The organism is Nitrospirae bacterium YQR-1 (assembly GCA_039908095.1).
Taxonomy (GTDB): domain Bacteria; phylum Nitrospirota; class Thermodesulfovibrionia; order Thermodesulfovibrionales; family Magnetobacteriaceae; genus Magnetomonas.
The window spans coordinates 173,014-226,706 of record JAMOBJ010000002.1 but is presented as its reverse complement, the minus strand read 5'-3'; the positions used below and the strand labels follow the sequence as shown (position 1 = coordinate 226,706).

General features: G+C 43.2%; 54 protein-coding genes, 1 tRNA gene and 1 riboswitch. Of the genes, 27 read left to right on the top strand and 28 right to left on the bottom strand.

The window, feature by feature from the left end; translation table 11 throughout:
* The first annotated feature begins 266 nt into the window (after window positions 1-266).
* The 6 genes from H7844_02850 to H7844_02825 all read left to right on the top strand — a co-directional run bounded on the left by H7844_02850 (window position 267) and on the right by H7844_02825 (window position 7,080).
* Window positions 267-1,886: a SpoIIE family protein phosphatase gene (locus H7844_02850; protein MEO5356219.1), complete on the top strand. Its 1,620-nt coding sequence runs from the start codon at window positions 267-269 to the stop codon at window positions 1,884-1,886.
* On the top strand, window positions 1,883-4,528 hold the full coding sequence (locus H7844_02845) for an ATP-binding protein (GenBank protein ID MEO5356218.1): 2,646 nt from the start codon (window positions 1,883-1,885) through the stop codon (window positions 4,526-4,528). The genes H7844_02850 and H7844_02845 overlap by 4 nt, the downstream gene beginning before the upstream one ends.
* A 299-nt stretch (window positions 4,529-4,827) precedes the next feature.
* Window positions 4,828-5,172 (top strand): hypothetical protein, encoded by a 345-nt coding sequence (locus H7844_02840; GenBank protein ID MEO5356217.1) that lies wholly within the window; start codon window positions 4,828-4,830, stop codon window positions 5,170-5,172.
* 144 nt (window positions 5,173-5,316) lie between these two features.
* A complete protein-coding gene (locus H7844_02835; protein MEO5356216.1) occupies window positions 5,317-5,592 on the top strand; it encodes an AbrB/MazE/SpoVT family DNA-binding domain-containing protein in 276 nt (91 codons plus the stop codon).
* Between the two features lie 7 nt (window positions 5,593-5,599).
* Window positions 5,600-6,793 carry a mercury methylation corrinoid protein HgcA gene (gene hgcA / locus H7844_02830; GenBank protein ID MEO5356215.1) on the top strand — a complete coding sequence of 398 codons (1,194 nt, stop codon included), beginning with the start codon at window positions 5,600-5,602 and terminating at the stop codon, window positions 6,791-6,793.
* Window positions 6,790-7,080 carry a 4Fe-4S binding protein gene (locus H7844_02825; protein MEO5356214.1) on the top strand — a complete coding sequence of 97 codons (291 nt, stop codon included), beginning with the start codon at window positions 6,790-6,792 and terminating at the stop codon, window positions 7,078-7,080. Before hgcA ends, H7844_02825 begins: the two co-directional genes overlap by 4 nt.
* Window positions 7,081-7,201: 121 nt before the next feature.
* Here H7844_02825 and H7844_02820 read toward each other — a convergent pair whose 3' ends face one another.
* Together H7844_02820 and H7844_02815 are read right to left on the bottom strand one after the other, a co-directional pair.
* On the bottom strand, window positions 7,202-7,489 hold the full coding sequence (locus tag H7844_02820) for a HigA family addiction module antitoxin (protein ID MEO5356213.1): 288 nt from the start codon (window positions 7,487-7,489) through the stop codon (window positions 7,202-7,204).
* A 12-nt stretch (window positions 7,490-7,501) separates the two neighbouring features.
* Window positions 7,502-7,780 (bottom strand): type II toxin-antitoxin system RelE/ParE family toxin, encoded by a 279-nt coding sequence (locus H7844_02815; GenBank protein ID MEO5356212.1) that lies wholly within the window; start codon window positions 7,778-7,780, stop codon window positions 7,502-7,504.
* 129 nt (window positions 7,781-7,909) lie between these two features.
* Window positions 7,910-8,036, top strand: a riboswitch (TPP riboswitch).
* Window positions 8,037-8,112: 76 nt separating this feature from the next.
* Between H7844_02815 and thiS the strand changes: the two genes are divergently transcribed.
* The 9 genes from thiS to H7844_02770 all read left to right on the top strand — a co-directional run bounded on the left by thiS (window position 8,113) and on the right by H7844_02770 (window position 14,664).
* A complete protein-coding gene (gene thiS / locus H7844_02810; protein MEO5356211.1) occupies window positions 8,113-8,313 on the top strand; it encodes a sulfur carrier protein ThiS in 201 nt (66 codons plus the stop codon).
* 57 nt (window positions 8,314-8,370) lie between these two features.
* Window positions 8,371-9,144: a thiazole synthase gene (locus H7844_02805; protein ID MEO5356210.1), complete on the top strand. Its 774-nt coding sequence runs from the start codon at window positions 8,371-8,373 to the stop codon at window positions 9,142-9,144.
* Window positions 9,145-9,162: 18 nt separating this feature from the next.
* Complete coding sequence (thiE, locus tag H7844_02800) at window positions 9,163-9,783, top strand: thiamine phosphate synthase (protein ID MEO5356209.1); 621 nt, start codon at window positions 9,163-9,165, stop codon at window positions 9,781-9,783.
* Window positions 9,774-11,069 (top strand): phosphomethylpyrimidine synthase ThiC, encoded by a 1,296-nt coding sequence (thiC, locus tag H7844_02795; protein ID MEO5356208.1) that lies wholly within the window; start codon window positions 9,774-9,776, stop codon window positions 11,067-11,069. Before thiE ends, thiC begins: the two co-directional genes overlap by 10 nt.
* A 4-nt stretch (window positions 11,070-11,073) precedes the next feature.
* A complete protein-coding gene (gene thiD / locus H7844_02790) occupies window positions 11,074-11,841 on the top strand; it encodes a bifunctional hydroxymethylpyrimidine kinase/phosphomethylpyrimidine kinase (protein ID MEO5356207.1) in 768 nt (255 codons plus the stop codon).
* On the top strand, window positions 11,834-13,204 hold the full coding sequence (radA, locus tag H7844_02785; GenBank protein MEO5356206.1) for a DNA repair protein RadA: 1,371 nt from the start codon (window positions 11,834-11,836) through the stop codon (window positions 13,202-13,204). The genes thiD and radA overlap by 8 nt, the downstream gene beginning before the upstream one ends.
* The gene (locus tag H7844_02780; GenBank protein ID MEO5356205.1) at window positions 13,182-13,808 is read left to right on the top strand and encodes a hypothetical protein; all 627 of its coding nucleotides are present in this window, start codon (window positions 13,182-13,184) and stop codon (window positions 13,806-13,808) included. The genes radA and H7844_02780 overlap by 23 nt, the downstream gene beginning before the upstream one ends.
* Window positions 13,809-14,036: 228 nt before the next feature.
* Complete coding sequence (locus tag H7844_02775) at window positions 14,037-14,396, top strand: type II toxin-antitoxin system RelE/ParE family toxin (protein MEO5356204.1); 360 nt, start codon at window positions 14,037-14,039, stop codon at window positions 14,394-14,396.
* Window positions 14,389-14,664, top strand: coding sequence for a helix-turn-helix transcriptional regulator (locus H7844_02770; GenBank protein ID MEO5356203.1), 276 nt, complete (start codon window positions 14,389-14,391; stop codon window positions 14,662-14,664). Before H7844_02775 ends, H7844_02770 begins: the two co-directional genes overlap by 8 nt.
* Before the next feature lie 292 nt (window positions 14,665-14,956).
* Here the strand turns inward: H7844_02770 and H7844_02765 are convergent, their stop codons facing one another.
* The 10 genes from H7844_02765 to nifJ all read right to left on the bottom strand — a co-directional run bounded on the left by H7844_02765 (window position 14,957) and on the right by nifJ (window position 27,168).
* Entirely contained in the window at window positions 14,957-15,910 is a 954-nt protein-coding gene (locus H7844_02765; GenBank protein MEO5356202.1) for a GDP-mannose 4,6-dehydratase, read from the bottom strand.
* On the bottom strand, window positions 15,907-17,016 hold the full coding sequence (glf, locus tag H7844_02760) for a UDP-galactopyranose mutase (GenBank protein MEO5356201.1): 1,110 nt from the start codon (window positions 17,014-17,016) through the stop codon (window positions 15,907-15,909). Before glf ends, H7844_02765 begins: the two co-directional genes overlap by 4 nt.
* A gap of 103 nt (window positions 17,017-17,119) precedes the next feature.
* A complete protein-coding gene (gene rfbD / locus H7844_02755; GenBank protein ID MEO5356200.1) occupies window positions 17,120-17,989 on the bottom strand; it encodes a dTDP-4-dehydrorhamnose reductase in 870 nt (289 codons plus the stop codon).
* Window positions 17,986-18,984: a dTDP-glucose 4,6-dehydratase gene (rfbB, locus tag H7844_02750; GenBank protein MEO5356199.1), complete on the bottom strand. Its 999-nt coding sequence runs from the start codon at window positions 18,982-18,984 to the stop codon at window positions 17,986-17,988. Before rfbB ends, rfbD begins: the two co-directional genes overlap by 4 nt.
* A gap of 12 nt (window positions 18,985-18,996) precedes the next feature.
* The gene (locus H7844_02745; GenBank protein ID MEO5356198.1) at window positions 18,997-19,458 is read right to left on the bottom strand and encodes a dTDP-4-dehydrorhamnose 3,5-epimerase family protein; all 462 of its coding nucleotides are present in this window, start codon (window positions 19,456-19,458) and stop codon (window positions 18,997-18,999) included.
* Window positions 19,459-20,526: a glucose-1-phosphate thymidylyltransferase gene (locus tag H7844_02740; GenBank protein ID MEO5356197.1), complete on the bottom strand. Its 1,068-nt coding sequence runs from the start codon at window positions 20,524-20,526 to the stop codon at window positions 19,459-19,461.
* A 142-nt stretch (window positions 20,527-20,668) separates the two neighbouring features.
* Complete coding sequence (locus tag H7844_02735) at window positions 20,669-22,405, bottom strand: ABC transporter ATP-binding protein/permease (protein MEO5356196.1); 1,737 nt, start codon at window positions 22,403-22,405, stop codon at window positions 20,669-20,671.
* Complete coding sequence (locus H7844_02730; GenBank protein MEO5356195.1) at window positions 22,390-22,893, bottom strand: TIGR00295 family protein; 504 nt, start codon at window positions 22,891-22,893, stop codon at window positions 22,390-22,392. Before H7844_02730 ends, H7844_02735 begins: the two co-directional genes overlap by 16 nt.
* A 20-nt stretch (window positions 22,894-22,913) precedes the next feature.
* Window positions 22,914-23,393, bottom strand: coding sequence for a hypothetical protein (locus tag H7844_02725; GenBank protein ID MEO5356194.1), 480 nt, complete (start codon window positions 23,391-23,393; stop codon window positions 22,914-22,916).
* A 199-nt stretch (window positions 23,394-23,592) separates the two neighbouring features.
* The gene (nifJ, locus tag H7844_02720; GenBank protein MEO5356193.1) at window positions 23,593-27,168 is read right to left on the bottom strand and encodes a pyruvate:ferredoxin (flavodoxin) oxidoreductase; all 3,576 of its coding nucleotides are present in this window, start codon (window positions 27,166-27,168) and stop codon (window positions 23,593-23,595) included.
* Window positions 27,169-27,416: 248 nt separating this feature from the next.
* Between nifJ and tadA the strand changes: the two genes are divergently transcribed.
* Together tadA and H7844_02710 are read left to right on the top strand one after the other, a co-directional pair.
* Window positions 27,417-27,896, top strand: a complete 480-nt coding sequence (gene tadA / locus H7844_02715) for a tRNA adenosine(34) deaminase TadA (protein MEO5356192.1) — start codon at window positions 27,417-27,419, stop codon at window positions 27,894-27,896.
* A tRNA-Ser gene (locus H7844_02710) sits at window positions 27,874-27,958 on the top strand. Before tadA ends, H7844_02710 begins: the two co-directional genes overlap by 23 nt.
* 73 nt (window positions 27,959-28,031) lie before the next feature.
* Here the strand turns inward: H7844_02710 and H7844_02705 are convergent.
* Entirely contained in the window at window positions 28,032-28,289 is a 258-nt protein-coding gene (locus tag H7844_02705) for a hypothetical protein (protein ID MEO5356191.1), read from the bottom strand.
* A gap of 364 nt (window positions 28,290-28,653) precedes the next feature.
* Here H7844_02705 and H7844_02700 point away from each other — a divergent pair, with 364 nt between their 5' ends.
* Both H7844_02700 and H7844_02695 read left to right on the top strand, forming a co-directional pair.
* The gene (locus tag H7844_02700; protein ID MEO5356190.1) at window positions 28,654-29,685 is read left to right on the top strand and encodes a hypothetical protein; all 1,032 of its coding nucleotides are present in this window, start codon (window positions 28,654-28,656) and stop codon (window positions 29,683-29,685) included.
* Window positions 29,686-29,821: 136 nt separating this feature from the next.
* Window positions 29,822-30,145 (top strand): hypothetical protein, encoded by a 324-nt coding sequence (locus tag H7844_02695; GenBank protein ID MEO5356189.1) that lies wholly within the window; start codon window positions 29,822-29,824, stop codon window positions 30,143-30,145.
* Window positions 30,146-30,158: 13 nt separating this feature from the next.
* Here H7844_02695 and H7844_02690 read toward each other — a convergent pair whose 3' ends face one another.
* The 5 genes from H7844_02690 to cbiD all read right to left on the bottom strand — a co-directional run bounded on the left by H7844_02690 (window position 30,159) and on the right by cbiD (window position 35,679).
* Window positions 30,159-30,902 (bottom strand): NADH:ubiquinone oxidoreductase, encoded by a 744-nt coding sequence (locus tag H7844_02690; protein MEO5356188.1) that lies wholly within the window; start codon window positions 30,900-30,902, stop codon window positions 30,159-30,161.
* Between the two features lie 15 nt (window positions 30,903-30,917).
* Window positions 30,918-32,417, bottom strand: coding sequence for a hydrogenase (locus tag H7844_02685; protein MEO5356187.1), 1,500 nt, complete (start codon window positions 32,415-32,417; stop codon window positions 30,918-30,920).
* A 3-nt stretch (window positions 32,418-32,420) separates the two neighbouring features.
* Window positions 32,421-33,893, bottom strand: a complete 1,473-nt coding sequence (locus H7844_02680) for a hypothetical protein (GenBank protein ID MEO5356186.1) — start codon at window positions 33,891-33,893, stop codon at window positions 32,421-32,423.
* A 125-nt stretch (window positions 33,894-34,018) separates the two neighbouring features.
* On the bottom strand, window positions 34,019-34,651 hold the full coding sequence (cbiE, locus tag H7844_02675) for a precorrin-6y C5,15-methyltransferase (decarboxylating) subunit CbiE (protein ID MEO5356185.1): 633 nt from the start codon (window positions 34,649-34,651) through the stop codon (window positions 34,019-34,021).
* Entirely contained in the window at window positions 34,639-35,679 is a 1,041-nt protein-coding gene (gene cbiD, locus H7844_02670; protein MEO5356184.1) for a cobalt-precorrin-5B (C(1))-methyltransferase CbiD, read from the bottom strand. Before cbiD ends, cbiE begins: the two co-directional genes overlap by 13 nt.
* Window positions 35,680-35,839: 160 nt before the next feature.
* On the opposite strand from cbiD, the gene H7844_02665 reads away from it, so the two are divergent.
* The gene (locus H7844_02665; protein ID MEO5356183.1) at window positions 35,840-36,715 is read left to right on the top strand and encodes an ATP-dependent Clp protease proteolytic subunit; all 876 of its coding nucleotides are present in this window, start codon (window positions 35,840-35,842) and stop codon (window positions 36,713-36,715) included.
* Between the two features lie 15 nt (window positions 36,716-36,730).
* On the top strand, window positions 36,731-36,931 hold the full coding sequence (locus H7844_02660) for a hypothetical protein (GenBank protein ID MEO5356182.1): 201 nt from the start codon (window positions 36,731-36,733) through the stop codon (window positions 36,929-36,931).
* 94 nt (window positions 36,932-37,025) lie between these two features.
* Here H7844_02660 and cobI read toward each other — a convergent pair whose 3' ends face one another.
* The 10 genes from cobI to rpmI form a co-directional block, all read right to left on the bottom strand.
* On the bottom strand, window positions 37,026-37,757 hold the full coding sequence (gene cobI / locus H7844_02655) for a precorrin-2 C(20)-methyltransferase (GenBank protein ID MEO5356181.1): 732 nt from the start codon (window positions 37,755-37,757) through the stop codon (window positions 37,026-37,028).
* A gap of 8 nt (window positions 37,758-37,765) precedes the next feature.
* The gene (locus H7844_02650) at window positions 37,766-38,503 is read right to left on the bottom strand and encodes an ABC transporter permease (protein ID MEO5356180.1); all 738 of its coding nucleotides are present in this window, start codon (window positions 38,501-38,503) and stop codon (window positions 37,766-37,768) included.
* Window positions 38,496-39,320, bottom strand: coding sequence for an ABC transporter ATP-binding protein (locus tag H7844_02645; GenBank protein MEO5356179.1), 825 nt, complete (start codon window positions 39,318-39,320; stop codon window positions 38,496-38,498). The genes H7844_02650 and H7844_02645 overlap by 8 nt, the downstream gene beginning before the upstream one ends.
* A gap of 212 nt (window positions 39,321-39,532) precedes the next feature.
* Complete coding sequence (locus H7844_02640; protein ID MEO5356178.1) at window positions 39,533-39,946, bottom strand: Hpt domain-containing protein; 414 nt, start codon at window positions 39,944-39,946, stop codon at window positions 39,533-39,535.
* Between the two features lie 9 nt (window positions 39,947-39,955).
* Window positions 39,956-40,927: a chemotaxis protein gene (locus H7844_02635; protein ID MEO5356177.1), complete on the bottom strand. Its 972-nt coding sequence runs from the start codon at window positions 40,925-40,927 to the stop codon at window positions 39,956-39,958.
* Between the two features lie 186 nt (window positions 40,928-41,113).
* Window positions 41,114-41,293: a hypothetical protein gene (locus tag H7844_02630; GenBank protein MEO5356176.1), complete on the bottom strand. Its 180-nt coding sequence runs from the start codon at window positions 41,291-41,293 to the stop codon at window positions 41,114-41,116.
* A gap of 64 nt (window positions 41,294-41,357) precedes the next feature.
* Window positions 41,358-43,439 carry a phenylalanine--tRNA ligase subunit beta gene (gene pheT, locus H7844_02625; protein ID MEO5356175.1) on the bottom strand — a complete coding sequence of 694 codons (2,082 nt, stop codon included), beginning with the start codon at window positions 43,437-43,439 and terminating at the stop codon, window positions 41,358-41,360.
* Window positions 43,440-43,442: 3 nt separating this feature from the next.
* Window positions 43,443-44,438: a phenylalanine--tRNA ligase subunit alpha gene (gene pheS / locus H7844_02620; protein ID MEO5356174.1), complete on the bottom strand. Its 996-nt coding sequence runs from the start codon at window positions 44,436-44,438 to the stop codon at window positions 43,443-43,445.
* A 68-nt stretch (window positions 44,439-44,506) separates the two neighbouring features.
* Window positions 44,507-44,863 carry a 50S ribosomal protein L20 gene (gene rplT, locus H7844_02615; GenBank protein ID MEO5356173.1) on the bottom strand — a complete coding sequence of 119 codons (357 nt, stop codon included), beginning with the start codon at window positions 44,861-44,863 and terminating at the stop codon, window positions 44,507-44,509.
* 61 nt (window positions 44,864-44,924) lie between these two features.
* A complete protein-coding gene (rpmI, locus tag H7844_02610) occupies window positions 44,925-45,122 on the bottom strand; it encodes a 50S ribosomal protein L35 (GenBank protein MEO5356172.1) in 198 nt (65 codons plus the stop codon).
* A gap of 323 nt (window positions 45,123-45,445) precedes the next feature.
* Here rpmI and H7844_02605 point away from each other — a divergent pair, with 323 nt between their 5' ends.
* The 6 genes from H7844_02605 (at window position 45,446) to H7844_02580 (ending at window position 53,586) form a co-directional block, all read left to right on the top strand.
* Window positions 45,446-45,964 (top strand): Uma2 family endonuclease, encoded by a 519-nt coding sequence (locus H7844_02605; protein MEO5356171.1) that lies wholly within the window; start codon window positions 45,446-45,448, stop codon window positions 45,962-45,964.
* A gap of 342 nt (window positions 45,965-46,306) precedes the next feature.
* A complete protein-coding gene (gene ilvB, locus H7844_02600) occupies window positions 46,307-48,040 on the top strand; it encodes a biosynthetic-type acetolactate synthase large subunit (protein ID MEO5356170.1) in 1,734 nt (577 codons plus the stop codon).
* 11 nt (window positions 48,041-48,051) lie between these two features.
* The gene (ilvN, locus tag H7844_02595; GenBank protein ID MEO5356169.1) at window positions 48,052-48,537 is read left to right on the top strand and encodes an acetolactate synthase small subunit; all 486 of its coding nucleotides are present in this window, start codon (window positions 48,052-48,054) and stop codon (window positions 48,535-48,537) included.
* An 83-nt stretch (window positions 48,538-48,620) separates the two neighbouring features.
* Window positions 48,621-49,286, top strand: coding sequence for a TMEM165/GDT1 family protein (locus H7844_02590; GenBank protein ID MEO5356168.1), 666 nt, complete (start codon window positions 48,621-48,623; stop codon window positions 49,284-49,286).
* Between the two features lie 73 nt (window positions 49,287-49,359).
* Entirely contained in the window at window positions 49,360-49,953 is a 594-nt protein-coding gene (locus H7844_02585; GenBank protein MEO5356167.1) for a methyl-accepting chemotaxis protein, read from the top strand.
* Between the two features lie 27 nt (window positions 49,954-49,980).
* Window positions 49,981-53,586, top strand: a complete 3,606-nt coding sequence (locus H7844_02580) for a hypothetical protein (GenBank protein MEO5356166.1) — start codon at window positions 49,981-49,983, stop codon at window positions 53,584-53,586.
* Window positions 53,587-53,693 lie beyond the last annotated feature (107 nt).

Genomic DNA, 53,693 nt, shown 5'->3' with positions numbered 1-53,693 from the left:
CCCTCCATTATTGTTTTTTTCTTATTTATTAGCCACTTATAGCCACTTCACGCCATTTTTTACGCTGAACTTCCGTTTTAAAACTCACTCACTCTCGATTGAAACATACAAGGGGAATCAGGGAAGGTGTCGCTTTCTCCTTGCCGCCTCGTTACTCTTTTGACTGCTACTTGGTATTAGTCGATTGAATGCAACTTGGTATAAGGAAAAATTTAATCTACGCAATCTGTTATAATAAGCGAGTTTACTTTACACACAGGTGATTTATGAATTTTTTTAAAAAAATTGGATTTAAAGGCATACTCGTATCAGTATTGCTTATAATGAATGTCTTGATGACATTTATATACGCCGGTTATCTCTATACCAACAATAAAAACCTCATAATGAAAAACATAGACGACAGGCTTTTAACCGCTGCTTATGGTTTTAAGTTTTACGCCGGCCCATACCACGATGTAATTTCAGGAAAGCATTTTGAATTTGACGGAAACACGGTTTTTAAGAAGAAAGACTCCATCTCTGAAGATGAGTATAAAAGACATATTAAGCAGCTATTAGGGTTTTCCGAGAAAATTGAAATCGAGGCTGTTTACACATTGGTGTATGAAGATGGAAAGTTCTATTTCACACTGGATACTCCGTCAGCGGATGAGTTTGCAAGAGGAATTATAACCCCGTTTTACTATCAATACGACAATGCAAGTGTGAGGCTTAAGGAGGCATACCGCAGCTCAAAAATATGTTATGACAACTACCGTGATGAGTGGGGAATGCATCGTTCGGTGTTTTTGCCTGCCGTTTCAACTGACGGCCGAAAATATATTATCGGAGCGGACATCAAGCTAAAAGATGTTCAGAGCAGCCTTAAAGCAGCCCTTATTCAGTCAATCTCTATAGGAATAGTTTTTCTTGTTGTAAGCATATGGCTGATTTATATAATTTCGTCAAAAATTTCCAGAGCTTTAAGCAGTCTTTCCAAAGCCACAGGGGAAATAGCCATGGGTAATCTGGATGCGAAGCTCCCTAATATCCGGCTTGGCAAAGAATTGGCAAATCTTACCGATTCATTTGAAAATATGAAGACCTCTCTTAAACACTACATCAAGGAGCTGGTAAAAAACGAGGCGGAGAAGCAATTAATCGAAAACCAGCTTAAAATAGCCCATGATATTCAGATGGATATACTACCGGAGGCACTGCCTGCTTTTCCACAAAAAGGAAAGAATTTTGACCTGGCTGCTTTTATCAAGCCTGCCCAAAAAGTAGGCGGCGACCTTTACGATTATGTTTTAATTGATGATGACAGGGTGTTTTTCACAATAGGGGATGTCTCCGGTAAGGGGATAGCCGCCGCCATCTTTATGGCTGTCACCATGACTCTGACAAAATCTGCAGCCGATCAGGGGTTATCTCCCGGGGATATACATACAGAGGTTAACCGGGCGCTTTCCTTAAACAATGAAACCAGTATGTTTGTAACCATTTTTTCCTGCATATTAGATACTCAGACCGGTCTGCTTCATTACTGTAACGGCGGCCACAATCCACCAATAATTATGGATGACGACGGTAAGGCGGCATTTCTTAAAACAGACGAGGAAATACCTTTAGGCATAGGGGAGCATACTTTTACAACACACAGCATACAATTAAAACCTCATACAAAAATATTTTTATATACCGATGGAGTTACGGAGGCTGAGAATATAAACGGGGATATGTACTCAGAGGGCAGATTGCTGGAGGCTGTCATACAAAGCAATTCTAACACTGTAATGGAAACAATAGATAATGTTTATGCAGACGTTTTAGCTTTTTCCGAGGGTGCTGAGCAGTTTGATGACATCACAATGCTGTTCATTCAATATTTGGGTAAGATATGAGAGAAGCTACGCAGAAGTACACGGGCGGCTACGTCAGAGGATTAATGGAAAATATTATAACAAATGCAGGTAAAACTACAATAGTTAAAGGGATTTTGGTCTGGGGATTAATTATCTCAGCACTTACCCTTTGTAAGTTATTAGGTTATTTAGTGTTTCATACATTTGCTGAATTGTTCTGCACAGCTATAGCATTCAGCATTTTTGCTCTTTCATGGAATACCCGCCGGTACTTGCAAAATAATTACTTGTTCATTATTGGAATATCTTATCTTTTTATCGGCAGCCTGGACACTCTGCATATGCTCACATATGGAGCTATGAAAATAGTTCAGGTCAATTCAGGAGTAACGGTGGAAATTTGGGTGGCTAACCGTTATATTGAGAGCTTTTCTCTGCTGATTGCTCCGTTGCTTTTACATGTACAAAGAATCAGGACATTTATTGTCTTTAGTGCTTACCTCATTGTAACACTTTTGATTTTTAGTTCAATTTTTGTATGGAATAACTTTCCAGTCTGTTATGTGGATGGAGTGGGCCTGACTGCATTTAAGAAAAACAGCGAATATATAGTCAGTTGTATTTTAGTACTTTCGATAATTCTGTTGTTTAAAAAAAGAAGGTTTTTTGATAAAGATGTCTTGATATTAACAGCTATGTCTTTGTCCCTTGCGATACTGACTGGGCTTTGCTTTACCCTTTACATTGGTTTGTACGATACAATGAACATGATTGGCCACTTTCTAAAAGTCTTTTCTTACTATTTTATGTATAAAGCAATAATTGTGACCGGAATGAATAGGCCCTTTGACCTTTTATTCAGAAATCTGAAAATAAGTGAGGATTCCCTTCAGAAAATCAATGCCGAACTCGAGCAAAGAGTAACAAACCGTACCATTTTGCTTGAGCAGGAAATCAAGGCACGCATATACATTGAAGCGAGGCTTGCACGTTTAAACCGTGTTTATGCTGTTGTCAGTGAAACGACCCATCTGATAGTGCATGCTGCAGATGTTGATGAGTTGTTAAATAAAATTTGCAAGGTAGGAGTTGAGCACGGCTCCTTCCTTTTTGTAACGATAGTTAGATACAACGAGGATACAAACAGCATTGTACCTGTAGCATTTAGCGGACACACGGATGGTTTTATAAATTCAATAAATCTTACGTCAACGTGTGAACAGGATGAGTTGGATCCAATAAAAAAAACAATCCAAACCGGCTCTCACTTCATTTGTAACGATATTAATTCAAATGAGACTTGCACTACATGGAAGGATGAGGCACTAAAGCTTGGTTATCAGTCATACGCTGCATTTCCGTTAAAAGTATTTGAAAAAAATGAAGGCGTCATAATGTTTTACTCAGGGGATTTGAATTTTTTCAGTGAGGAGGAAATCCACCTGCTTGATGAATTATCGGGAGATGTTTCATATGCGTTGGAAAATATGGAAAGGGAAAAAATTAAAAACCAGATAGAACAACAGAACAGGGCATTAGAAGAGAAACTTATCCGCTCTCAAAAAATGGAAGCAATAGGGCAGCTTTCCGGTGGAATTGCACATGATTTTAACAATATTTTGTTTTCAATAACAAATTACATATATCTTATACATAAAAACATGGACAAAAGTAATCCTTTAAGAAAATACACTGAAGGAATACAGTTAGCCTCTGAAAAGGCGGCAAACCTGACAAAAGCCCTTCTAGCCTTCAGTAGAAAACAGATTATTCAACCCAGAGCCGTTAATTTAAATGATATAATATTACAGATTGAGCCGATACTCAGACGCCTCATTACGGAGGAAGCAGAGGTCAGAATTGAGCTTGTAAACGACACCCCAAACATAATGGCTGATCACTCTCAAATTGAACAGGTGCTTATGAATCTGGTAGCAAATGCTAAGGATTCAATGCAAGGTGGCGGGATTTTAGTTATTAAGACAGAAATAGTGCAGCTTAACATGCCCTACATTGGTAACAAACTACATGATGTTAAAGGAGCATATGCCCTTTTAACCGTATCAGATACCGGATGCGGGATGGATACAGAGGTCGTATCAAGAATTTTTGAACCCTTTTACACAACAAAAGACGTGGGAAAGGGAACAGGTCTGGGACTTTCCACCGTTTATGGAATAGTAAAACAGCATAGTGGTTTAATTAATGTCTATAGTGAGAGGGAAATCGGTACAACGTTTAAAATATATTTCCCTCTGACCGGTGTTGAAGCCGAATATGTGAAAGCGCCGGAGAGAATTGAGGTCAAAGGCGGAGATGAAACAATCCTGGTAGTGGAGGATGAGTTTGAGGTAAGAAAAATTGTATTAGAACTCCTCAGCGATATGGGCTACAAAACAATGGAAGCAAATGACGGAGAGGCGGCTGTTGAAACATATAAAAGGTACAACGGAAAAATTCATATGGTTATACTGGATGTTATAATGCCGAAAAGAAACGGTAAGCAGGTTTACGATGAGATAAAAACTATAAAACCCGACGTGAAGGCACTGTTTATGAGTGGATACCCTTTTGATGTTCTTTCAGGCAGAGGGATAGTGGTAGAGAACCTTGACTTCATATCCAAACCGATAGCGGCTGAGGAGTTTTTAACAAAAGTGCGGGAAGTTCTTGATAAGTAAAACTTAACGGCTGCTCTACCGTAGCCGCTTTTCAGAAGATTTTGACAGCCTCTTTATTATTTTTATTACAATAGCGATTAAAATAAAAAACAACAGGTAACCCGCAAGTTTTACAAAAAATGTGGAAAATGCCGTTGACAATACTATTTTAATAAAATTAAAAGACATGCTTTATCGTACCAGTATTTATAACATTTGTCAAAAAACCTGGGTAATAGTTCGTATCATTTCTCAGATTGCAGATGTTATAATACCACCGGAAAAAATCTGTTAAAAAAATACAGAGCAGGAGGTATTAAGTGAGAAAGTTTTTTGTTTCCATTTTATTGTTATTTGCAACAGTTGTACCTGCCACTGCCGGGCAATTTGAGAAAGATGGCTACATCATAGACCCAACTGTAACTTCTGAGTGCCAGGGTGAGAAATGCGACGTCACCGTGGCTGGAACGGTATCGGGCAAAGCCACTTGCAGCATATTGAAAGTGGATGTCCGGGCCGTAGATAATAAGGGGAAAGAAGTGGTAATTAAATCAGGCACAAGCAGAAGCGAGGGGCCGACTCCGTTGCATGGTAAACTATCAGTGCCAGGGGCCGGTAATATATGGACTGTCCGGAGCGTTGAAACAGAATGCGGCTGTGAGTAAGGTTTCTTTGTAAATTCAACACTCTTTATTGATTACTATCAAGAAAATGTAAAAAAATACTTGACAACACTTAGAATTATCAGTATAATAAGTAATATCAGTTAAATCAGCAAAGCATGATTGATTCTTAATAAGAAAGGTGTTGTGAAGAAAGACAAATTTTCAGTAAAAGATGATTTGGGAGTATGTTTGATTGACACATGTTGTAGTGTTGAGGCCATAGTCGGTATTGATGAAAGGGGTCAGATGGTGCTTCCAAAGGATTTACGTGAAAAAGCAAAAATCAAGGGAGGGGATAAGTTTGCAGTAAGCATATGGGAAAAGGATGGAGATATTTGTTGCATCACTCTGACCCGTGTGGAAAGTTTGGTTGATACGATAAAGGGACAGCTTGGCACTATCGTTAAGGAGGTAACTTAACAGGGCTATGGAAAAAGATAACTCACCGGAGGCGGCAGATATTAAAAATAGAGCAAAATGTGCGCCGTCTCAGGGCGGCACAGTGTGTAGTTGTAGGGCAGAAAAATCCGAACCGGTACAATTAAAACAGGTTACACCGGAAATCGTACAACACAAGAGATGGATAACCGGAACTGTTAGAACTCCTATGGGTGTTATCTATGCGGTATCAACTGAGATAACAAAACAGGAAATCTTTGAGCATCTCATGTGTAGAATAAGCGGCTTTAGAAAAAGCTACATGGTAACTCCAGGACTCTATGCTGCAGGAAATCCCGACAGTCAGTCACATGTCGTAGTTACGGCAAATTATAAGCTCTCATTTGATAAAGTCAGAGAGTCACTTGCTGATGAAAATGTGTGGATACTGGTGTTGGACACAAAGGGGATTAATGTGTGGTGTGCAGCAGGGAAGGGAACATTTGGAACTGCGGAGCTGATTAACAGAATTATAATGACTCAATTAACGTCCATAGCAGGGCACAGAGAAATCATATTGCCTCAGCTTGGCGCTCCGGGCGTCAGCGCACACCAGGTTAAACAAGCCACAGGGTTTCAGGTACTTTACGGCCCTGTCTATGCCGGAGATTTAAAGGATTATTTTAAATCAGGGTGTGTGGCGTCAAAGTCTATGAGGAAGGTGCGCTTTTCAATGATTGACAGATTAATCCTGACACCTATGGAGATAATTCCTGCAATGGGTATATTTGCCGTTTTTACAGTGATAATTTTTTTGTACTTCGGGCTGTCACTATCGGGCATTAATTTTGCTGATGCCTTTAAAGGAGCGTTTCCATTTATCGTTTTATGTTTCACTGCCATACTTTCAGGGGCTTTAATAACACCGGTGTTACTGCCTGTCATTCCGTTTAAATCTTTTGCCGTTAAGGGCTGGTTAGCGGGCATTTTTATGGTCTGGGTTTCAAAGCAGTTATTTTCATGGTTAAACACCCCGGCCCCTGAGCTGACATTTTTAACGTATTTGATGTTTCCAATGATAAGTTCCTACGTGGCTTTGCAATTTACCGGATCTACTACTTTTACCGGCATGTCTGGGGTTAAGAAGGAGTTGAAGTACGCCGTACCGCTCTATATAATAACGGCAATTATGAGCATCGCTGTGCTGGTACTCTATAAGGCAAACCAATGGAGGTTATTATGAGGTATCTGTCAAATGTGTCAACATTAGAATTTTATTCCGGCAAGTGCACCGGTTGTGGCATGTGTGTAAATGTGTGTCCTCACGAGGTGTTTGAAATAAGGGAGGGGCAGGCCGTTATCATAGAGCGCAACAGATGTATGGAGTGCGGCGCTTGTGTAACCAATTGTGCCTTTGGAGCTTTAAGCGTTGCACGTGGTGTGGGATGCGCTGCCGCCTTGATTAACAGCATGATAAGAGGGGGCGAGCCGACCTGTGACTGTACAACGGAGAGCTCTGGATGCTGCTAGTTTTTTTTTGTAAATGTCAAGTTAACCCCCATCCGTGATTTTTTATGTAAACGCTTTTCGGTCTATATATTGTGGGAGCAGGGCTCTGTAGTCATTTTCATCTTTAGCATAAGGCAGATGTTCAAAGTACAGGATGAAGAGTTATGTTTAAATCTTTGCGCTTATCGTTTATGCGCCACAAATCAAAAGTGTTTTGTATATTCAGCCATGTTTGAGCAGTTGAACCAAAGACTATTTCCAGCCTTAACGCCATTTCAGGAGTAATTGTGCTGTGGCCGTTTATGATTTTAGATACTGTTTTGCGTGTAACATTGAGCCGCCCCGCCGCCTCAGTTATAGATATGCCAAGAGGTTTAAGGGAAAGTTCATTTAAGACTTCTCCGGGATGTGGTGGATTGTGCATCTTCATAATGTTATCTCCTTAATGGTAATCTTCATAATTAACAATTTCAGCGTTGCTTTCCACAAAATGGAAAGTTATACGCCAGTTTGCCTGTACTGTAACAGCCCAATTGTCTTTTTCTTTTCCTTTAAGACGATGCAGATTAAGAGATGGCAGTCTTATACCTTCAATAGAATCAGCAGCATCAAGCACAGCAAGTATTAACCTTAACCGTTTAGCATGTATAGCCTGTAACCCTGCCGTGCTTCCGGTAAGGTAATACTGCTCAAGCCCTTTGTATGCAAAAGAGACAATCACAATGTTATTGTAACCTGAAAGGTTACACACTGTCAATATTAAAAAAATAGTTTGTTCCAGACCAAAGTGCTCAAAACAGACCCAAACAACTTGACTATTTCTTGTAATTTATAATATCATCGCAATAAGCAGCACCCTTGGGGGAGGCTCAGAACGCCATAGAGCAGTTCTGAGCCTGAGAGACCTTAATCTAAAAGGTGACCCCTTGAACCTGATACGGGTTATACCGGCGGAGGGAAAAGGGCTTGACAGCCGTATTCCATGACGCTCACCGGGAATGCGGTTTTTCTTTTTTTAAATCCCGTACCCGTAAGATGGATAAATTAATGACTATGATGATTAAATTAAATGCAGAAGATTACACCGTAAAGAAAGCTGAAACGGTTAAAGAACTCCTTGATGAATTGGACATTCAAATGGAGAGGGTTGCCATTGAACTAAATCTGAAAGTAATTAAAAAAGCCGACTACCATATAACTCCGATTCAGGACGGAGACTCAGTGGAAATCGTCAGCTATGTTGGAGGCGGGTAAATTTAACTACCATGAAATAAATGTTTGTTTTTTTAATAAATAAAAAAAGGAGAGTCCATGGACGATAGACTTATTGTTTCCTCAATAGAAATAAAATCACGGCTCTGGGTCGGAACAGGTAAGTATAAGGATTTTGATGAGACGGCATGTGCCATAGAAGCCTCAGGCGCCGACATTGTTACTGTGGCGGTGCGAAGGGTTAACATCACTGACAGAAAGAGCCCAAACCTGCTTGACTACATTGACCCCAAAAAGTACAAAATCCTGCCTAACACCGCAGGGTGCTATAACGTGGAGGATGCCTTAAGATACGCCCGCCTTGGCCGTGAGGCAGGAGTTTCCGATATGGTAAAACTTGAGGTCATAGGAGACGAGAGAACCCTGTTTCCCGATGTCTGCGGTCTGCTAAAGGCTACAGAAATCTTAGCAAAAGAGGGTTTTATAGTGCTTCCATACACAAGTGATGATCCGATAATCGCCCAGAGACTCGTTGATGCCGGAGCCGCTGCGGTTATGCCGCTTGGCGCTCCCATTGGCTCGGGGCTAGGTATAAGAAACCCGTATAATATAAAAATAATTCTTGAGCTTATAAAATCCGTACCTATTGTGGTGGATGCCGGCGTGGGTACAGCCTCAGATGTTGCAGAGGCGATGGAACTAGGCTGTGACGCCGTGCTGGTTAACACGGCAATTGCCGGAGCAAAAGACCCAATAATGATGGCCGGGGCTATGAAACACGCCGTGATTGCCGGAAGATACGCCTACAAGTCGGGACGTATCCCTAAGAAACTCTACGCAACAGCAAGCAGCCCTATAGAGGGAATGCTTTAGTATAACAGGAGGGAACCCGTGGCAGGCATTGATTTTAAACTATACCTTATAAGTGACAGAGCGCTGGTAAACAAACCCTGTTGTGAGGTGCTTGAGGAAGCGCTAAGGGCAGGAGCCGGTGCAGTCCAGCTCAGAGAGAAGGATTTAAACATAAATGAAATAATGGTGCTGGCTGAAAAAATGCGGGAGTTGACTAAAAAGTACAAGGCCAAACTATTTATAAACGACAGAGTGGATGTCGCTCTGGCAGTTGAGGCAGACGGAGTGCATCTGACACAAAACAGTATTCCGGTTGATGCAGCAAGAAGGATAGCAGGGGAGCGGTTAATCATAGCGCAATCCACACATTCTATTGAGGAAGCACTTCACGCTCAGAGCAAGGGGGCTGATTTTATAACTCTCGGGCCGATTTATGAAACTACCTCGAAACTTCAATTCGGTCCCCCCATTGGAATACAGACAATTATTAAGGTAAAAAAGAAAGTAAAAATACCGGTGTTTGCCATTGGCGGCATAAAGCCGGACAATATGAGTGAGGTCATGGAGGCCGGAGCTGACGGCGTAGCCGTGATTTCCGGAATTTTATCGTCAACTGATGTTTTTGGCGAAACTAAAAAATACCTGGAGTTATTGAAATGACAACTATAGAGTCGGCAAAAAAAGGAATAATAACTGATGACGTAAGGGCTGTGGCATTGAGCGAATCCGTATCTGCTGAAAAAATATCAGAAGACATCGCCGCAGGCTTTACGGTTATCTCAAAGAACACGCTTCGCAAAATCAAACCTGTCGGTATTGGCAGAGGGCTTACCACAAAGATAAACGCTAACATCGGCACATCTAAAGACCATGTCTCTGTAGAAGAGGAAATGCTGAAACTTGACGCACTGGTTAAGTACGGCTCCGACGCCGTAATGGATTTATCAACCGGAGGGCCTATCAGAGACTTAAGAAGAATGATGACCGAAAAATCACCCGTCCCAATCGGCACTGTGCCGATATACGAGGCTGCCGTTACGGCGGCTGAAAAGTACGGTAACATTATTAAAATGACCACCGATGATTTCTTTGAAATCATCGAGATTCACGCCAAAGAGGGAGTTGATTTTGTAACTGTCCACGCAGGGCTTACCAGGGGCACAATAGAGCAGTTGAAGGCTCAGGGCAGAATTCTTGACATCGTAAGCCGCGGCGGCTCTATTATGCTTGAGTGGATGATACTAAATGACCGCGAAAACCCCCTGTTTGAACAGTACGACAGGCTCCTTGATATAGCAAAGAAATACGATATGACTTTAAGTTTAGGGGATGGCCTCAGACCCGGCTGTCTTGCCGACGCTACAGACAGAGCCCAGGTGGAGGAGCTAATCACTTTGGGTAAACTTCAGAAAGTTGCACTGGAGCATGGCGTGCAGGTGATAATAGAGGGCCCGGGCCATGTGCCTCTTAATCAGGTTGAGATGAATATAAAACTTCAGAAATCACTGTGCAGCGGCGCCCCTTTTTATGTTTTGGGGCCGCTTGTAACAGACGTCGGTATGGGCTATGACCACATAACATCGGCCATAGGCGGGGCAATTGCCGGGGCGGCAGGCGCCGATTTCCTCTGTTATGTGACGCCCTCTGAGCACGTTCGGCTTCCAAACCTTGATGATGTAATTGAGGGTGTGGTAGCCTCAAAGATAGCAGCCCATGCGGCGGATATTGCAAAGGGGATTCCATCTGCAATAGAGAGGGACAAAAAAATGGCAAGGTACAGAAAGAACCTTAACTGGGAAGGACAGATTTCCATGTCATTTAACCCCGATAAGGTTAGAAACATGAGGGCGCATCTGCCTCCAGCGCAATCGGATGTTTGCAGCATGTGTGCCGATTTCTGTGCTATCAGAACAGTTGAGCGCGCACTTCATCCTGTGTCGAAATAGACATATGTTGACTGCACTAACTGTTGCCGGCTTTGACCCCACGGGCGGGGCCGGGCTTCAGGCCGACTTAAAAACTTTTCACGCCTGCGGAGTCTATGGCCTTTCGGTAGTATCCTCGATAACCGCCCAGAGCACTCAGGGTGTTACTGATGTTTTTGGAGTTGAGCCGGGAATTTTTGAGAAACAATTTTCCATTTTGCTGTCAGACATTACCCCTGATGCACTTAAAACAGGGCTGCTGCCCTCCACTGCCCTGGTTGAAATTCTGGGTGGTTATATCAGGAAATATAATTTAAAAAATCTCATAGTAGATCCGGTAACAGTCTCAACATCGGGCAAGATGATGATTGAACCCGGCGTTATGGAAATGGTTAAACGGCAGCTTCTGCCGCTTTGTACGTGCTTTACTCCAAACATTGCGGAGGCGTCCATGTATTCCGGTATTGAAATAAAAACACCGGCGGACATAGAGACCTCTGCAAGGCTGTTAAGAGAGTTTGGAGTTAAAAACGTTATAATAACAGGCGGGCAGAGTCTTGAAAATGCAACAGATACTTTTTATGACGGAGTGGAATTTTTAAAAATGGAGAGTCCTCTTAAAGCAGGAACATATCACGGTACCGGCTGTTTATATTCAGCGGCAATAACGGCAAATCTTGCCATGGGGAAGACGGCTGTCGAAAGTGCCCGGTTAGCAAAGGAATTCATAACAACTGCAATAGAAGGGAAGGCAATTTATCCCGGCAAGGGGATGGCTATTTTAAATGTATAAAACGAAGACCGTATTTCAGTGCCAATCCTGCGGCTACAGTTTACCTAAATGGGTTGGGAAGTGCCCGGACTGCGGCAGTTGGAACAGCTTTGTTGAAGAGAAAGAGGTACAGATCAAAAAAGGGATGTCAAAACCGGCCGGCTCAGAGGCTGTGTCTCTTAGTGAAATATCAGTAAACGCCGAGGACAGACTTTCTACCGGAATAGAGGAGCTTAACCGGGTTCTGGGTGGTGGGATTGTGGCAGGCTCTTTGATTTTAATAGGAGGGGACCCTGGAATCGGCAAGTCAACCATAGTGCTTCAGATGATGTCCTCTCTGTATAAAAGCAATGCGGCATTGAAGAGCATTTCGCTGTACGTCTCCGGTGAGGAATCCTTAAAGCAGATAAAAATCCGCGCGGACAGGTTAAACGTGGAAAACCCTGAGATAAACGTATTGCCGGAAACCTGCCTTGAAAATATAACGGAGCAGATAAGATCATTAAAGCCGGCAATTGTGATAATTGATTCGATTCAAACAATGTTTACGCAGGATGCCTCATCAGCTCCGGGGTCGGTTACACAGGTGCGGGAGTGTGCTCTGAAGCTGATGTTTTTAGCAAAGAGCTCTATGACCTCAATATTTTTGATAGGTCACGTAACCAAAGACGGCGCAATAGCGGGCCCTCGCGCACTGGAGCATATAGTTGATACGGTTTTGTATTTTGAGGGAGAACGGGGGAATCCCTACAGAATTCTGCGTGCGGTGAAAAACCGCTTTGGCTCAACAAATGAGATAGGAGTGTTTGAGATGCGGGATTTGGGCCTTGTTGAGATACTGAATCCATCTGAGTTGTTTCTTTCAGAGCGGCCTGAGGGGGCCTCAGGCACGGCGGTAATCTCCACAGTGGAGGGAACGCGTCCGATTATGGTAGAGCTGCAGGCGCTGGTTTCCCGCTCAAATACGGCGATACCCAGGAGAACGGCAATAGGGGTTGAGAGCAATAGGGTTAACCTTTTAATTGCGGTGCTTGAAAAGGTGGGCGGTGTGCATCTTGGCGGGATGGATGTTTTCCTTAATGTGGTCGGGGGCCTGAAGATAAACGAACCGGCTTTTGATCTGGGTATTGTTGTTGCGATAGTTTCCTCGTTAAAAGAGAAACCTATCAGAGAGACGGTTTTCGTATTTGGTGAGGTGGGGCTATCGGGAGAGATTCGGGGAGTATCACAAGCGGAGGGAAGAATTAAGGAGGGGGCAAAGATAGGCTTTAAGGAGGCTATAATTCCTGAGTCCACGCTGCAGCGGCTCACGTTTAAGCCGGATATTAAAATCACAGGGGTAAAAAATATAGGGGAAGCCATTGAAGCAGCGATTAATTATTAAATTTTTGCTTTGCACTGTAATATCTGTATCGTTGTTGTCTTGTGTTAAATCCGTACCGGTACCGGACTATTATGAGAAAATTACTTTTGATGAATTTATAAGCCGTTTAAGAACGATCCGGCAGATAAAGGGTACCGCCGACATTTCGATGAAGACAAAAGACGTATATCTATCCGGCATGGCGTCAATGAAATTATCGCCTAATGGATATGAGGTGAAGGTGTTTTCGTTAGGGATACCTGTTGGGGAATTCGGCGAGTATGATGGGAGGTTTTACAACACTCTTAAATTAAAACCTCAGGATGGGCATTTAATATCTCTTTGTATAAAGGAAGGGCTTTTTTGGTGGAACAATAACGTAAAAAATGTGATAAACAGTGGCAAACAACTGGTAATAAAGCAGCCGCGTCAGGATATGATTTTAGATAAAGAATCGTTAAAGCCGATTGAACAATTTATCTATTTATCGGGAGACGCCACTTTGCATATAGTTTATGAGGATGTGCGGTGGGTAGGCGGTATATGGTATCCCGACGGTATTGTAGCCACACTGGGTGACTACAAGTTTACTATTGCGATGGAAGATGTTAAGTTTGAGAGGTAACAAGGGGGGTAAGGTTATGAGTTAGAAAATGATAAAAAAAGAGGCTGTTATGTTGTTTTGCAATCAATAAACGGCAAATTAGAAACATGGACCTTTGTTTATACATCACGCTTAAGGAGGAAGGTGGGGAGTGGTTCGTGGTTTAGGCATAGGGAGTAAATTTCATCTGATAATTGATAATCCCAATGGACATTCCCAAGTGGTATTGACAAATGTTAACATATACATATGACTAAAACAGTTATCTTCTACGCAACAGCAGATGGTAAATGTCCAATTCGTGACTTTTTAGATTTACTGCCAGGTAAGGCTGTTCAGAAGATAACGTGGGTTCTAAAACTCTTAGAGGATTTGGAATTTGTTCCATCAGGCTATTTCAAGAAACTCACAGGGACAGTTGATATATGGGAGTGCAGGATAGCATTTGGTTCAAATATATATAGGATATTATGTTTCTTTGCAGATAATTCTATGGTTGTGCTTACTAACGGCTTTATAAAGAAAAGCCGGAAGATACCAAAATCTGAAATTGAAAAAGCAGAAGGATACAGGAGAGATTTTTTGAATAGGAGGAAAAAACATGAGTGATTTGAAAAAATACATAACCGAAAGAAAGATAAGAGATACGGATTTCGCTGATGGATATGAAGAAGGATACGAGAAGTTCAGGGTTGGCATGGTACTTCGGCAAGCACGTGAGGATGCTGGTTTGACTCAAGAAGAACTTGCATTAAGACTTCATACTAAGAAGACGGCGATATCTCGTATAGAAAACCATGCCGAGGACATAAAACTTTCAACGCTGGAGCGAGTGGCTTCGGCACTTGGAAAGAAGTTGGAAATTGTAATAGTCTGATTGGATTGTGTTTTTTCGGCGGATGATTGAGTTTAGAGATGTAGTGAAAGTGGAGTAACCACGATTTAATCGGACACAGGTTCGGCCTCAAAAATGTTTGCTCAGGAAATGTTTATAACAGAAAAGATGAATCTGTAAAGAGAAAAAAACTCCCTGATAGATACTTTTATACTGCTCCTGCCTCGGGGCAGCGGTCATTTTACAAAAAGTGTAAGCGGTGTATGCCCACTGGTAAAAGGATAGCGCGATATAGGGCGGATAGTGAGTCATTCAGGGCGGATATATTCTGAAACTATTTTCCCATATAAAAACCAAAAGTCTCAGAGAGTCCATGCTGCAAATCGTACGATGGTCTCCAGCCCAAAACAGTTGCAGCCTTAGAGATATTCATAGTGCTTTTTCTTAAATCACCGGGACGCGCCGGCCCCTTTAAAGGTTCGTTGAATTTGTCTTCCTTAGCATACCCCTTTTCCCTTGCACACTGTAGTATTGCCCTGTAGAGCCGCCCCGTTGTTGTTTCAACTGAGGAGCCGATATTTATTATATGAGACGTTCCCTTAGTAAGGGCGATTAAGTTTGCACTGACGATGTCTTTAACATAGCAGTAGTCTCTTATCATGCCGTCGGGCTCTTCCTGGAAGTGATAAATTACCGGAAGTGTCCCTGCAATAAGTTTTTCCATAAAAATAGCTACAACACCGGCCTCGGCATGAGGGGTTTGCCTGGGACCAAAGATATTAGCGTACCTTAAAACCGTATAATCAAGCCCGTAGTGGTGGGAATAAAAATTCAAATAATACTCGGCGGTTAGTTTGGTTATTGCATAGGGTGACAGTGGAGTTGCAGGGGAGTTCTCGGTTGCAGGCTCCTTTACCGCCTCACCATAGACAGCCCCTCCGGAGGATATAAAAATAAACTTACGCACTCCATGCTTTACGGAGCACTCCATAATATTTAAAAATCCTAAAATATTTACGTCAGCGTCAAACACAGGGTCCAGCACTGAGGCCGGCACAGATATCTGCGCCCCGTGGTGGTTTACTATTTCAGGTTTTTCTATCTCAAAAACCTTACCAACCTCTTTGCTGCATAAATCCATGAGATAGAACTTTGCTCTTTTATTTAAATTTTCCATCTTGCCGGTACTTAAATTATCAATCACAACAACCTCATGTCCCTGCTCTATATATCCATCCACGACATTTGATCCGATAAAACCGGCGCCGCCTGTCACTAAAATTTTCACTTACCCTCTCCTTTGGCTATTGCCCCGACAAGATCAATTGCCTGCTTTATAGCCTGGTCCATGTTATAGTACCGGTACTGTGCAAGGCGCCCGGCAAAATAAACTGTTTTTAATTTTTCAGCCTCTTTGGCATATAATTCATATTGTTTTTTAGCGCTCTCCATAGGCATCGGATAATAGGGCTCACCTTCAGCCTCCGGGTATTCCTTCACTATGGTTGTTTTAGGATGCTTTTGGTATGTAAAGTGTTTACTTTCCGTTATCTTTGTGTACCTATGGTCGTTAGGGTAATTAACTACGGCTACCTCCTGAAAGTACTCTGTGTCATGGGTCTCAAACTCAAAACTCTGACTGCGGTACGGAAGCCTGCCATGCATGTGGTCAAAGAAATAGTCCACAGGCCCGGTGTAAATAATCTTGTCAAACTTTACGTCGCCCACAACGTCCTTATAGTCGGTGCCGGTGACAACCGTTATATTCTTATGGTCAAGAATTTTCTCAAAAAGTTTAAAAAAACCCTCCTCAGGCATACCCTGATGTTTATCGCCAAAGTACCTGTCATCTGTGTCATACCTGATGGGTATTCGTTTGGTCACCTCCGGTGATAGTTCATCAGGATATACTCCCCATTGTTTAAACGTATAATTTTTAAAAAACTTTTCGTAAAAATACTCTCCCACAACAGAGACAACAACATCACGTGAATTTTTAATTTCCGGCACTGCGATTCTCATAGAATCAAAATACTCCCTGAGTTGGCTCTCCGAGAATTGCTTACCCAACAGCGTATTTACGGTTGTAAGATTTATAGGGATTGGAACCTTTTTGCCGTCAACGTAAGTCAGCACTCTGTGGACGTAATTATTGAACCTAACAAAACTGTTTACATACTCCCATACATCGTCATAGACAGTGTGAAAACAGTGGGCGCCGTACTTGTGAACTAAAATGCCTGCTTCATCATAGTAATCATAGGAGTTGCCGCCAATGTGTGAGCGTTTCTCAACAAGCAGGACTTTTTTATCCAGTTGCGAGGCGAGCCTTTCGGCACTTACCGCACCGGCAAAACCCGCCCCTGCTACTATAAAATCATACTTTTCAGGCATCAGTGTCTGTTTATAAGGGAGAGGGCTTTGCCCTCTCCCTTAAACCCTCTCCCACAAGGGAGCTCGCCCCCTTGACCCCATCCTTATTAATGATATTAGTTTTTTATGCATCAATATCTATTTTTAAATAGTTCTCCAGAGACGCCATCCACCTCAGAGGTTTGAAACCTGTACAGAGTATTGTTTGAGAAAGGTCTAAAACCGAATAGGCGGGTCTTCTGGCCGGTGTGGGAAACTCAGCCGTAGTTATCGGCCTTACCGGTGTGCTTATACCTCTGAGCTTTAATATCTCAACGGCAAAATTATACCAGCTTATGCCGCCGTCTGTTTCGTCGGTTACGTGGTAAATGCCATACTTACCGCTTTCTATCACGCATCGTATTCCCTCTGAAAGACTGACTGTCCATGTGGGAGAGCCTATTTGGTCATTAACGACAGTGAGTTCCGGCCTTTGGCGTGAAAGCCGCAGCATTGTCTTAACAAAGTTGTTGCCATATTTTCCATAAAGCCAGCTTGTTCTGATTATATAAAACTTACTCATAAGCCATGTTACGTACTTTTCACCGGCCAGCTTTGTAAAGCCGTATTGACCGGAGGGGCAGGTTTCATCAAACGGTGTGTATGGAGTGCTCCTTAAGGGAGCATCAGGGCCTCCAAAGACGTAGTCCGTACTTATATGGCAAAACGGGATATCCCTTTCATTGCACACAATACAGAGGTTTTGTACACCCAGAGCGTTAACTGTCATGGCAAAGTCTCGCTCCGACTCAGCCTTATCCACGTTTGTATAGGCGGCACAGTTGACAACAACATCTGGCTGGGTCTTATCAATGCTTTCCCTTAGAGCATCAATGCGAGTTATATCCAGCTCATCTATAGTAAAGCCACGGCACTGATGCCCGTGTTCATTTAAAAACGGCACCAAGTCGCTGGAAAGCATTCCGCCTGCGCCAACTACCATGACTTTCATCATTTCCAAAACCCTCCGCTTTCATGGCTGAGGCGGCTCTTTAGCGGCTGCCACCACCACTGGTTTCCCTTGTACCACTCTATGGTTTTCTCTATACCTTCCTCAAACTTTACGGAAGGTTTCCAGCCCAGCTCGGCAGTGATTTTTGTGTTATCCAGAGCATACCTGAAATCATGTCCGGGTCTGTCCGTTACGTACTTTATATGAGATTCGTTCTTACCCATTAAACCGAGCGTGGTTTTTACAATATCTATATTTTTGCGCTCACAATCCCCGCCAACGTTATAAACCTCACCGTCTTTTCCATTGTGAAGGATGGTATCAATGGCGGCACAGTTATCTAAAACAAAGAGCCAGTCCCTGACGTTTTCACCCTTGCCATATACAGGGACCGAACCACCCTCCATCAGGTTTGTTATCATAAGAGGAATTAGCTTTTCCGGAAACTGGTACGGGCCGTAGTTGTTAGAGGGTCTTACCAGTATTGCGCCATAGCCGTAGGTTTTGTTACATGCCTGAAGGATCAAATCCCCTGCCGCCTTTGACGCAGAGTACGGAGACCTTGGGTCAAGCGGGGTGGTTTCCGTAAACTTACCGTCATGTGTCTCAAGGCTGCCGTAAACCTCATCAGTTGACAGATGCACAAAGCGCTTAATGTTTGGGGCTTTCATGGCAGCGTCAAGAAGAGTTTGCAGCCCGATGATGTTAGTTTGCAGAAATGGTTTTGCATTGGCTATTGAGCGGTCAACGTGGCTCTCGGCGGCAAAGTCAACCACCGCATCCACCTCTTTGATTAGTGTGCCGACAACTTCTTCATTTACAATTGAGTCTGTGACTGTGCGCAGACGCTTGTTATCTAAATCCTTAAGGTTATCCATATTGCCGGCATAGGTTAGCGCATCGAGATTTATAATCTCATAATCGGAGTACTTTCCAAGCATATGCCTGATAAAGTTGGACCCGATAAAACCACAGCCGCCGGTTACGAGAATTTTCATTATATGGCCCCCTTAATCAAATTGATACGGTGATGTGTTGTCATTTTCCCAGCGTATTTCATCCACCGGTTCCTTTTTACCTTCTCCAGCATATAGTCTGTCGGGAAGGTTTATGACCATACCATCCACGGTGTCGGCATTTTTGTATGCGTGCACTACTCCGGGAGGCACGGTTACTATCTTGTTTTTTGAGTCCCGCAGTACGATTCTATTTTTATAAGTCGGAGAGTTTTCCCTTCTGTCCCAAAGATAAAGCGTGAAATTACTCAGAAAAATAAAGAGATCAGTTTGGTCAACATGTTCATGAGGGCCGCGGGCAATACCTGGTTTAGTCATGGAAATGTATGACATTACGGGAACAAGCTCCCCGGGTAGTTCGTCAACCCTGTAAAGTTCGGCAAGCCAGCCGCGGGCATCGTTAAAAAACTTCAAATCTTTAATAATAACCCCTTCAATATTTCCTTCCTTATACATTTAAACCTCCACCACGGTATCGTCGCTAATCATAAGCCTAAGCGCCGTATGTCTGTACGTATTCTTGAAAACCCTCGCATTACGCCCTATCAGGCTGTCCTCAAGGCGTTCTATACCCTCTATAGAGGAATTACTGAGTATTACAGAGTGCTCAATGGCTGAGTCTCTTATAGTAGTCTCATCCCCTATGCTTGTGTGCGGGCCGATAAAGGAGTTCTCAATTCGTGCATTTCTCCCTATTTTAATGGGACCTCGCATATGGCTGTTTATTATCACCGTGCCTTCCTCTATCGTAACCCTTCCGGTTATACGGCTAAGCGCATCAACCACGCCTGCAATGTCATGTTTTATGTACTCATCCAGCACTATGGTGTTGGCCTCAAGGAGATCGTCCTTTTTACCTGTGTCAAGCCACCAGCTCTCCAGTACCTGGCTATCCACGGCATATCCCATATTGATTAACTCCTGAATGGCATCGGTAATTTCAAGCTCGCCCCTTTTTGAGGGTTTTATCCTTGCTATTGCATCAAAAATTTTATTTGTAAATATATAGACACCGACAAGGGCTAAATTAGAGGGAGGGTTTTCAGGCTTTTCTATCAGCTCCACCACCTTGCCCTCTTTATCAAGCCGTGCCACTCCAAAGCGTTTAGGGTCTTCAACACGTTTAAGAAATATCAGAGCCTCTGGTTTTTTCTTCTTAAACCGCTCTATTGCGTTCTTTACTCCCTCACTGAGAAGATTATCACCTAAATACATAACAAAGTCATCGTTTCCGAGAAAATTCCTGGCCGTTAAAACAGCATGTGCAAGGCCGGCAGGTTTTTTCTGCACAATAAAGCGGGGTTTTAGTCCCCACTGCGCTCCATCCTGTATATAGTCCTTAACGTTTTGGCCGGTCTCAGGGGAGATAATAACACCGGTATTTTTAATCCGTGCTTCGGATATGTGGTTTAACACATACCACAGTATCGGTTTTCCGGCTACCGGGACGAGTTGCTTTGCTATAGTGTGAGTCAGAGGACGCAACCTTGTGCCCTGTCCACCGCTTAATATAAGAGCTTTCATTTAAGCCACAGTCCTTTCATCGTTTTCATTTTAACATACTCAGGTTTTTCACACAATCTCTATATTATACCAAATATGGTTTAAATATTTTATTGCCGGATTTCTTTTTAGAAAAAATTTATTGCTCTAATGAGAATATATATTATGACAGTGCAAACGTACTGTATAGGGTTTGATAGGCATCGTTAGATTGTAACAGGGTTTCGTGTGTTCCGGCCCCTACAATTTCACCGTCTTTGATAACTGCTATTCTGTCGGAGTTTTTTATTGTGGAAAGTCTGTGGGCCACCACTATGGTAGTTCTGTCTTTCATAAGAGTCTCAAGGGCCTTTTGAACCAAAGATTCCGAAACGGAATCAAGAGACGATGTTGCCTCATCAAGTATTAAAATCGGCGGATTTTTAAGCACCGCCCGCGCTATTGCAATGCGCTGCCTTTGTCCTCCCGAGAGGTTTAGACCGCGGTCGCCAAGAATGCTTTCATAACCCTCCGGTAGTTTGTCTATAAATTCATCGGCATAAGCCAGGGTTGCCGCCGTTTTTATCTCTTCCTCCGTAGCCTCCGGCTTTCCAAATAAAATGTTCTCTCTTATGGTTTCATTAAAAAGCAGTATATCCTGGCTTACAATCCCTATCAACTCTCTCAAAGAGGCAATGTCCAAATCTGCAATGTCGGTCCCGTCAATGGTAATCCGCCCCTCTGTGGGTTTATAAAATTTCGGGATAAGGTGTATGAGTGAGGTCTTACCGGCACCACTAGGCCCCACAAGTGCTATTACCTCCCCCTGCCTGATAGTGAGGTTTATGTTTTTCAGGATATACTGATGTTCGTTGACATATTTAAAAGATACATTTTCAAAAGTAATGTTTTCCTTAAAACCGTTGATTTTAATATTGCCGTTTTCCTCCGCCGCAGTGTCAAATACGTGGTCAATGCGCTCAAGCGATGCTCTTATGCCCTGAAGAGTCGTGTAGGATTCCCCGACTTGTTTAACCGGACTAAATACCAGGTATATAGCGGTCAGAATGGAGGCAAAGTCTCCAGGAGTCACACTCCCTGCCACTACCTGTCTGCCTCCGTATATCAGAACAAACCCTATGGCAATACCGGTCATTGTGTCAATTACCAGTTTATTCAGTTCCTTAAGTCTGATTGCTTTAACATTATCCCGGAAGACCTTATTGTTGTCTGCTATGTATTTTTCATTTCTGAGAGGTTGACGGTTAAAGACTTTGATAACTCTGTTTCCGGTAATAGACTCTGAAAGCCTGTGGGTCAGATATGAAACGCTCTTTTGAGCCTCATGGCTGCGCTGTTTTACTTTTTTGCCGATTTTTTTGGCACTATAGGCAAATATCGGCACAAGCAGCAGATTAACAAGAGTTACATCCCATTTTCTGTAAAAAGCTATACCCATCAGGACAAATATTTTAGGTATCTCGATGATTGCAGCCCTCAGCACCTCGGCAAATATGGCGCTTATTTTATCAACATCGTTAATTACCCGCGACATTAAAATGCCGGAGGCCTCCTTGTCGAAATACTTAACCGGCATGTAGAGGATATGGTTATGCAGCTTGTTTTGAGTGTCTCGTATCAGGGATAACCCTGCGCGCTTCATAAGGTACTGTTGAAAAAAATGCAATATCCCCTTAATTGTAAAAAGCATAATAACGGCTATGGGAAAGTACTTAAGATATTCATAGTTTTTTTGTACGAACACAATATCAAGAGCAGGTTTGACAAGCCATGCGATTGCACCCATAACAGCGGAGACCATAAGCCCGAAGGAGAGGGCAAGAAAGGTCTGCCCCCAGTAGGGTTTTGTAAGAGCCACAATTTTTCTGTAAGCCGACATCGCCGCTATTTTTCCATCCATGATGTTATTTCTCTGTGTTGTAAGATAAAACGCATAATTGCGGGGTGGTCCTGTCCGAGGATTTTTTTAAATCTTGCAAGGGCGGCTTCGAAATCCACGATTTTGCTGCCTGTTGTGAGATTATCGGCATAGGATACAATTTTTTCTGCAGGTGTTTCGGGGATGTAATTACATGGTGGAAGTCCAAGCGATACGGCCTCCTCTTTCGGTAATCCTGCCCCTATGTGCCGTTGAATTATTTTTACAATCTCGGCTTGTAATCCTAGCTCTTTGGCCATTTCAGCACCCACAAACGCATGGTCTAATCCATGTGTTTTCCCTCTACCAATATCATGAAGGAGAGCCCCCACTCTGATAATCTCAGAGTTGACATAGATTTTAACTCTGCCGGCAATCTCCACTGCCTTTTCCTTAACACTCAGGCAATGTTCAATCACATTGCCGGCAACATTGGCGGCTCTCAGCAGAGCAATCTCGTTTTCGTCCACAGAACATTATAACAGGATTGTCATAAATAATTAAGGGATTGACGGATAATTATTTTGCTTTTAATGTGTTTTTGTGACAAAATACCATATTCATACAGAAGCTTCTTTATTGAGGCTTCACGGGTTTCAAACCATTTATCATGGGATTTTCTCTTTAGATTTACTCTTTCTTCTAATGATAAGTCACTTAAATTTATAACCCTTGCATTTTCAAATTCATAGCCCAATTGTTCAAGTTTTTCTTTATTTTCTCTGTCAGTACAAAATATTCCATTTCCGCAAAAAGAATGTGGAATTTTATTTTCAAATAAAGTCTTCGTAAACTTATCCATGTCATCAGTGTTTTTTAATCGAAAATGTATTTCTTTATCAGAATTTTCAGGTATTGGTTTTTTTTCCTGCTGCAAACGCTCTTTTTCTATCATTTCATACAACAAAGCTCTGTCTTTATGACTTATAGTGCTATATGTAGTACTAAAATGTGTTTTTTTTGATACCATTGTCTCTATGTCCTCTTAAAAAATACTTTTTTTCGTTCTTGAGGTTTCCATAATCACCCATGATAAGCAGCTTAATACACCTTTACTATATTTCAACGCAGTGCACATAACCCCTTTTTAATAACTTGTATCAAAGCAAAGGGAAGAGCGATGGGACTGCTCTTCCCTTGCAATATGTTTACAATTAAATGTTTATCTCTTACTCAGAGGGCGTCCAGTTGGCCCAATGCTTTAAGAAATTCCACCTTCTCTTAACATCGTATTCGGCTTCTTTCATAAGCTTTGCGGCCACCTCAGGTTTCGATACCCTGAGCTGCTGGTATCTGTTCTGTGCATAGCAGTAGTCGGCCAGGGAGCCGGTAGGCTCTTTGCTGTCTAACTGCATAGGAGTTTTCCCTTCAAGTTCAAGTGTGGGATTGTACCTGTAGAGCGGCCAATAACCGGTGCTTACAGCCTCTTTCATTATATCCACGGTCTTTGTGGTATTAATACCCTGTGCGATACAGGTAGAGTAGGCAATGATAAGTGACGGGCCTTTATAAGCCTCAGCCTCAATGAATGCCTTTATTGTTTGGGCAGGATTGGCTCCAAATGCTACCTGTGCTACATAAACATGGCCGTATGTTGACATAATCAGGCCGATGTTCTTTTTGCCGGTGCTCTTACCGCCTGCGGCAAACTGTGCTACTGCTCCTCTGGGGGTTGCCTTAGACATCTGTCCACCGGTATTTGAATAAACCTCGGTGTCCATTATCAATATGTTTATGTTTTCACCGGAGGCCAGCACCTGGTCAACTCCGCCGTAGCCGATGTCATAACCCCAGCCGTCTCCTCCTAAGCACCACACTGATTTTTCAACCAGGAAGTCGGCAAGTGATATAAGGCTCTTTGCCTCATCTGAATTATCCCCGGCAAGTACCTTTTTGAGGTCGGCAATTCTTGCTCTCTGAGCCTCAATACCCTCTAAGTTGGTCTGGTCTGCGCTTTTGATAGCGTCAATGAGTGACTTCTGACCGGAAAACTTTGAGCCTAAAGAATCCAGAAGCTCCGCTGCCTGTGCGTTGAACTTGTCAACCGCCTGTCTCATGCCAAGACCAAACTCTGCGTTGTCCTCAAACAGTGAGTTTGCCCAGCTGGGGCCCCTGCCGTCAGCTCTCTTAGCGTACGGAGTGGTTGGAAGATTACCGCCATAGATGGAAGAGCAGCCTGTGGCGTTAGCAATCATAAGCCTGTCACCAAAGAGCTGAGTGAGAAGCTTTATATATGGAGTCTCGCCGCAGCCTGAGCAGGCGCCTGAGTACTCAAACAGAGGTCTTACCAGCTGGCTGCCCTTAACTGTGGAGATTTTGTACTTTGAAGGGTCTGTTTCGGGAAGACTAAGGAAAAACTTGTAGTTGTCGGCTTCCTTGAAACGAACAGGCTCCTGCAGTGTCATGTTAATTGCTTTAACCTCGGTGCGTTTCCCTGCTGCGTCTTTCTTACGTCCCGGGCAAACCTCCACACATGAACCGCAGCCGACACAATCCTCGGGAGCTACCTGAACTGTAAACTTAAGGCCGGCAAATTCCTTACCTGTTGCATCCACTGATTTGTACTCTTTGGGAGCGCTGCCCAGATTGGACGAGTCAAATGCCTTAATTCTTATTGAAGCATGAGGGCAAACAAACGAACATGTGCCGCACTGAATACAAGCATCAGGCTCCCACACAGGGATATGTAAAGCAATATTTCTCTTTTCGTACTGGGTGGTTGCCGTTGGCCATGTGCCGTCAACAGGCATAGCCGATACAGGTAGTGCGTCACCGTTTCCTTCTATTATCTTAGCAGTCACGTTTTTAACAAACTCAGGAGCATCATCGGAGACGGCTTTACGCATCGTTATTTTACTTGTAACTTTAGCCGGTACCGGGACTTCAACGATATTGGCGATAGCCTTATCCACTGCCACATAGTTCATCTCTACAACCTTATCGCCTTTCTTCTGATAAGTCTTCTTGATTTCCCTCTTAATTGCCGTGATAGCCTCGTCTTTGGTTACAACGCCGGAGATTACGAAAAAGGCTGTCTGCATTATCATATTAATTCTGTTGCCCAGCCCAAGCTCCTCAGCCAGCGCTATAGCATCTATGATATAGAACTTCATCTTTTTTGCAATTAACGCCTCTTGCACTTCTTTGGGTAAAGTATCCCACACGGTATCTTTACCGTGGGATGTGGTCAACAGAAATGTGGCGCCCTCCTCGGCATTGCCAAGCATGTTGTATTTTTCCAGAAATGACGTGTTGTGGCAGGCTATAAAGTTAGACTTGGATATAAGGTACGGGGATGTGATGCACCCTTTACCAAAGCGAACATGTGAGGTGGTAATTGAGCCCGATTTCTTGGAGTCATAAACGAAATAGCCCTGTGCATGATTTGGGGTTTCACTACCGATGATTTTAATAGTGTTTTTGTTTGCTCCGACTGTGCCGTCAGCGCCGAGGCCGTAGAACATGGCACGCACGGTGTCTTTTCCTTCTATGTCAAATGATGGATCGTACTTTAGGCTTGTGTTGGTAATGTCGTCGTTAATACCCACGGTGAAGTGGTTTTTGGGTTTGCTCTCTGAGAGGTTGTCAAATACGGCTTTTGCCATGGCTGGAGTAAAGTCCTTGGAACCAAGTCCGTAACGGCCACCGACTATTGTCGGATATTTTTTGAGATTGCCGATACCCTGCTCGATAGCCTCACCGATAACCGTTCTGACGTCAAGATACATAGGTTCGCCGGTAGCCCCCGGCTCTTTTGTTCTGTCTAACACTGCGATGGATTTCACAGAGGCGGGGATAGCGGATGCAAATGCCGCTGTGTCAAAAGGCCTGTATAGTCTTACGTGTATAAGACCGACTTTACCGCCCTTTGCGTTTAAGTAATCAACAGTGTTTTGTACAACCTCGCCGCCTGAGGCCATTATAATGACAATCCGCTCTGCATCCGGTGCTCCGTAGTACTCGTAAAGTTTGTACTGGCGGCCAACTATACCGGCAAACTTATCCATAGCCTTCTGGACTATGCCGGGAACTGCGTTGTAGTATTTATTGACTGTTTCACGGCCCTGGAAGTAAACATCAGGGTTCTGAGCGGTACCGCGCATAGAGGGTCTGTCCGGTGTAAGACCCCTCATACGGTGCTCTACAATCTTACTGTTGTCTATCATGGCTCTCATGTCGTCAAAAGTTAATTCTTCAATTTTTGCAACCTCATGTGAGGTTCTGAAACCGTCAAAAAAGTGCAGGAAGGGTATGCGTGATTCTAAGGTGGCTGCCTGAGCTATAAGAGGAAAGTCCATAGCTTCCTGAACGTTCTTAGAAGCAAGCAGTGCAAAACCTGTGGCTCTTGTGGCCATGACGTCTGAGTGGTCACCGAAGATGGAAAGTCCCTGACAGGCAAGTGAACGTGCTGTGATGTGAAACACGGTAGGTGTTAACTCACCGGCTATCTTGTACATATTGGGCACTATTAAAAGTAGCCCTTGGGATGCGGAACATGTCGTGGCAATAGCACCTGCTGAAAGAGAGCCGTGCACTGCACCTGCCACACCGGCTTCAGACTGCATCATTCCGACCTTGGGCACTGAACCCCAAATGTTGACTGCACCGGCTGCCGTCTTTGAATCGCAGATTTCCGCTATCGGTGATGACGGCGTAATCGGGTAAATTGTAATTATTTCGTTTGTAGCATGAACGGTATGCGCGCAAGCCGTACAACCATCCATTGTTACCATCTTTCGACTCATACTTCCCTCCATCATTTTAGTTTGTTATTAGTTTTGAATATAAATCCGTCAAAAAACTTTTCGGACCTCTGCCGTTTCAGCCCCCCACTTTGTTGAACAATCTATTGCATCCATCTTAAATTAATTTACAATACAAGTACCCGAAAGTATAAATTATCATTAAGAATAATTTCAAGCAATATAAAAATAATTTTTATGAGATTTTTAAAATTTGCTTTCACAGGGAGTTTAACGGCAAAATAATTATCATGGAAAGAGACACGCTCAGAGAGTACTTTATGGCTGAGGCGCTTTTGGAGGCGCAACTGGCCCTTGCCGCTGGAGATGTTCCGGTAGGGGCGGTGATAGTAAATAAAAGCGGTATTATAATCAGCCGTGCTCACAATACCAAGGAGCAAATAAAGGACCCGACGGCACATGCCGAGGCTTTAGCCATACGGGATGCTTGTAGAGTTTTAGGAGATTGGAGACTTACGGATTGTACGCTGTATGTGACAAAGGAGCCGTGTATAATGTGTGCAGGGGCGATATTAAATGCCCGTATAAGCGCACTGGTATATGGCTGTGGAGATGCAAAAGCAGGCGCTGTTAATTCACTGTATCATTTGTTAGGTGATTTCAGATTAAATCACAGAGTTCAAGTTACCACTGGTATTTTAGAAGAGAAATGTACGATAATACTGAAAGATTTTTTTACGGCACTGAGGAGAGGTTGCCGAGCGGTTTAAGGCGGCGGTCTCGAAAACCGTTGTGGGGTAACTCACCGGGGGTTCGAATCCCCCCCTCTCCGCTCCATAAGCCATTCTACAGTGTTTCTCCAAAAAATCATAAAACAGGCCGTTGACCATTGTTGACTATAAGTTTTACCCCTTAGTCAACCCTACCGCTATCTTAGACTGCCAGTGTGTTTCACTCACATTCAGGCTGTTGCGGCTTTCATACTCTTTTGACTGCCCCACCGTGTATTTGCTGTTGCTGAGATTTTTGTAGCCAACCACCCGTTTTTCTTGAGCTCCGGTCTCAGCATTAACTATGCAATAAGTATAAACCGCCATCCCACGGTTTATCTGACACGACACCTTACTTACGTAGCTGCCGCCTGTGTTTACTTCTGACTGCAAATTAGTATAAAGAGATCAGCTATGATCAGCTATCCCTCAATTTTATAATCAATATCAACCAATTATCAGCGGAAGCTATTATACTATTTTTTTATCAATAATAGCGATATTTTTCATATTGAAAAAAATAATTTGTATTTGCAGGTATTGACATCTAATATATTCCTCCTGTATGCTATCGGCAATGGCTAATTAATTAGCCACTTAAAAGGCCGCAGAGAAAACAGGAGAGGGATGAGGAGTTATGGCTTGGGAATGTCCGAATTGTAAGAAAGCATGTCATGAGAGGTTGGAGACATGTTTTACGTGTGGATATAACAAGATTGCGAATGATTTGGTCTTAGAAACAAAGCAGAGAACTATTGTGGAGATAGAATTAGATGTTAAAAATGAAATCGAAAGGAAGGAAAAAAATCTTTATCACTGGGTTAAAGTTTTTGAGAAGGCATTAGAAGACAAACATATTTCAGATGATGAATTTTTAGAATTAAATGAACTCGAAAAAAGATTAGGACTTACAAATGAAGATACTAAACCATATTGGGCAAAGGTTTATTTCCCTGTTGCAGAAACTAAGCCTTTACCCCCTGCTGTCATATCTAAAAGTATTGTAGACTTTATCCCTGAAATCCCTGAATGGCGACTAACAGTAAGTTTTGGGAAATCTTCTTCCAACAATTTTGCTCAGGTACTTTCCAGTATTCAGATACATCCTGGTTATCAGCTAAAGAAAGGTCAAAACAATGAAGAAATTCACGAGTTGAATTTTAGAGCGGAGGAAATACTACAATTTGAGCAGTTGTGGTCAAGAGTCAAAACCTGGAAGTCTACAGTTGTAAATATAAACAATGAAATAATTGATAGAAAAGACCTTTCAAAATGGCTTATTTGCTATAGAGACAAACTTAAAGAAAAAGACACAAATCCTCTATTTTGCTTCGGAGCAAGTCCTTATACATATAATCTGTTTGGTTGTCATAGAACTATGATTAGGGATGGAGCTGGAACAATGTCTATGTGCTGGTATGATATGGGGAAATTTATAAATAATAATGTCTTTCAAATAGACAAAGAAGCAATTGCTGCTATGATAATAAAAGAGATTTATCCGTATCGAATATGCCCTGCCTTGAGGAGAGATAAAATTGTCAGAGGATATAACATCATCCCAACAACTATTGATATTTCTCAACAAAAAGAATGGGCTACTTATTATGATTATGGAAGAAGAGTGAAAAAGCTGATCCCACAAGTAAAATATATACAAAGAAAAATTAGTGAAGTATCAAGTGGAAACTTCTCTGTTAGTATAAGTGCGTATATGTCAATCCCAGATTATGAAGATAGTATTTCTCCTCAATTTAAACAAATTTTATATTTAGAAAGTAGAAAGTAAAAAAAGCTAAAGGGAGACGGAGAATACGTTCTGTCAAACCAACCTATTAATTCCATCCACAAAATACAAGATGTAGGTTTTCCCTTAACTCAAATAAAATTATATCAGTGAGACCATATAAAAGAAACCCGTCGAGGTGGCAGATAGATTACTACCCGGAGGAGCAAAGGGTAAGCGGGTACGGCTGGTGCTTGCGGCGGGCGTGTCAAAAAAAGACGCACTCTCGATTGAAAAAAGCCTCATAGCCGCCCAAAAAGGGCAGGACATAAATTACGTGCCGTCAAACGCCACAGTGAATGAGCTGTACCTGTTATATCTGTCATATGCGCAAATGCACAAATCAACGGCGACATGTAAGGATCTAAAGAATCTGTTTAGTGCGTATTACTCAAGATATTTAGGCAGTTTTGAGGTTGAAATTGTCTTGACTTTTGGGGGGCATTACAGCTGCTTGGTATAAAATTATTTCTTATTCACCTTCCTATAAACTTTAATAACGCTTTAGCAACAGTTAATGGATGAGGCGGGCAGCCGGTTATGTAGAGATTGGGTTTGATTTTATCTAAGAATGTTCTGTCTATTGCTTTTGAGTTAGTGAAAATCCCACCGCTTAGGGCACATGTACCGACAAGAATTACCACCTTAGGTTCAGGAATTGCCCTGTAGGTCTCTTCAAATGCGTAAGCCATGTTTTTAGTAAGCGGCCCTGTTAAGACCAACCCGTCGGCATGACGCGGTGAGGTTACAAACTCTATCCCAAATCGCCCAATGTCATAATTTACGTTGGACAGGGCTGTCAGCTCCAGCTCACAGCCGTTACAGCCCCCCGCTGACACCGATCTGAGTTTAAACGATTTATTAAATAACTTCACTATGCGATTATCAGGTACTATCTCCGGCTCCCTGTGCGTAGAGCTTATTATCATGTCTTTTAAATCCGTGGAGGCTAAATCCGTTTGATTGCTGAAACGTATTATACCATCCATGCAAACCCTCGAACACTCAGGACACAGTATGCACTTTGACAAGTCTATCGTTATAGGATTATAAGTTATAGCCGCCGCCGGACACGCCTCCATACACCTGTAACACGCATTTGCACACTGCCCGTCTGTTATCTTTAGCAATCCTCTGAATTTATCAGGCGGTAGCGCACCCTTTATGTCCGCTATGCTCTGAAAACCCTGATTTATTTTTGTCCTTATTACATTAAACATCTGTGTTTACGTTAACTATAAGTCATGGCCGCTGCATGACAGGTCAAAACTCCTGTTACAAAGCGGGAAATCTGAAATCCCGTTTCCTCTCATAGCAAGTGCCAAAGCAATCCAATTATGAAACGACGGATCAGAGACCTTATAATGCTCAAGCTCACTGTTTTTTCCCGTTATTGCCACATGGGTTACCCCTCCGCGCCATGCCTCCACTACTGTAACCACGAAGGTATCAGGCCTCATAAGCCTTGTCTCCTCCTTTATGTTGCCTGTCATAATGCCTAAGTTTAGCCATCTCCGCAGCAGCTCAATTGACTGCCCTGTTTCAAGCACCCGTATGCGCGCCCTGGCTGCCACATCCCCGGCCTTTAACAACACAGGCTCTATGGTGTCTTTAGCATAAATGCCATAGGGTTGATCAGCACGGGCATCTATTGGAAGCCCCGAGGACTTAGCTGCTATTCCCACAAGTCCAGCTCTCCATGCCGCCTCAGTACTAACCGTCCCCATATACTCAATCTGAGACTGTACTCCGGGGTCATTAAAAAAATACTCGTTTATTATTTCAAGGTCTCTGTCAATGTTGTCAAGTATGCTTAATATCTGCTCTCTCATTCTTACCCCTATGTCACTTAGCACCCCGCCGGGGCGAATTAAGCCCCGTCCAAAACGGCAGCCGGAAATCAGCAGCATCGTATCCAACACAGTGGTTCTTAAGCGGCTATAGGTAGTGGCCCCCGGCAGAAACCCTATATCGGCAGACATGCCGCTTAAGCCCGATAAGTGCATCGCTATTCGCTCAAATTCAAGGGCTATACCACGGATAATGTCAGCCCTGCTTGAAATCCTTACCCCCGACAGTGCTTCCATCGCAAGGGCATGTGCCCACACATGCCCTATAACTGTGTCTCCGGCTATTGATTCGGCAAGAACCGACTTATTCATAGGATTACCCGATATAAACATAGCCTCAACCGCCCTGTGCTGATACCCCAACTGTGCTTCCATATGATACACATCCTCACCATGACATAGAAATCTGAAATGCACAGGCTCAGTTATCCCGCCTTGTACCGGCCCCAGAGCCACCTCATGAATATCCCCGCCGCTACACTTATAAAACGGATAATCTGCAACCGCTCCGCTTGTTTTTCCACCATAGCAATATCTGACAGGCTTTAACCACGGATGCCCCTGTGGCACTATGCCGTGTTGCTCATAAAGTCTTCGTTCAAACAATTGCATAGCAGGTGCACTGTTTGATATGGAATCGTACCGTCCACCGGGCTCAATCTGAGCTGAGGCAACCACCAGATAGTTTGATATGTCATCTGATAGAACCGCTGTCACTGATATATTGCCGTTTCCGGCCTCGTAACCAAAAAACTGGATTATCCTCAGACCCTGATTAATCTGCTCTGAAATCCCCTCCATAAGGTCGTTAAGATGAAGCACAGGGATTTGCCTTCTGGATATTGCAACAGCATTATACAGAGGCAGCCATTTACTGCTTATCATGCCTTAAAAACCTCCTAATATGTAGGCGGCTCTGTGCAACAGCACGTTTAAGGCAAGAGGAATATAAATACCGGTGATTGCGATAATCCCCAGAAATATCCACTGTGGAAGAAGTGAAAACAACGGTTCTACTGTTGCCTCTGAGCTGCCCTCATCAGGCGTTGCAGCACCGGCTTCTTTAGACATCTCCGTTGCAGCCTCTGAAAACACCATCTTAAATACAGATGTTATAAAACCATAAGACACCGTTGCCGATAAAACTACAAACACTGCAAGCACCACCCATCTACTTTCCGTTACCATCTGTTTAATCATCATAAACTCACTTACAAAAAGCCCTGAGGGTGGAATCCCGATTATAAAAAGGACAGAAACAACAAGTATGATTGAGCTCTGCGGAACTCTCCCTATTGCATTAGAGATGCCGCTGGTTTTCACAGTGCCGTATGTATAAAGGAAATTCCCTGAGGTCAGAAACAGAGCGTGTTTTATGAGAGAGTGGCAAAGTGTGTGAAGCATGGCTGCATATATAGCAATCCCTCCAAGTCCCACAGAGGTGGCAAGAATCCCCATATGCCCGACAGTTGAGTAAGCGAGTTTTCTCTTGAAATTATCCACCCGCGGGATAAACACCGCTGCCGCCAATATGGAGAGCAACCCCAGGGCCAGCATCAGGTTACGAATAAAGGAAATCATCGGTGTGAAAGCAAAGATTTGATAATACCGTAAAATTGCAAGAAATGCACAGTTAAGCAGTGTGCCTGAAAACATTGCCGATGCTGATGAGGGTGCTTTGGAATGGGCATCGGGCAGCCACGTGTGCATAGGGGAGAGCCCCATCATAGTGCCGTAACCGACCAGTGCAAATGTAAAAGCCATTCCTCCCCACAGAGGCGATATGAGGGCGGTATAGTTTGAAAGTGTATCAATGCTAAGACCCCTGCCCGGCACCTGCTCTGATGCCTCTACCATTGATAACACTCCGATAAATGAAAGCACTATCCCGACTGAACAGATAAAGAGATGTTTCCATGCCGCCTCCAGGGATTCCTTATCCCTATGATGCCAGATAAGGGTGGCAGTGGCAATTGGGGTAGCTCCGACAAATACCCACATAAGGCCAAGATTTCTGCTTAACACAGCCCCTGTCACCATAGCAAGGAAAAACAACATAGCCGGTGCATACCAGTGGTCATAATGTTGTGCCTCATCGGTTTCCTTTAAATAAACATTGCTATAAAGCGCCGACCCCAGAAAGTTAACGTTTATAATAAACAAAAATACAAACCCCAAAGTATCAGTTCCCAGTAATTCATTGTTTCTAAAGACACCGTCATAGGGCAGTGTCATTGAAGCTGTAAGGTTAATAAGCGAAACCAGAATAAGTGCTGCCCTGTCTGCTTTTGACGACCTTAACAGAATGGAAACAAAAGCTGCTCCTATGGGTAAGACAATTATAGCTATTTCTTTATTCATTTCGTTTTTTTAAGGCTTTCTCATTCCTCAGCTATTGTCACGGTACGCATAAGGGGAAGGGGCGAGACGCCCACGCCGTAATGGACAGCGTCCTTCTCCTTTACTTTCTTTTTCCTCTGTTACCACTATCCGGATGGAACAATTAAAACAATTTCTTTAGAGTTTTCATCGGGTGGACTCAGGTCTTCTATGTTATCTACCTTGATTGCCAGCTCGTTGTCAAATGTAATATTACGGCAGACATAGACTGTTTTGTTTGTATTAAACATGCCCAGTTGTGAGAGCACCTTAACCACTTCCGTTGAGTTGTTTTTTTTATCGCAAAGGACAGCTACCCTTTCATGATTAGGCGCATCATATAAGGCATCCATTGGGCGGCCATGGACTGAGATAATCCTTACGTTAAGCCACTGTTCTTTAACCCCGGCAAATGCTGCTATTACACTTGATATTCCAGGCACTATCTCAATCACTGAATCCCTGCCGAAGCGTTCCTTGATTTTCTCCGACAGGCTGTAAATGCCGGCGTCTCCGGTTACTAAAACCCCTACGGTTTTGCCCTCGTTTTGCTCTATCAGATTTAGAATCTCCTCAATGCCGCTTTCCTCATAAACCGTCTTGCCCGTGATTTCACCTATGGCGGCTATCTGATGCCTCATCCCAATTATTACCTCACAGCGCTGAGCGCTTTTGACCGCTTTAAAGGTTACATAGTCACTCCCGCCCGGGCCCACACTTATTAAGATTATCCTGTGCACTTGCTGTGTCCTATCAACGTTTTTTTCATATCAAACAAATATACCTCTAATGAGGGTATCCTGTAAATAGCGTGAATTTCCTTACAGATTGCGTGTGCTAATTTTACAAAATCCCCGCCTGTTGCAGTGATTATTTCCTCTACTGTGTTAAAGCTGCCTGTTAAGCCCATAAAATCAGCGACAAACTCTGCAGCCTGCGGGGAACGCCCTGAATGAGTATCTGAGTATCCCATCAGAATTTTCGCCAACTTTCCGGGATGTCCGCCGATTATCACATGTTTAAACCCCTTTGATTTAACGTAGTCTATGGCAAATCCTAAAAAGTTACTAAACTGCACCACTCTGTCTATATCCAAAACACGCTTGAGTGCATCCTCTCCGATCTTTCCCGGAGCAAGGTGGATACTCTCAGCGTTTTCGCAAAAAGAGACGTTTGTCTCACACTTAATTGTCTCTTTGAGGGCCTCAACACTCATAGGTTCAACTATACCGGTAGTGCCTATTATTGAAATTCCACCTATTATGCCAAGCCGTGGATTAAACGTCTTTTGCGCTACCGCCTCACCGTCCACAACTGAAATCTCAACCTCTACATGAACACACTTCTCTGAAAACACCTCATTCACCGCACGTGTTATCATTGCTCTTGGTACTGGATTTATTGCCCAGCCGCCAACGGGCTGTTGCAGCCCTTTTTTGGTTACAATGCCGACACCGGAGCCACCTGTTATAACGACCTTGCTCTCATCCAAAGTGTTATGTTTAGGCGACTTCAGAGTGGCAACGATTTCAATACCTCGTGTTACGTCAGGGTCATCGCCGCTTTGCTTTATTACCGAGGCGACGGCTTTATCTTGTTTAAGAGTCCCGCTGTGAATATTTATCAGCAAACTTTCATTGTTGTTGGGCAGCATGATGTGTACGTATTTAGGCAGAGTACCGGCTTTAAGCAGCAATGCTGCAGCTTTGGCTGCGGCTGAGGCCGCTGAACCTGTGGTAAATCCCCGCCTGTTTTGGGTCTGAGTCAATAATGTCCTTTTCTGCTGTAAACTAAAAACGTTATTATGCTACACTTTTTAAGAGTAATAATTCAAATAAATCTTCCATGTGGTTTTCGTCGTATTGAGTTAACAGGCCAAAAGTGTTATACTAAAGATAGTAAGGCAGAGTGAGCAGGAGATATAAAACATGCAGATATTTGATAAGATCACGTTTGATTCTTTAAATGGTTTTTTAGCACGGGTAGAAGAAAAGTTTGTCTCAGATGTTATTTTTTATTATGGGCAACTTCATCCTGCTTATTTAAGACCTTTCAAGGACTTTATTGAGCGGTTAAAGAACGATCCCAAAACTAAAATAAGATTGGTGATTTTTCTTAATACTCCTGGCGGCTCGGTTGAAGCGGTTGAATATATGGTAAGAATCATCAGGTTTCATTATGATGAGGTTTATTTTGTAATTCCTGACGCTGCATTTTCTGCAGGCACGATTTTTTGTATGTCAGGAGATAAAATTTACATGGATTATTCTTCATCTCTAGGTCCTATTGACCCTCAAGTATATTTAAAAGAAAAAGATACTTTTGTCCCTGCCCTTGGATATTTAGACAAAGTAGATGAATTAATTAAGAAATCTAACAATGGTACCCTTTCTCCGGCTGAGTTTGCATTACTACAATCTCAGGATTTAGCAATGCTAAGGAGTTATGAACAAGCAAAAGAATTAACAATAAAATTACTTGAGGAATGGTTGGTTAAATATAAATTTAAGGATTGGACTGAACATGGAACTAATCAAAATAAAAAAGGAATGCCTGTAACAGATGATGAGAAAAGAAAAAGAGCCGTAGACATAGCCAGTGCTTTGGGTAATAATACTAAATGGCTGTCACATGGCAGATATATTGGAATAGATTTTTTGCGCTATGAGTTGAAATTAAAAATAGAAGATTTTTCGACTAGCAAAGACCTCAAAGAAGCGATTAAGGATTATAATGACATAATTTGCGAATATGTACTTAAGAACAATATTCCAGTATTTTTTCATTCAAGAATACTGTATTAACGAAGGAGTGGAGAGATGAATATTGAAGAAAACGTTAAAAAAGTAGTTGAAGAGCATAAAAGCAAATTAGACCAAAATCCTGAATTTAACAAAGCAAAAAATTTTTATGATGAAATGAATCGTCTTGGATTAATAAAAAAACAGGAATATGACATCGCTCCAGTTGATACAATAGGCAGAAAGTATTATTATGAAACTATTAACGTAAGGAAATAACCTTAAACTTTCCTTAGTGCGGCTTGTGTTCTATCGCCGGTTTTCTATCTGATAGCTGTTTCTTTAAGACGGCAGGGGATACTTCTTATTTTTTCTACCCACTCGATTTGGTAAAGAACCTTTTTCTTTTTATAATTGCAAGGGAAAGGTAAGCGGCGTCGAAATCAGGAGAGGTTTTAAGTAAATCTACCGTGTTTTCGCCCTCAAGCCCCACTCTCTGCACCAGAAACGCCTCATCAGGCGCGGATTCCTTTACAGCCTCAATCAGGGCATTTAATTTCTTGTGGACTTTCATAAATACAACTGTAGAATGCGTGTTTATTCTCTCAGTATTGATGTCTGCTTTGGCGCTTAGTTCGTAAATTCCGATGTTGTCGCCCTTGCTGGCCAGTGAGAGCCCTAAGAGCGCCGAAGAGGCATTTATGGAGCTTATCCCCGGAATATGCTTTATCGCAATGCCAATATCATTAAGTTTTTCGGTCAGATAGTTTGATGTGCTAAACAACGTGGGGTCTCCCATTGAGACGTATGACACGGTTTTACCGGAATCCAAAAGAGTTTTGATAGTCTCGGCAAGCTCGGTGTATCTCTTTGACAACTCCTCTTTCTTATTGTTCATAGGGAAGTAGTACATTTGAATTTTCTCATCCGACACATAGTGTGATACGATATCTTTAGCCACACTTCTGCCAAGCTCATCCGACTGCGGGACAATCACAACATCGGACTGCTCTAAAATCCTCTTGGTTTTAACTGTAATAAGTTCATAATCGCCGGGACCTAGGCCTAGCGAGTATATAACATTTTTATCTATGCCGTTAATCATCCGATAGTTTAACTCTCCACTTTTTTTAACGACCAAATGGCCGTTAGAAAGAATACCACAGAGTAGGCAAAAAGCAAAAGCACAAAAAGCGAGTTAACCTCACCGCCCGTCAGAGAGGCTCGTATTACCTTAACCGAATAGGTAAGAGGCAACATGTGGACGAGCGCCTTGAAAACTATCGGAAGCCTGTCAACCGGATAAAATGTGCCGCAGAGAAAAATCATCGGCGTGATGACAAAATTGTTAATGAGCGCCTGCCCGGCATGGTCTTTTACTACCATAGAGGTGGTTACGGCAAGTGAGGCAAATAAAAACGTATGCAGAAGCAGTGCCGGTATAAACATAACATTAAATTGGAGTTTAACACTAAAAGCAACAGCAAAAGCAAAAATCATAAGGCCGCTCAATATCCCTCTAAGCATTCCAAAAACCGCCTCACCCAGCACTATCTCATAGTGCGGCACAGGGGCTGTCAGGTATTGGTCAAATGTACGGAAGTAAAATCTCGATATATTGATCTCCGCTGAGATGGCATAACTCTGATTAAGGCTGCTCATCGTAATCAGCCCTGGAATAAGAAACGACATATATGACAAATCCCCGACCGCTATAGCATCCCCCATGCCCCAGCCAAAGGCTATTAAATAAAGCAACGGTGAGAGCGATTGAGACAGCAGCTGCTTTTTAATCCGTTTCTTAAATATTGAGAGTTCCCTGTAAAGAACAGCATAAAAGCCGTTAAACATTGATTTTCCTTCCCGTCAATTGCAAAAACACATCCTCCAGTGTGGATTCCCGTATCTTACACGAATAGGAGCAGCTTTTTATTGTCTCCAGAGCTTCCTCTTTAGTTTCAAAGAATTCCTCTGTTGTTCTGTCCTCTTTAAAAGTTTCAAGCACAAACTTACCGGTTTCAGCCTTAAGGTCATTTGGGGTGCCTTTTGCTATAATCAACCCGCCGTTTATTATCAGAACCCTTGCACAGAGCTTTTCCGCCTCCTCAATGTAATGAGTGGTCAGTAAAATAGTGGTTTTTTTCGACTGATTGATTTTTATAATAAAATCCCAGATGGTTCTTCTTATCTGAGGGTCAAGCCCTATGGTGGGTTCATCGAGAAATATGATTTCCGGCTCATGCAGCAAAGCACGTAAAATCACAAGCCGTCTCATCATGCCGCCCGAAAATGTCTTAACCGCCTTATCTTTCACATCCGAAAGCCCGGAAAACTCAAGATACTGCTCAATTCTCAGCCTGCGTTGCCGCTTAGGGATGCCGTGGAGCAGACAGTGAAGGTAGAGGTTTTCGTAAGCCGTCAAATCCCTGTCAAGGTTGTTCTGCTGAGGCACCACTCCAATAATAGCTTTTAAGCGCTTTGAATCCTTAAAGAAATCCTCACCGTAATAACTAACCTCGCCGGATGTCGGCTTAATCAGGCCTGTCAAGATTTTAATAATCGTAGTCTTACCGGCCCCGTTAGGACCCAGAAGACCGACAAATTCGCCCTTTAAAAAACTAAAATCCACCCCACCCACAGCAGCCTTACCACCACCGTAGTTTTTCATGAGATTCCGTACCGCTAATATTTCCATCTAAAAAGGTAAAGAAAGTAAAAGGTAAAGAAAGTAAAGGGAAGGCGCTGCCTTCCCTTTAAATCCCATCCGCAAGGAGGCCAGCCCCCTTGACCCCTGCCGTCTATGTTTAATTGGTTTAGTATAATGTTTTATCTTCATTATTCTGATTAGTAGTTTTATTAATACCAAGTTGCTACTTGGTATTACAGATTAACCCGCACTTTCTCAAGAGACAGACAAAGCCCTTTAAGCCTCTTAAGCATAGATTCTACATTAGCATAGTTGCTTAGTTTAATCATATTAATAAGCTGTCTGACAAAGTCTGTACCCTCCATGATTATTTCGATTGCCGAATCATTTGGGATGATTTTTTTGTCTCTGAGAATATGCAGGATGTCTTCTATTGCATGGGCAAGCAACTCTATTTGTTTTAGTTTCAGGAGATTGGCCCCGGATTTAATTGAATGGGCGTCTCTGAATATTTGATTAATATTGTTTTCATAGGAAGCGCCGGATTTTCTAAGATTCAGAAGCAAAGAGTCTATTTCATGAAGCCGTTTCAGAGTTTCCTTTCCAAAGGTTACGAGCAAGTCTGCATCGTGTTCAATGCTTACCATAGAGGTTGTCTAAACCACCACCAGCCTGTCCTCTATGAGTTTTATAGCCCTACCGGCCATTTCATCTAAGTCGGGCTTTGATACCTGATCATCAGCCCCTACCGATTTTCCCTTGTGGAACAGCTCAGCAGTGATAAGAGACGAATAAAGGATTACAGGAATTTTTTTCAAATAATGGTCCTGTTTTATATTTTTTGTCAGCGTATAACCGTCAAGCAGAGGCATTTCTATATCCGATATTACAATATCTATGTAGTCAGAAATGTCTTTGCCCTCGTTTAATCCGGTCTCAGCAAGTTCTTTCAAATAATTAAGGGCCTCCTCGCCGTTATCTAGTATTTTTGTTCTAAAATTTGCAGCCTCCATATTTCTTCTGATTATCTCCCGAATTGTTTCGGAATCGTCAACAATAAGCGCTCGATATTGGCTCTGTGCTTTTACAGTGGTTTTCCACGTATCGTCTGATGATTTAGGATTTAAATCCGAAATTATGTGTTCCAGATCAAGAAGCTGTATAAAATGGTCACTGGTATGAACTATGCCCACAATTGACTTTGAACCAAGATGTGATATAAATTTCCCCGGCGGCACTACTTCTTTCCACTGAAAACGAGTTATCTCCGTAACCCCTGAGACTAAAAACCCCTGCACCGATTTGCTGAATTCAGTTATTATTATAATGTCCCCTGTGTCGGTCTTTCGTTTGATACCTAACCAGATGCTTAAATCAATAATCGGCACTATGTGGTCACGAAGCGGGATAGTGCCCAAAAAACATGGATTCTGCGCATAGTCTTTCGGCTTCAGGTTAGGATTCTCTATCACCTGCATAACCTTAGCAACGTTCATCCCAAAAAACGAACGGCCCTCCTGTCCCTCCCTGCTCTCCTCATCTATATAAAACTCCAGTATCTCAAGCTCATTTGTGCCGCTCTCAAGCAGTATCTCCGCCTTTATCTGATCAATTATATTTGTTGTCATCCACACACCCCCAAGTTTTCATTATATCCTCATTCGTTTATCATCTATATTCTATACCATTTAGCTCATAATAATAAACATGCAGGGGATGAGAAGGAATTATTCTATGAACCCTTAAGAAAACTCCCAGCTTTTCAATACCTTGAAAACAACTTGAACACGTTTGCCGGTGGATTACAGTGCTGATTACTTTTTCTTATAAACGTTAAGGCCAATCTTTACAGCTTCTGAGTCGGGGATGCTTTGGTTGCCCTCGGTCGAAGCTATTATAATTGTTTTACCGGAAGAGGACGGACCAAAATCTTTCGATATATCCACCTTTATTGTCAAAATATTACCCGTAAGCGACATCTCTACATTTTTCATTTTATGTTTTCTCCTTTATTATCTTAGTCTTAGCTCACACAAGCACCCAAAGGATGCTCACCGCCTAACTTCTGAGTACTCCACCTGTCATCTCCAACACATGATTTACCACCGCCCCATGCAAATCGTCTATTTCCTTATCCGTGAGGGTTCTATCCGCCGCCCTGTAAACAATATGGCAGGCAAGACTCTTTTTGCCCTCTCCAACTGATTTGCCTGTGTAAGAATCAAAAATTTCCACTGACTCAATTAAATTGCTATCGTAGCCCCTGATTAGTTTCACCATTTCCGCCGCAGCAAACACCATATCAACCACTACCGCCATATCACGCTCTATAGGAGGATATTTAGGCATGGCCATGAATGTCTGTGGTAAAAGCTCCGATTTAAACACCTCATCAAGAAACAACTCTGCAACACCCACCTCAGGTCTCTGTATCTTTAAACCAAGATTGTTTGTAACCTCAGGTGACAAAAGCCCCAAATACCCTGCACGCTTACCTTTTAAATAAATATCAACCGAGTGTGTGCGGGAAAGAAACGGCTCCTCTGAAGGCGTCACAGAAACACCGTCTTTACTAAACTCCATGCCTGAGAGCCGCAGAGTATCTCTGAGTGCCTCTGTTATTCCTTTTAGTTTATAAAAAATGTGCGCATTGTCTGACCATAATTTCTGCGTTACACCACTTAGGGAAACTATCGAAAGGTTAAAACTCTCAACCGGTAACTTCCCGCCCTCGTTAATAAACACTGTACCTGCCTCAAATAAATGTATTTCCTTTTGTCTGAAATTTAGATTTAATCTCAGATTTTCAATAAGCGCAGGCAGCAAAAATGTTCTCAGCACAGACTCCTCTTTACTTAGCGGATTGAGCACCTCAACTGTTTTTCGTCTTTCATCCCCCTGTGGTATTAATAAAATATCCAGTGCATCCTCCGGCATAAAACTATAGTTTATAGTCTCCGTAAAGCCTGCCTGCCTGAGGAGATTTCCAATAGGCCTTAATGACATCTCCTTATGGCTGCTTACCTTTGCACTTACACAGGCATGAGGCATCACTGAGGGTATATTGTTGTAACCGTAAATTCTTGCTATTTCCTCTGTGAGATCGGCCTCAAGCTCAATGTCCGTCCTATGAGACGGCACAGTAACTCTGTATATGCCTCCACTTCCGGAAACGCTAAACCCTAAACTCACCAAAATACTACTTATCGTGTCCTCAGAGATATCCATGCCAAGTAGTTTAGTAACACTTTTTCGCTTAAACTCTATCTCCGCAGGTTTATACTTAACAGGATAAATATCTATAACCGGCATAGCAGCGCCTCCGCAAAGCTCAACAATCAGCTCCGCAGTCCTGTTCAACGCTCTCACTGTGCCCCCAATATCGGTTGCTCTTTCAAAACGGTATGACGACTCAGAACGAAGCCCCAGCGCCTTTGATGTTTTTCTTATCGACTCAGGTAAAAACCATGCGCTCTCAAGAAATATATCCACCGTATCAGCCGCTACCTCCGAGCCCTGCCCTCCCATCACACCGGCTATCGCCACCGGCCCCTCACTATCCCAAATCAATAGACTATCGCCGGAAACCGTTCTTTCAACCCCGTCAAGGGCCCTTATCTTAACCGCCCCGTCGGCTCTTTTTACCCTTATGGTGTTTCCCCTGAGTTTGGATAAATCAAAAGCATGAAGGGGCTGCCCCAGTTCGATTAAAACGTAGTTTGTAACATCCACTATGTTGTTGATAGCACGCACTCCAGCAGCCTCAAGCCGTTTTATCAACCACTGCGGCGATTGAGTAACCTTAACACCGCTTATTATTTCTCCGGAGTACCGCCGGCAGAGCTCCGTATCAATTATCTCAACAGAGATTTCTTCTGCAGCAGTGCCGGCCTCAACACTGCCACAACTGTCTTTTAACTTAAGCGGCCTGCCCGTTATAGCTGACAGTTCCCTGGCTAAACCCAGCACGCTAAGACAGTCACCCCTGTTTGGAGTTACATTTACCTCTAATACCGCATCACTACCCTGTCCATACAGAGCCTCAACCTCAAGCCCCGCCATAGTCAGCAAGGATGATACGCTCTGAGGCGGCTCTGTTATCTCTAAAAAATCCGATAACCAATTAAACGGTAAAAGCATAATTTAAAATTGCCTCAAAAATCTCAAATCACCCTCATAAAAAAGCCGTATATCATCTATCCCGTATCTTAACCGGGCAATTCTCTCTATCCCCATGCCAAAGGCAAATCCGGTATAAACCTCAGGGTCAATACCTGTCATCTTAAACACCCGGGGGTCAACCATCCCGGCACCCAGTATTTCAATCCAGCCGGAGTTCTTACACACCCTGCAACCGGAACCAGCGCAGGCATAACAGCCCATGTCAATCTCCGCCGAGGGCTCTGTGAAAGGGAAAAAACTCGGCCTGAAACGCACCGGAACCGTGGGCCCAAAGACTATGTGCAAAAAGGCCTCAAGCACCGCCTTAAGGTTTGCAAACGTTATCCCCTCATCCACCATAAGCCCCTCCACCTGATGAAACATCGGTGTATGGGACATGTCGGAATCACAACGATACACTTTGCCCGGCGCTATAAACATAAGCGGCGGCTTCTTGTTTTCCATAACCCGTATCTGTACCGGCGATGTGTGCGTTCTCAGCACTATGCCGGAGTCCGTCTTTGAGTGCTCTCCCTGAATGTTTTTTTCGCTTAGCGGCCTTACATAGAAAGTATCTTGCATATCCCGGGCAGGATGGTTTAGAGGAATGTTGAGCGCTTCAAAGTTATAGTAGTCGGTTTCCACCTCAGGCCCCTCCTCAACAGCAAATCCCATTGAAACAAAGATATCTATGATTTCATTGAGGATGATTTTTATAGGGTGTCTGCCGCCGGGTTTAATGTATGCTCCGGGAAGGGATAAATCCACAAAGTGTTTTGAACCTATGGAGACGGAAGCCTGAGCGGAAAGAAGTGCTTCTTTTTCCCTTAACCGGCTCTCTATGAAGTCCCTGACCTCATTTACCACCTTACCGAGTGCCGCACGTTGCTCTTTGGGAGCCGACCCCAGCTCCTTAAGCCTCTGAGTGACAACCCCCTTTTTGCCGATGTACTTGCTGCGCAGTGACTGCAACTCCACCGTATTTGAAACACTGTGGAGTTCCCTGAGAAATGAATTTTTTAATTCAGTGTCAATGGTCCACGCACCTAAGCTATGCCGGCCTTTACAGTTTCAGCGATTTCATTAAAACGGGCTATATCATTAAGTGCCAGATCTGCCAGTACCTTTCTGTCAAGGTCAATATTGGCTTTCTTAAGGCCGGCAATAAACCTGCTGTAGGTAAGCCCGACGGCTCTTACGGCTGCATTAATTCTGATAATCCAAAGCGCTCTGAACTCCCGCTTTTTTAATTTTCTGTGCGTATAAGCATGGGTAAGTGCATGGTCAACCGCCTCTGAGGCAACCCTGTAAAGTTTACTCCTGCCGCCGTAATAACCGCTGGCTTTTTCCAGTAATTTCTTTCTTCTGCGTCTTGTCTTAAATCCACCTTTTGCTCTGGGCATCTAACCCCTCCTAATCTTTATATAAATTTAGCATTTACGCTATTAAATTACAAAACAAGTCTTACATAAAAGGTATCAACCTCGCAATGTTCTTATGTTGAGTGCTGTCAACTATAGCGGACTTCTTCAACTTGCGGGTACGTTTGGACGGTTTACCCGTAAGCAAATGGCTCTTATAGGCGTGGTTCCTTTTTATCTTCCCTGTACCGGTCTTCTTAAACCTTTTAGCGGCTCCCCTGTGAGTTTTCATCTTTGGCATTTATGCCCTCCTGATATTATAAAAAACGTTTTAAAACCATTGTAACACATACATCATTTCTTTTACAAGCAAAAAACTGAAATTGTAGTAGCAAAGTAAAAATGTCCTATTAGAGCAAAATGAAAATGTCCGCTTACATGTGGAAACCACAGTTTATTTTGTTTATTTTTTATGAAACCTGTCTGTCCCATAATCGCTGAAAGAAAGTTGTTTGCCGTGTCCTTTTATTTCAACTCCTTTACTCGTTTTTCTTACCTCTATGTAGGATTTCGGGATATCCAGGTTCTATTGACAAAACCACGAGTTTGGCGCTAAGATACACCATGAATACGGAAACTTTAGTAACAGTTTTAGACTTAACGGAAATCATTAACGGAGAAGAAATAATGGGACCTAGTCCATTTTTTAAACATCAGGATATTGTAGGCAATCTATACAACATTATACGCCACCACGTAAAGACTAATGAATTGGGTAAGGTTCTTTTATCGCCACTTGACATAATCTTTGATGAAGGTGTTAACAGGCTACAACCCGATATGCTGTTTATCAGGAAAGAAAACCTGAGCATTGCCCAGGACTGGATAAGGGGTGTACCGGATATGGTTTGTGAGATAATATCTCCGTGCAGCTATGAAAGAGACACTGAAGTTAAAAAGGCAATTTATGAGAAATATAAGGTGCCGGAGTACTGGATAGTTATGCCGGAGCTGCAGACGATTCAGGTATTAACTATCGTTGGTGATAGGTATACATTACACTCCTTTGCGGCAATTGAGGGTATTGTTGCGTCTAAAGTCATTGAAGAGCTACAAGTCAACATTACTGAGGTGTTTGAGTAACCCGTAGAGCTGGGTTGTTTCTATTAGTTGTCAATAGGCATTGAAAATTGACCCTCTCTCTCGGCGTTTAATTTTGATACAGCCGGTCAGTCAATTTTTTTCTTGACTGTTTTACGGTTGTGACATAATCCTGTCATTGTCTATCTTGAATTGACAGCCATTAGTAAAAAGCCATAGTTTTATTATTTTATCTTATATAGAATAAAAAATGGCTCTAAAAAAGCTCCTCCCGGCTATTAACATAATATTATAAAATGTGCTACATTAAAGATTGTAGATTGAAGGCAGTGGTTGTTAATAATGTACGGTAAGAAAAGAGAAAAGTATTGAGAGGTAGAAGGGATGAAAATAACAGGATCACAGATAATAGTTGAATCTTTAAAAAAGGAAGGGGTAAAGCACATATTTGGCTATCCGGGTGGTGTGGTATTAAATATATTCGATGCACTGTATGATGCTAAAGACATACAGTTGATACTAACACGCCATGAGCAGGGCGCCACTCACATGGCCGACGGCTATGCCCGTTCAACCGGAAAGGTGGGGGTTGCGCTGGTCACATCAGGTCCGGGCGCTACTAATACTGTCACCGGCATCGCTACCGCCGCTATGGACTCTATACCCATTGTGGTACTGACCGGTCAGGTGCCCACCATGCTTATAGGTAACGATGCCTTTCAGGAGGCCGACATTGTGGGTATCACACGTCCGTGCTGTAAGTACAATTACCTTGTAAAAGATATAAATGATTTGGCTTATACGATAAAAGAGGCTTTTCATATAGCCTCATCGGGCAGGCCCGGCCCGGTTGTCATTGATTTACCAAAAGACATATCCGCCGGTACAGGGAAATTCCACTGGCCGGATAAACTTAACATACGGAGCTACAACCCAACCTTAGAGGGCAACCGGTGGATGATTGAAAAGGCAGCCGAGAAAATCAGCCGCTCTAAAAAACCGGTTATAATTGCAGGCGGCGGGGTAATCCTCTCGGGAGCATCTGATGAGTTGAGGATTTTTGCCGAACACACGGATATTCCAGTCACTACCACACTGATGGGAATAGGCGCATTTCCCACAGAGCACCATCTCTCACTCGGTATGCCCGGTATGCACGGCACCTACTATGCCAACATGGCCATTCAGGAGTCTGATTTACTCATAGCTGTGGGCATGAGGTTTGACGACAGGGTTACAGGCAAACTTGACGCCTTTGCCCCTAATGCTGAAATCATCCACATAGATATTGACCCGACATCTATAAGAAAGAACGTGGATGTGGATATCCCCATAGTGGGAGACTCTACAAAAGTGCTCTTTACCCTTAACCAGATACTAAAGGATAAGGATAAACCCCAGTGGGATGAGGTCAGAAAGGCCTGGATTAAGCAGTTGGATGAGTGGAAAAAAGCAAGACCTCTTAGTTACAGGTTTGAAGAGAACATAATAAAGCCCCAGTATGTAATAGAAAAACTCTATGAGGCAACCGGCGGGGATGCAATAATTACCACAGAGGTGGGTCAAAACCAGATGTGGGCAGCCCAGTTTTTTAAATTTAAAAAGCCGAGAACTTTTTTAACCTCAGGCGGCCTTGGCACTATGGGATACGGTTTTCCGGCAGCCCTGGGCGCTCAGGTTGCATTTCCCGACAAAACCGTTATAGATATAGCCGGAGACGGCAGCATTCAGATGAACATACAGGAGCTTGCCACGGCGGTCATATACAGTCTGCCGGTAAAGGTGGCTATTTTGAATAACCACTACCTGGGCATGGTCAGACAGTGGCAGGAGCTGTTTTTTAACGAACGGTACTCCCACAGTTATTTAAATGAGGTGCCGAATTTTGTAAAACTTGCGGAGGCTTACGGAGCGGTAGGGTTAAGAGCGGAAAAGCCCTCTGATGTTGAGCCGGTTATAAGAGAGGCATTGAGTGTGAGAAAACCTGTTTTTATGGATTTTGTCATAGATTGGAAGGAGAAGGTCTATCCTATGGTGCCTGCCGGCGCTCCGATAGACCAGATGCTTTTTGATGAACAACCAAAGAAAGAAGATAAAAAGTTAAAAGCGGTAAAATAAGGAGCCTGGACATGAGACACACTATTTCAATTTTGGTAGAAAACAAGTTTGGAGTGCTATCGCGGGTGGCCGGGCTTTTTAGTGGCCGCGGGTACAACATAGAGAGCATATCCGTCGGGGAGACCCTTGACCCGAAAATCTCCGTCATGACCATTGTGACAAAGGGAGAGGAGGCGATAGTTGAGCAGATTACCAAGCAATTAAATAAACTCATTGACGTCATAAAGGTGCAGGATCTCTTTGAAATTGACCACGTTGAAAGGGAGATGGTACTCATTAAAGTAGCCCCGCCCCAGCAGTTGAAGGCTGAGGCGCTGCGACTTGCAGAAATCTTCAGAGGCAGAGTAGTTGACTCAAGTCAAAAAACCTATACCATAGAAATTACCGGTGATGAAAAGAAAATAGAGGCCTTTGTCGAGCTTATGAAGCCCATGGGTGTAAAGGAATTTGTACGCTCAGGGAAAATTGCTATTGCCAGGGAAAAAGCTAAGCAATAATCACAGGGGTAGTTTAAAAGCATTATAGAGCCCCTGCAGAAGAGTAAAGCTCCGGCATGATAACAGATTGAATGCAGCTTGGTATGACGGCATTTATAGCATCGGTAATTGTAGTGGTAATTGCCGAGATGGGCGATAAGACCCAGCTGCTGGCCATGTGTATGGCGGCGCGGTACAGGTGGCAGACGGTAATGTGGGGTGTTTTTGCAGCGACCCTTGCAAACCATCTCCTTGCAGCCCTTGCCGGCACCTATATTACCCGCATAGTTTCGATGGTTTATATAAATGTGGCGGCGGCTGTTGCGTTTATTTTTTTTGGACTTTGGACTATTAGGGGAGACGACCTTGAGTGTGAGGACAAAAAGTCTGAGATGAGTCCGTTTTGGACTGTAACTGTGGCATTTTTCCTGGCCGAAATGGGCGATAAAACACAACTTGCCGCCGTTACCCTGGCCGCAAAGTATAACGCCATGATTGCTGTATGGCTGGGTACCACAGTTGGGATGATGATAGCCGACGCCTTTGGTATTGTGGTGGGGGTTGTGATGGGCAAAAACATTCCTGAAAGAATTGTTAAATGGATTGCCGCCGTTATTTTTATCCTATACGGTTTGTACAGCCTCCATGCCTCTTTACCGGCTAATCTGACTACCACTTTCAACATGGTGGCAGGTATGCTGACAGTTATCGCATTAACACTGATTGCAGCTTTTTGGGATAAAATCAAGTTGCCGGCTAAAAAATTTTAGTACAAGGCGTTATCTTCAATTAATTATTTTATTGACATTTGCTTATCTTATTTAATTTATGGTAGTATTGTGCATGGGTGAAGAACAATTTAAAAGATCTCCGTTGATATCGAACTTTGGTACTATAGTCGGCCTTGTTATCGGCGGCGCCGTGTTTTTATTGATAATTGTGTCCATAATAGTGGCTAAATACACGGGCGGCAGCGGCGGCTCCGAGGTTACTTTCAGCAACAAAAGTGTCATAGCGTTTTTTGTCGTTTTTTTAAGTTACGGGCTTGTTGCCATTTTTCTTGTAATGTTGTTTGCATACAGGCTCTTAAGCCCCTTTAGCAGACTTATAAATGAAATGCAGTATATCCTCTCCGGAGATTTATCCAGAAGGTTGTATTTAAGGGGCAAGGATGTGTTTCTCATCAAGAACTTTGTCACAGACGTCAATAAAATTCTCGACAACCTGCAATCTATGCATATACTTAAAGATGAGCTGGTAAAACAGGTTGACTCAGAGGGACGGCAGATTATCTCTATGTTAAAAGACCACCCCACGCTTGATGATGAAACAAAAAATGCTGTGTTTATATATCATGAAAAAGTAACTTCTATTGTAAAAGGTGCTGAGGAAACTCCAGCGGCCCCACCGGTCTCAGGTACGAAGCCGGTTGAGTAAAAAATGGTTGCTTTCTAATGGAGCCTGATGGGGATAACCTACGAGTTCAGAACTGAAAAAGGTTTGTTTTTAACTGTTGCGGCGGTTGGGCGGCAGGGTAGTGAAAGCGATTCCATTACAATAAGAATAGAAGCCTCTCCTGTAAACAAAAAACGTCCGGTTCCTTTGCCGGATGTCATGCACTGGGGATTAACCACACATGAAAAAGGTAAATGGAATTCCCCTGAGGCAGACTTGTGGCCGGAGGGCTCTATTAATGTTACCGGCTCTGCCATGCAGTCTCCGTTTAAAGCTCTACATGGTGATAGTGGTGTTGTCAATGAGCTGTTTCTAAAAATAAAAAAAGATACTTCTTACAAAATGGTTGAGTTTGTACTTTATTTTTCACACAATAATTCATGGGACAATAACAGAGGGAAGAACTACAGGCTTAAAATCAGTGATTTTATAGAAAATGAGTCAAAAGATAAAAACGCAGCCCCGGATGTACTCCGGCAATATCCTTCAATGCCTGCTAAGCCAAATGGATTTTCCTTTAACCTGCCTCCTTTTGGTAATCTCTATGCCTCTGTTGAAAATACACAGACCCACATAGTGCTTAGCCTTAGCACTGACATACCACTGCCGCTAATCCTTCACTGGGGAGTTTCAGGCAGAGGTGGAAACAAATGGGAAATACCGCAGGAGTATGAAGTTTTGGAAGGAAATCCGGTAGTTAAAAACAGTTCTCTTGAAAATGAGTTTATCGAAAAAAACGGCAGGTTTTCTCTAACCACAAAATTTCAGACTGATACCGCCCCGGCCTGCATCCTGTTTGTCCTTTATAAACCGGATAGCGGCACATGGATCAAAAACGGGCGCGAGGATTTTAAAATCCAGTTGAAAGAGGTCGCAGCGCTTTGTGAGTCTGACCACTCGGAGGTTATAGATGAGATTGTTTCAAAGGAAACAGGGCCTCAGTCATGGACTCTCATGCACAGATTTAACCTCTGCCACAATTTTTGTGAGCAGATGTCTAACGACAGGCATGGTTTGTACTTAATTTATATCTGGCTTAGGTACTCCGCCCTGAGACAACTTGACTGGCAGAGAAACTACAACACCCAGCCCCGTGAGCTTAGCCATGCTCTTGACAGGTTGTGCCTTAAGCTTTCCTCGATATATGCCGGCAATCCGCCGGTCAGACACATAATTCCCATGATCTTATCAAACATCGGCCCCGGGGGCGACGGCCAGCGCATACGCGACGAAATCCTCAACATCATGCACAGAAATAAACTCAAAGAGGTAAACCACACTTTTGTAGAGCAGTGGCATCAGAAACTTCACAACAACGCCACTGCCGATGACATTGCCATATGTAAGGCCTACATAGAGTTTCTGCGTTCATACGGCAACACGGATGTGTTTTACTCTACCCTTAACTCCATGGGAGTTACGAGGGAGCGTCTAATGAGTTTTGAGCGCCCAATCAGAAGCGACCCCGAGTTTATCCCGCATCTGCGCGATGCGCTGATAAGGGATTTTGAACACTACCTTAAGATACTTAACGCCGTGCACAAGGGGGTTGATCTTGAAAGAGCCTGTGATTCAGTGGGTTATATTTTCGAGGGTGACGTTATGAGGGCACTGCGGTTTATTGTTGACAACAGAGACAGCATGGATATAACCATAGTTACGAGACTTTTTACCACAATAAAGTGGATTCGGCAGCAGATAAGGGGAGTTATAGTTTCCCAACGGGACATCGGACGCCTTAAAGACCTGTTATTTCTTGATTTATCCCTGATGGAGTATCTGAGGGTGTTGACTGAAAGCAACCTTCACGCAAATCTGGGCGGACACACGCTGCTTGAGTTAATAGACCTGTCTTTAGAAAACCTGTTGCTAACTGATTTGCCACCGCTTGAAAAGGCGCATTTTTATTCTGATATCAGAGCTGAAATACAGAGCTGCATTAATCACATCAGAAAGATAAACACAGTGGAGGGCACCGAATGGGTGTTGAACTCACTGGCTGTGGTAGAAAGAATAGAGCGATTTTTAGGCTCATTTGTTGACTTCTATTACAGTGCATTTCAGTCAAGGGCTGAGCATTTGGGTAACAGGTTTAATGCCGCCCCGTGGACTGTTACAATGTTTACGGAGGAGGTGCTGAGGGGGCAGTTTCACTTTGTGGTATCTCTTTTGCTCAGATACCTTAACAGAGTGCTAAGGACAGAGGCAGGGCTGCGGCGGTGGCAGGTTCTTAGCCCCTTTGAAGCCTCCGGTGTCGTTGAGCTCTACCACAGCCTGAAGGAAGTTGAGGGCAGGGAGTTTAAGGTTCAAACTGTAATAATAACCGAAAAAGTCTCCGGCGACGAGGATATCCCTGCTGGTGTTACGGCGGTAATTTCAGAAGAAATGGCCGATATTGTATCCCACGTATCGGTACGGGCAAGAAATGAGCGAATTCTTTTTGCCACCTGTTTTAGTGATGAAATTTTGTCTCATTTGAAATCTTTAAACGGCAAGTGTGTTTCCCTTGGGATTAACTCTCAGGGGGATGTTGTAGTAAATGAACTTGATCAACCTCTCAGCACGCTTGATGTTAAGAAAAGAAGTGAGGGCATATTACATAAGATAAAAAAACGGATGATTCCCACCACAGATATCCCGTATATAATCGGTGTGGATGATTTTAATAAGGACCTCGTGGGCGGGAAGTCATTAAATCTGGCAAAACTAAGAAATAAGCTCCCGGGCTGGATAAACCTTCCGGTATCGGCCGCCATTCCTTTTGGTGTGTTTGATAAGATATTAAACCATCCCGATAATGAAAAAATCCGTGATAAATATGGCTCATTACGAAGAGAGCTTGACGCTAAGGGCAATGCTGCAGAGAGCAGTAAAGTGCAGTCAATTCTGTCAGATATCCGTTTGACTTTGACGGCATTAGCATTTCCTGATGATTTCTTTGCTTCACTTAAAAATGTGTTGATGTTATCAGGTCTTTGTAGTGAGGTTGGCTGCCTTGATATAGAGCACTTTGGCAAGTATATAAAGCAGGTGTGGGCGTCGGTGTGGAATGACAGGGCGTATTTTAACAGAAAGAAAATGGGACTTAGTGGAGCTATGGAGATGGCTGTGCTCATTCAGATGGTTATTGAGGCCGACTATGCTTTTGTTATACATACGGTAAACCCTGTAACGAGGGATGCGGAGGAGATGTTTGCCGAGGTGGTAATGGGTCTTGGCGAGACCATAGTGGGTAACTATCCCGGCAGGGCGTTGAGTTTTACTTGCAAGAAATCCATAGGGGTGCCTGTTGTTGCATCCTATCCGGGTAAGAGTATTGGGCTTTATGGAGGTGGTTTTATTTTCAGGTCAGACTCCAACGCAGAAGACCTGGAAAACTATGCCGGTGCGGGCCTCTATGACAGTGTCATTGTACCGCAACCTAAGGCCGCCCCGCTTGATTATTCAACAGAGCCGCTTTTGTGGGATGAAAACTTCAGAAACGACACACTTCTTTCAATTGCCGATATAGGAAAAGCTGTTGAGACAGCCCTTGGAGGTCCTCAGGACATAGAGGGGGTTTACTCCGGGGGCAGATTCTATGTAGTTCAAAGCCGACCTCAGGTTGGAATTTAGCTTTTTACATAGTATTTTGACTTGATTGTCTTGATTGTCATGTAAATTACCTGTTTATCCTTTCCCTCACTACTTTTTGGACTTTATACTTCTGACTGCAACTTAGT

Excerpts from the sequence above, each read along its gene's own strand:
- H7844_02850 (MEO5356219.1), top strand. The coding sequence starts at position 267 with ATGAATTTTTTTAAAAAAATTGGATTTAAAGGCATACTCGTATCAGTA.
- glf (MEO5356201.1), bottom strand. The coding sequence starts at position 17,016 with ATGCCTGAAAAGTATGATTTTATAGTAGCAGGGGCGGGTTTTGCCGGT.
- H7844_02650 (MEO5356180.1), bottom strand. The coding sequence starts at position 38,503 with ATGTTTAACGGCTTTTATGCTGTTCTTTACAGGGAACTCTCAATATTT.
- nifJ (MEO5356193.1), bottom strand. The coding sequence starts at position 27,168 with ATGAGTCGAAAGATGGTAACAATGGATGGTTGTACGGCTTGCGCGCAT.
- ilvN (MEO5356169.1), top strand. The coding sequence starts at position 48,052 with ATGAGACACACTATTTCAATTTTGGTAGAAAACAAGTTTGGAGTGCTA.
- H7844_02630 (MEO5356176.1), bottom strand. The coding sequence starts at position 41,293 with ATGAAAAATGTAGAGATGTCGCTTACGGGTAATATTTTGACAATAAAG.
- H7844_02725 (MEO5356194.1), bottom strand. The coding sequence starts at position 23,393 with ATGGTATCAAAAAAAACACATTTTAGTACTACATATAGCACTATAAGT.
- H7844_02740 (MEO5356197.1), bottom strand. The coding sequence starts at position 20,526 with ATGAAAGCTCTTATATTAAGCGGTGGACAGGGCACAAGGTTGCGTCCT.
- H7844_02845 (MEO5356218.1), top strand. The coding sequence starts at position 1,883 with ATGAGAGAAGCTACGCAGAAGTACACGGGCGGCTACGTCAGAGGATTA.
- radA (MEO5356206.1), top strand. The coding sequence starts at position 11,834 with ATGTATAAAACGAAGACCGTATTTCAGTGCCAATCCTGCGGCTACAGT.
- H7844_02735 (MEO5356196.1), bottom strand. The coding sequence starts at position 22,405 with ATGGATGGAAAAATAGCGGCGATGTCGGCTTACAGAAAAATTGTGGCT.
- H7844_02745 (MEO5356198.1), bottom strand. The coding sequence starts at position 19,458 with ATGTATAAGGAAGGAAATATTGAAGGGGTTATTATTAAAGATTTGAAG.
- H7844_02660 (MEO5356182.1), top strand. The coding sequence starts at position 36,731 with ATGAATATTGAAGAAAACGTTAAAAAAGTAGTTGAAGAGCATAAAAGC.
- rpmI (MEO5356172.1), bottom strand. The coding sequence starts at position 45,122 with ATGCCAAAGATGAAAACTCACAGGGGAGCCGCTAAAAGGTTTAAGAAG.
- tadA (MEO5356192.1), top strand. The coding sequence starts at position 27,417 with ATGGAAAGAGACACGCTCAGAGAGTACTTTATGGCTGAGGCGCTTTTG.
- rplT (MEO5356173.1), bottom strand. The coding sequence starts at position 44,863 with ATGCCCAGAGCAAAAGGTGGATTTAAGACAAGACGCAGAAGAAAGAAA.
- H7844_02580 (MEO5356166.1), top strand. The coding sequence starts at position 49,981 with ATGGGGATAACCTACGAGTTCAGAACTGAAAAAGGTTTGTTTTTAACT.
- H7844_02645 (MEO5356179.1), bottom strand. The coding sequence starts at position 39,320 with ATGAAAAACTACGGTGGTGGTAAGGCTGCTGTGGGTGGGGTGGATTTT.
- H7844_02680 (MEO5356186.1), bottom strand. The coding sequence starts at position 33,893 with ATGAATAAAGAAATAGCTATAATTGTCTTACCCATAGGAGCAGCTTTT.
- hgcA (MEO5356215.1), top strand. The coding sequence starts at position 5,600 with ATGGAAAAAGATAACTCACCGGAGGCGGCAGATATTAAAAATAGAGCA.
- H7844_02820 (MEO5356213.1), bottom strand. The coding sequence starts at position 7,489 with ATGAAGATGCACAATCCACCACATCCCGGAGAAGTCTTAAATGAACTT.
- cobI (MEO5356181.1), bottom strand. The coding sequence starts at position 37,757 with ATGATTAACGGCATAGATAAAAATGTTATATACTCGCTAGGCCTAGGT.
- H7844_02775 (MEO5356204.1), top strand. The coding sequence starts at position 14,037 with ATGACTAAAACAGTTATCTTCTACGCAACAGCAGATGGTAAATGTCCA.
- H7844_02805 (MEO5356210.1), top strand. The coding sequence starts at position 8,371 with ATGGACGATAGACTTATTGTTTCCTCAATAGAAATAAAATCACGGCTC.
- H7844_02640 (MEO5356178.1), bottom strand. The coding sequence starts at position 39,946 with ATGGTAAGCATTGAACACGATGCAGACTTGCTCGTAACCTTTGGAAAG.
- H7844_02590 (MEO5356168.1), top strand. The coding sequence starts at position 48,621 with ATGACGGCATTTATAGCATCGGTAATTGTAGTGGTAATTGCCGAGATG.
- ilvB (MEO5356170.1), top strand. The coding sequence starts at position 46,307 with ATGAAAATAACAGGATCACAGATAATAGTTGAATCTTTAAAAAAGGAA.
- H7844_02685 (MEO5356187.1), bottom strand. The coding sequence starts at position 32,417 with ATGATAAGCAGTAAATGGCTGCCTCTGTATAATGCTGTTGCAATATCC.
- H7844_02690 (MEO5356188.1), bottom strand. The coding sequence starts at position 30,902 with ATGTTTAATGTAATAAGGACAAAAATAAATCAGGGTTTTCAGAGCATA.
- H7844_02585 (MEO5356167.1), top strand. The coding sequence starts at position 49,360 with ATGGGTGAAGAACAATTTAAAAGATCTCCGTTGATATCGAACTTTGGT.
- H7844_02665 (MEO5356183.1), top strand. The coding sequence starts at position 35,840 with ATGCAGATATTTGATAAGATCACGTTTGATTCTTTAAATGGTTTTTTA.
- rfbB (MEO5356199.1), bottom strand. The coding sequence starts at position 18,984 with ATGAAAATTCTCGTAACCGGCGGCTGTGGTTTTATCGGGTCCAACTTT.
- H7844_02825 (MEO5356214.1), top strand. The coding sequence starts at position 6,790 with ATGAGGTATCTGTCAAATGTGTCAACATTAGAATTTTATTCCGGCAAG.
- pheT (MEO5356175.1), bottom strand. The coding sequence starts at position 43,439 with ATGCTTTTACCGTTTAATTGGTTATCGGATTTTTTAGAGATAACAGAG.
- thiD (MEO5356207.1), top strand. The coding sequence starts at position 11,074 with ATGTTGACTGCACTAACTGTTGCCGGCTTTGACCCCACGGGCGGGGCC.
- H7844_02635 (MEO5356177.1), bottom strand. The coding sequence starts at position 40,927 with ATGACAACAAATATAATTGATCAGATAAAGGCGGAGATACTGCTTGAG.
- rfbD (MEO5356200.1), bottom strand. The coding sequence starts at position 17,989 with ATGATGAAAGTCATGGTAGTTGGCGCAGGCGGAATGCTTTCCAGCGAC.
- H7844_02605 (MEO5356171.1), top strand. The coding sequence starts at position 45,446 with ATGAATACGGAAACTTTAGTAACAGTTTTAGACTTAACGGAAATCATT.
- H7844_02770 (MEO5356203.1), top strand. The coding sequence starts at position 14,389 with ATGAGTGATTTGAAAAAATACATAACCGAAAGAAAGATAAGAGATACG.
- thiS (MEO5356211.1), top strand. The coding sequence starts at position 8,113 with ATGATGATTAAATTAAATGCAGAAGATTACACCGTAAAGAAAGCTGAA.